The following is a 53,607-nucleotide window of genomic DNA, read 5'->3' on the forward strand; positions in this document are numbered from 1 at the left end:
CGCCAATGCGGTGAACCCCGGGGGTGTCGCGACGGGACTGCAGCGGAACTTCACCGCACAGCAGAAGGCGTCGCTCCACGCGGCCGAGGCCGCAGGAGTCTTCACGTACAAGACTGTGGGACAGGGGGCCGCCACCATCCTCGTCGCGGCCGTAGCCCCACAGTTCGCCCGCCATGGAGGCCGCTACCTCGACGACTCACAAGAGGCCTACACCGTGCCGAACGACACCGACCTCGCGAGTCACCCTCACGGTGTCAAGGAATGGGCGCTCGACCCCGGCACCGCCGAGCGCCTGTGGACGGTGTCGACCGACCTGCTGCGCAACTGACCTCCGCGGCGGATCAGCGGATCACGGGTGCCGTCGCCGGTGATCGTCATGGCACCGGGAGACTCACTCCCTCCTCACCAGGCTGCGCTGCGATCGTGCGCCGGGCGGCGCCTGAGGGCGGCGTCGAGCAGTGCCTGCGACTGGTGTCCGACGTCCATCACACCGATGTCGGCGCCCGGGGGCACGATCTCGTCGATGCGGTCGAGGACATCGTCGCCGAGGTGCGTGTCAGCGCCGTCCAGCAGGTCGTCCAACTGCTCCACTGTTCTCGGGCCGATGATCGCGGACGTCACCCGGGGGTGCGCGACGGCGAAGGCCATCGCCATGTGCGTCATCGACAGACCCGCCGACTGAGCCAACGGCACCAGTTCCTCGATCACGTCGAACTTGCGCGGATCGGTCATGTGGCGCGGGCCCCACGCCAGGCGTCCGGGGGTCACGTCATGATGTTGGTCCCTGCGGTACCGCCCCGTGAGAAGACCCCAGGACAGCGGGCTCCAGGTCAGCACTCCCATGCCGTACTCGCCACACACCGGCAGCACCTCCCTCTCCACGCCGCGCGCCAGGATCGAGTACGTCGGCTGCTCGCTGCGCAGCCGTGCGAGGCCTCGGCGCTGCGAGACCCACTGTGCTTCGACGATCGAGGACGGCGGGAAGTTCGACGACCCGATGGCCCGGACCTTGCCGCTGCCGACCAGGTCGGTGAGCGCCGACAGCGTCTCGTCGAGATCCGTCTCGGGGTCGAAGTGATGGATCTGGTAGAGGTCGATGTGCTCTACACCCAACCGGCGCAGCGAATCCTCGACAGCGGTCATGATCCACCGGCGGGAGGCGCCGCGGCGATTCGGGTCCTGCCCCATCGGACCGGTGAACTTCGTGGCGAGCACGACGTCGTCCCGGCGCCCCCTCACGGCGTGACCTACGATCGTCTCCGTCTCCGTCTCACCACCTCCGTAGACGTCCGCGGTGTCGATGAAGTTGATGCCGCCGTCCAGAGCACGGTGCACGATCCGCCGGCAGTCGTCGACGTCCGAGTTGCCCGCGGGACCGAACATCATCGTGCCGAGACAGTAAGGGCTGACATGCATGCCGGTCCGGCCGAGGGTGCGCATCTTCATGATAGATCTCCTGGCATCGACGTGGTATGGGGTTCTCGTCCTGCTGCGGTGCGCCCGAAACGCGTCGGGCACACCGCATGCCACTGTCGCCGCAGTACAGGTCAGACAACGTCCTCTATGCACCGCCGCGTGCCGCAGACGCGCCCGGTGCTCGCGCAGTTGGCCGGGTGCCCCTGCGAAGCGGCACCGCCGAGCCGGGACTCTCCCGCACCGGTGTTACGGGGTGATATCGAGACGGTAGAGGCGATACCCCCGGGCACGGCCGCGGAGAGTGAGCCGCCTCGCCTCCCAGCACCCGGCGAAAATCGCGTCGGCCCGCGTGTCCAACGGCCTCCAGGTGTGTCCGTCGTGGGACCCGTGGAGCCCCCAGTCGTGGGAGCCGCAGCCGTGGGCATCGTTCACCGACATCAGAAAGTACGAAGCGACCGCGGCGGGACAGGCGAGGGTCAAGCCGGGCTGTGCGGGCGTCGTCCCAGGCCAGCCACTTGGCGCGCTCGTCCGTCAGGAGACTGTCCGCCCCCTCGTCTCCCTCGTCGTACCCATCGCTCGCAGCCCACCGCAACGACTCCAACGGCCGGACGGACACCGAAAGGCGCTCCCTCCCGTCCGAGACGACATGACAGCAACCCCAAGAGCCGGACACGCCAACAGCCAAACCAACAGCGCCCTCCACCTCCTCCAGAGCTGATCACCACCGCGGCTGTACGCCGTCTGCCAGTCGGTGGAGGAGGGGTGGGCGGGGCGCAGCGTCGTGCCGTAGGCGAACACCGAGTCCCGGACCGTCTCGGCCGTGCGCGCACGCTCCGAGCGGCCACGTTCCCCCACTGGATCCACCCCGATGAAACCTGATCTCCACGTTCGGCGACCGGGCCGGGTCCACCGAGAGCTCCACGTACGTCGCTTCAAAGCTCGTGCCCGTTCCTGTTGTTGATGGCACGTCACCAGAGTCTCCAATGGAGGGTGCCGACTGTGATCAAGGACCCCACTCCCCCGGACTGACAACGGCTTGGTTGCCGGGATGGGGCGGGCCACCGGAGGGAGGGCATGGGCCCGCCTTGCGCATGGTTCGCACTCCGCCGTGATTGGTCGAAAACGTGATGCCGCACGAGCAGTACATGCGTCAATGGGGCATACAGTTGAGCGACGTCAGTGCGCGAGGAGGGCCTCAAGGTCGGGCTCTACTACTCCGAACTGCTCGCCAGCCCCTACGTCTCCCCGGCCCCGGACGAAGAGCACCTGCGCGCGTGGGACCGCTACCTCGGCTACCGTGACGGTCCGGTGCGCGAACTGCTCACCGTCCCCGCCCCGCTTCCAGGCGAGCGGCTCCGCGAGCGGCAGGGCCCCGTCGCGGGCCAGCGTCGTCACGGACGATCCCAGAGCGACGAACACCGTCGCCGTCTCCGACGCCACGACACCGCCGCCGATGACAGCAAGCCGAGCGGCGATCGTGCGCGCGGTGCCGGAATCGTCGGTGACTTCGACAACCAGGTCGGAGCCGATCCGCCCCTGCCCCCGGTACAGGGTGATCCCGGCCGAGTTCAGCCAGGACACCTGCCCGTCGTCCTTCCAGTTCGAGGCGAAGGAGTCACGGCGGCGGAGCACTGCACTCAGCCCTCCCCGTACCACCCGGTCGGGACGTTCTCCCCGACCGGACCCGCGTCGGTGACGATGACGTCGTAGGTGTGGTTGCTCGTGTCAGACTTCCTTGGCAGCGCGGCCCAGGCGTAGGGCCGAGATGAGGAAGAAGATGCCACCCGGGACCGCGTAACCGACCGCACCGGCGAGCGTGGGATTCTCCGCGCCGGCGGACGCGACGAACGACGCCCCGGCCAGCACCGAAATGCCGCCGCTCAGGATCATCGGCCACTGGCCACCCATCTTGCGGCGGGGAACAGCCACGACGAGCTGGACGAGCCCGGACACGATGGCCCAGGCTCCCCACACCCGCAGCACCGCGGGAATGCCGGACGTGGCGGCGATGCCCACGCTGACGGCCGCGACGAGGCTGACCGCCATGTTGATGTAGAGCAGCACCGGCGATCGGGCCTCGCGCGAGGCGTTCGCGTCGACGACGGCCGCGCCCAGGTCGAACAGCGGGTACACCACAAGCAGCACGGCCGCGACCGGGGTGATCTCCTCGGCCATGGTGAACATCACCAGCGCCCAGACGATGGCGAACGCGAACCGGACGAAGTACAGCCTCCGCAGGGCAGAGGCGGTCCCGGTGGTGGAGGACGGAGCAGCGACGCTGGTCACGTTGATCCTTTCGGTGGATACGAACGAGGGAGAAGTTCAGGGCGTTGTTCTGGTCGGCCGTCCCGATCAGGTCCGGCCCGACAGCGCCCTGGGCTCGCCGAGGACGAGGAGTCGCTGACTCCGCCCCGGCAAGACTGAACGTTCTGTTCACTAACCCTGGCAAGGGTGGGATGGCTTGTCAAGACCGAACGTTCTACCCGCTAGGATGACCGTATGGTGCGCAGTGAATCCGAGAGTCGGCCGTCCGAAGCGCGGTCCCGGCTACTCAAGACGGCCGGCCAGGTGTTCTACGCGGAAGGGATCCACTCCGTCGGCGTCGACCGCATCGTCGCGGAGGCGCAGGTGACACGGGCGACCTTCTACCGTCATTTCCCCAGCAAGGAGACGCTCGTCGTCGCCTACCTCGCGGAGGCCGACCGTGCCATGCGCGGCCAGGTCGACGCGGCCGTCGCCGCGAAGCTCCCGGCCGCCGACACCGTCCGGGCGCTCAGCACGTCCATCGCCGAGAGCATCCAGTCGCCCGGCTTCCGGGGCTGCGCCTTTCTCAACGCCGTCGCCGAGTACCCCGACGCGGATCATCCGGTGCACATGGCCGTCCTCGCGCACCGCCAGTGGTTCCTGGACACCGTCATCGGACTTCTGGCCAAGATTCAGGAGCAGTCCGCCGAACCCGCCGCCCACCACTACGTGATGATGCGCGATGGCGCGATGGCCGCCGGCTGCCTCTTCGATCCAGCGCTGGTGTGCGAAACCTTCCTGACAGGTGTCGAAAGACTCCTCGAAGTTCACGCAACTCGTTTCTCTACGCGCTTCTCTGCCAATCCGGCGGACACCTGAGTGCGGTGTCGCGTCACCGGCGGATCACCCGACGACAGGCACCGTCGCCGCCAAGGGACACGTGCGATCGCGTAGTCCCGGCGTCGGGCCGGGGCCCACCCGTGCGGCGACCACGAGGGCGCGACGGCCGACCAATTGAGCGAGCGCGGGGATGAAAGGGAAGGGCGCGGTCAGCACGCACACGCCCATCGGCAGGGCGGTCGTACGGTGGCCCCAGCGCTCGGCCGGGCCGAAGCGCCGCATCCTCCGTATCGTCCGACGACGTTCTCGCGCAAGATGACCCAGCAGTGTCGGCAGAACCGAACGTTCTACCTCTTGCTTTGATAACCTGACAGGATGAAGCCAAGCCCAGAAGGCGGAGGCACCTCCGAGGCGCGAGCGCGGCTGCTCAACACAGCCACCAGGATCTTCTACGCGGAAGGAATCCACTCCGTCGGCATCGACCGCATCACCGCGGAGGCGAAGGTGACCCGGGCCACGCTGTACCGGCACTTCACCGGCAAGGAAGACCTCGTCCTCGCCTACCTCAACCAAGCCGACCAAGGAATCCGAGCACAGACCGCCGCCGCCCGGGCGAGCAGCAAGTCAGCCGTCGACCAAGTCCAGGCCGTCGCCCAGTCCATCGCCGCTGGCATCCAGTCCCCCGGTTTCCGCGGCTGCGCCTTCCTCAACGCAGCCGCCGAATACCCCGATCCCGCCCACCCCATCCACCAGTTCATCCTGGCCCACCGTCAGTGGTTCCTGAACACCATCACGGACCTGCTGGCGCAAACCAGCGATGCGCCCGCCGGCCCGCCCGCACGGCACCTCGTCATGCTCAGGGACGGCGCCATGGCAGCCGGCTGCCTCTTCGACCCCGAACTGGTGTCCAACACCTTCTTGAGGGGCGTCGAAGGACTCCTCCGGAAACGCACCGGCTCGGCGACCGCACCAGGCACGTCCCACGACTCCCGTCGCATCCTGCGCTGACCCGCCGACGGGCGGAACCGTCCGAACGTCCTGTTCGAGGAGCTGGTGCGCCAGCCAGTTCAGTGTTGTCGATTCCTACGCCGTGAGCCGGTCCGGGCCCTTCCGGGCTGCTCCGACGGTTCCGCCACGGTGCTCGCCCTCCTCGGCCGCCACGACGCCATGCGCATCGGCAGGCTCGCCGAACTGCCGGGTGTGGACGTCTCGGTGACCAGCCGTCACGTGGTCCATCTCGCCACGCAGGGCCGGGTCGACCGCAGGCCCGGTCCCACCGATCGGCGCTCGCGCACCCTTGGCCCGAACAGCTCGCGTACGCAGACCCGCCCGGGGGGGGCCACCGCCCCCGGACCCCGGCCGCCTGGCAACAGGAGGGTTGACGGGCCAACAGTTGACCTGTCTGGAGCCGCTGTTACTCAAGGGGAAGAAGCTCGGGCGACCGCCGAGGTGGACCCGACGGCCCACGGCATGGGACCTCAGGCGTCCTCAACCTCCCCTCTGAAAGGTCAAGGAACCCTCACCCACGTCTGTTACGTCCTCTCCGACCGGCGAAGAGCCGTGAATCGGGGGCTGCTTCGCGACGCTGTGCAAGTCTGCATCGTGGGAGGCGCCATGAACAGACGCGTCATACTGCCGCTCAGTGCCTTATTACTCCTCGTCGGAGCCGCGACGCCTGCCGTCGCAGGCACCGACGACGACAGCTCCGCTACCGGGAAGACGATCTACCGGGACGACACGGTCGACGTGTCCTACCAGCAGCTCGCGGCGGACGATCCGCAGTGGAGCGAGGTGCCCCGGACATTCCGCGACAAGGTGCCGGAGGGCTCCTACATCGCGCAGCTACAGATCAAGAACGTCTCCAAGGACGACATCGACGGCTGGTCGCTGTCGTTCGAGTCGCCGGACAGGATCACGGCGACCGAGTCGGCGAAGCTGGACGCCCGGCAGGGCATGCGCACGACGATCCAGAACGACCCGGCGGACAAGCTGATCGAGCCGGGCAGGACCTCGACTCTCTGGTACCGCGCGCAGGACGGAAAGACGGCGGCACACACGCCTGCGTGGGCGCCCTTCGCGATGGGCGGGGCGCGGCCGACGCAGGACACCGACGGCGACGGCCTCCCTGACGACATGGAACTGATCTGAGCTGGGATTTCTGGGTCGCCTCGTTCACGCCCGAGTTCCTGATGTGGGGCGAGTTCAACGACATCATGAACATCGGCAAGGCAGGCGCGGACGCCGACAACCAGCAAGCGGTGGACGACCTGCGGAACGCCTTCCGCTACGGCCACAACGGGCAGAGCGCGGGCACCGTCACCGTGGACGACGACTACGACCCCGCCAAGTATCTCCAGGTCGGCTCCGGCAGCGCCCTGTCCCGGGCGGTCGCGGCATCACCGCAGGAGCAGAGCTACATCGAGAAGGCCAAGGGGATCATCCTCCAGTCCATCACGGACAACCGGGGCGGAACGGCACAGTTCCAGGTCCAGGACGACCTCAACAAGAACCTGCTGTACCAGCGGTTCAAGAACAGCGGCCTGCAGTACCCGGTGTACGACTTCTCCGTCACCGACGCCAACCAGCGTGCCCTTTCCATCGCCATCCATCAGTTCCACGGGCACACGATCCGGCTGAAGGACTACAAGGTCACCGGGAACACGTTCTCCGGAACCCTGGTCTTCCACTCGTACGACCGTTTCGGGCTCGACCCCGACGACGAGATCACCAACTACGGTTTCATCGACTGGTTTACACTCCAGCACTTTGACCGGTTCGACGGGAAGTACCCCCCGGCGATCGCGGTGGCGGACGTCGAAGTACCCATCAGTGGTTCGTTCTGACGCCCTGGAACTGGAGCGGCGCCTGAGGCGGCGCTCGCCGGGCCGGATCGTGCTCGTCACGCTGATCGTCGTGGCGGCGCTCATCCTGGCCTGGCGAGTCGTCGTCCTCGGTGCACTTGAGGCGCACTACGGCAGCGGGTTCGACGATCGGCGGTTCGACAAGCTGGAGACGGGCTTCGATCAACGGCAGACGGCCTCGACCAGGCCGACGCCCGGATGCGGGAGCTGGTGGCCGCCCACCCGCAGGCCGAACGAATCGCCTGGAGCCTGGCGCTGATCTGCGTACGCGACGCCGGACGGTCCGAAGCCTGCGAGCCGACGACTCCGCGGGACCAGGCGACGTACTAGGCTCTGCGTGGCGTCGACGTGATCGTGCACCAGTCGAAGGACGACGGGCGCACGTTCTTCCGCTTCTACGGGGACGATCCGCCGCGTTACACGATCATGCACGCGTCCGACGGCACGGACGTGGCGGCGTACGCGAAGGACCACGGCTTCCGGAGCACCCGGTCGTTGAAGCCGGGGTGGGCGATCCTCGGGCCGATCCCCGACGTGGATCGTGAAGATGATCAGTGGCAGTGAGGCTCGGGCAGCGGGCAGTTTGGGGCGCAGGGGCGTGAACGCCTTCGTCCGGCGTGGGCCGTGAGGCACTGCGCGTAACCCCGGCACAGTCCGCCACGGCCATTGTGTCTCGTACGTCTCTGCGTAGTAGGCGGGACGCGGGAGACGTGCTCACCATCGGCCGGCTGCCAGTGACCGACCTGGCGGTAGTCCCACGCGGCGTAGCCGCAGACGTAGCTCATCGGTACGTCGCAGGCGCGGGGAGGGAAGACCTCCTGAGCGAAGCGGTCCAGGAACTCGGCGGTCTCCTTCGGGCCCTCACAGTACGGCGGATCGGCCCAGATCTCCTTGTACGTCGGCAGCACAAGGAGGTCGAGGTGCACCGGGCACTCCAGCCCCTCCCACCGCTCCAGCCCGATCGACGGCTGGCCCGTCCGTTCCCGCGGACCCGGAGCAGCAGTTGGACCCCGACGTCCTGATCCGTGAGGAATCTGGACCGGGGTGCAGGGTGTGCAACTGACGCCGTGGCCGGATGCTCACAGCAGTCGGGCCAGGGCCGCCTCGGACGGGCTTCCGGCCGTCGCCTGGTAGACGATGATCACCTGCTGCTCCGCGCCGCCGACGGTGAGCGCCTGCCGGCGCAGGGCGAGGCCGCCGACGACCGGATGCGCGAAGCGCTTGAGTTCGTCGCGGGCGGGCCGCGCCTCGTGTCGCGCCCACAGACGGTGGAACTCCTCGTCCGTCTTCAGCTCGGCGACCAGGCCGGCAGTCCTGGGGTCGCGCGGGTCCGCTTCTGCGCGCAGGGCTGCTGCGGTCTGCGCCGCCACCTCCTCCCAGTCGGGAAAGAGCCGACGCGACGCCGGGTCCAGGAATACCGCCCGGGCCAGGTTGTGCCCGGGCTCGTACATCGAGGCGAGCGCGCGGGCCCGCTTGTTCGCCGCCAGCACGTCCAGGCACCGGTCCCGGACGTAGGCCGGGCGGTCCGCCCACGCGTCGAGCAGCCGGAGCACGTCTGCGGCGACCTCGGTCCGCGACGACGGTACGAGGTCGGGGCCGGCGAGGGCGAGCAGGTGTGCCAAGGCGTCGGCGTCCAGCTTCAGCGCCCGCGCGAGGGACCGCAGCACCTGCGGTGAAGGGTGCCGATCGACGCCCTGTTCGAGCCGCACCAGATATGGCTCGCTGATTCCCGCGAGCCGGGCCAGTTCCTCCCGGCGCAACCCCGCCACCCGGCGCCGCCCGATGGCCGGTATTCCCACGTCCGCCGCAGTGACGCGTCCGCGCCGGGCCTTGAGGAAGTCCCCCAGAAGGTTGTCGGCCGCCATGCCTGCAGGGTAACCCCCGCGGGGTGCTGGCTGCCGAGGCGGGGACGGCGCAGGCTCGACGACATGAAGACCTGGTTCATCACCGGCGCGTCCCGCGGCCTCGGCCGCATCTGGGCCGAAGCCGCTCTCGAGCGCGGCGACCGCGTAGCCGCCGCGGCCCGCGACCCCGAGACCCTGCGGCCCCTCCTCGATGCCCACGGGGACGACGTCCTCCCACTCCGCCTCGACGTGACCGACCGCACCGCCGTGACCGCCGCGGTACAGCAAGCCGCCGAGGCCTTCGGCCGCCTCGACGTGATCGTCAACAACGCGGGCTACGGCCTGTTCGGCATGGTCGAGGAAACCACCGAGGAGCAGGCTCGCGCCCAACTCGACACCAACCTGTTCGGACCCCTGTGGGTGACGCAGGCGGCCCTGCCGTACCTGCGCGCCCAGGGCAGCGGCCACATCCTCCAGGTTTCCAGCCTCGGTGGCCTCGCCGCCTTCCCCACGCTCGGGCTGTACAACGCCTCCAAGTGGGCCCTGGAGGGCATGAGCGAGGCCCTCGCCCAGGAGGTCGCGCCGCTCGGCATCCACGTCACCCTCGTCGAGCCCGGCCCCTACGGCACCGACTGGTCGGGCTCTTCCGCGGCGCACACCGAGCCACTGCCCGCCTACGAGCCCGTTCGCGCCGCGCGACGGGCCGGCGCGTCCGCCCGCGCCCCCGAGGATCCACGGGCCACCGCTGCCGTCGTACTCGAACTCGTCGACACCGACGCACCACCCCTGCGGCTCTTCCTCGGTACCTATCCCTATCCGGTTGTCGAGGCGGCCTATCGGAAGCGCCTCGACACCTGGCAGGACTGGCGGTTCCTCGCGTCCCGGGCGTGAGTGGCACGGAGCGGGCGGGCGCTCGGGGACGTCCGGTGTCGACGCGTTGACCTCAACGCCCGGCCGGAGCAGGGGGCCTTCCAGGAGCCGTCACGACACTGAGGCTGTCAGGCGGGTCAGGCTATGAGCAGGCGGAGGCCGAGATCTGCCGCTTCGAGGTCGGCGAGGTCGCTGTTGCGCTCGGCCCACCGTCCGGAGTCGAGGTCGTCTCTGAGGTTTCGGACCGCCCGCTGCTCGCTCTCCGGTCCGACGCGCGTCCACACCGACATCGCACGGCGCACTTGATCCTCCAGATACGCCGTGGGTCGGCGCCAGTACGCCTCGAACAGGCCGTCGGCGCAGTCCCACGGGACGGGCACCGGCTCAGCACGGGCACCGATCGCGTCAGTCATCCCGGCAAGCGAGGGGAACTCCGCGAGCACGGCGGCGAACTCGGTCAGGTAGTCGCGGGTGAGCCAGAACCGGTCCTGCCAACCGTGCTCGTCGGTGTCGAACGTGAGCACGACCACGCGGTGGGCGACTCGTTTCATCTCGCGCAGCCCCGCTGTCGGGTTCCCCCAGTGGTGAACGGTGGAGACCGCCATCGCGACGTCGAAGGACCGGTCCTCGAACGGCAGGCTCTCCGCGGCCGCGGCCACGCAAGGCGCCGAGCCGGCAGGCCGCTGCTTCCGCATGACCGCCGACGGCTCCACCGCGGTCACGTCGCGATCGGCAGGCTCGTAGGAGCCGGTGCCGGCCCCGACGTTCAGCACCGTCTGCGCGTCGCCGAGCGCGTCCCAGATCCGCGCGGCGATCCGCGGGTCAGTACGCCGTGTCGCGGGGTAGGCGCCGCCGATCGCGTCGTACAGCCGTGCACCGAGCACATCCAGTTGTTCCTCCGGTGTCACCGTCAGTCCCTTCGCCCGTACCTGAAGTTCTCTGTCAATGGCCGCCACCATGGCGTCGGCGCGATCACGCCGCTCCAGCAGCAGGCCGCGCAGTCGGCGCAGGTGCGCGACCGCGTCGGTGGACGGGTCGCCGACCAGTGCCGCCACCTCCCGCAGCCCGAAGCCCAACCGCCTGTAGGCCAGCACCTCCCGCAGCCGTTCCACGTCGCTCACCGAATAGGCCCGGTACCCGGCCGCGGTCCGCGCCGACGGCCGAACGAGGCTGATCTCGTCGTAGTGGTGCAGCGTGCGGACGCTCACGCCGGCCAGCTCCGCCACGCGTCCCACGGTCCAGTAATCCTCCACGGCGCCGACTATGCAGCCTGACGCCACGTGAGGGTCAACACCCTCACGCACGGCCGCGGGCGGGAGGCTCTCGTCCCGTCGGGCGCCGCTCGTCGTCACTTCGACCCCGCGGCCACCAGCGTCGCGGTGATGGGTTCGAGTGCGGCGGCCAACTCGTCGAGCTCGGCGGGAGACAGGGCGTCGTACGGCGGGGCGGCGAGCTCGTCGGTGAGGGCTTCGATGCGTTGCTTGAGCTCGCGGCCCGCCTCCGTGAACCGGCCGTCGGTGCCGACGAGCCCGCGCTCGCGCAAGCCGTTCATGACCGCGGCGAGCCGCTCCTTCGGCAGGTGATGAATGCGTCCGAACGACTCCGGCGGGTGGATTCCCCGCGCCAGCGCGTCGAGCACGTGGGCCTCCGTGCCCCCGATGCGCGCGCCGACGAGAGCGGCGACGTGCCCGTCAGCGCGGTGCTCGCGCAGCATGGTCGCGGAATGCCACAGCCGGGCGACCGGGTCGCTCGGCACCGCAAGGGTGCGCATCCCGGCGTACATCACCCGACCTTCCGTGGGCGCGTGCGTCGCGGCTTTGGTGGTCAGGTCCGCGGCGCGCACCAGGCCCGGGGAGTGGGCCGGCTCGTCGCCGAGGATCCGCCGTAGGGAGGCCGCGCTGCCGCGCTCCCGTGCGTCGAGCGACGCCTCGGGCGGGATCGTCTCCCAGGCGCTCGGGATGTGCCGCGCGGCCTCCCCCTCGGCGAAGCTGTAGAAGGCCGCGTGTACTACCTGCGCCGGCACCCGCCCCAGCGGCGCGGCGCGGCTGGCGAAGTAGCCGTCCCAGTAGGTGCGGTGACCGAGCGCGGCCAGCTCCTCATTGGACTCGTCGGCGAAGAAGGTGACCAGGCAGATGGGCTCCAGGAGCTCGAACATGCGGCGGGCGGTGTGGGTCATGGCCTCCATGATGCCCGCGGTCCGCAATGATCGGCGGAGCGGCGCTGCGGGCGGCTGCCGACCGGTCGCGGGTCAGTGTGGGCCGGTCGCCCACGGCGTGAGTGCGGCGAAGTCGCCGCTGGTTTGGAACGGTCCTGCCCGGGCGTCGGTCACCGGGGGTCAACCGGGCGTCGGTCACGGTGTGGTGATCAGACGCCAGAGAGACGTGGTCTCGGCGCTTCGTGCTGTGTGGAGTGGGTCGGTGGCATCCTTGGAGCGTGGGTGCTGGGGCTTGGTATCGATCTTGTCGGCAACCCGGAGGTGTGCTGCCTGGATGGCATGGAGCAACTGCTGACGTGTCCGGAGGCCGAGGTGCTCTGGCAGGTCGGACAGGATCAGCCAGCCCTCCCCGCCTGGTCGGAGGTGGGCGGACAGTCCGGCGAGGAAGCTGTGGAGCATGGCGCTGTCCGGGTCGTAGACGCCTTGTTCGATGGGGCCGGTCGGACAGGCGGGGAGCCAGGGCGGGTTGCATACGACGAGGTCGGCGCGGCCTTCGGGGAACAGGACGGGGCCCGACACCTCGATACGGTCGGTCAGCCCGAGCCGGTGAACGTTCTCCCCGGCGCAGGCCAGGGCGCGTGGGCTGATGTCGGTGGCCACGACGCGGCTGATCCCTCGGCGGGCCAGGACCGCGGCCAGGACGCCGGTTCCCGTGCCGAGGTCGAACGCCGTACTGGTGGCCGGCCTGTGCCGTGTCGCCGGTGGCAGTGACGTGTGGGCCACCAGGTCGACGTACTCGCCTCTGACGGGTGTGAACACGCCGTAGTGCGGGTGGATTCGAGCCCTGAGGGCCGGCACGTCGATTCCCTTCAGGCGCCACTGGTGAGCGCCGATCACTCCCAGCAGTTCCCTCAGAGAGACCGCCATGGGTTCCTTTGAGGGGCCGTAGGTTTGCAGACACGCCTCGCGGACGTCGGGGGCCCGGCGCAACGTCAAGGTGTAGTCGTCGTCCAACAGCACCAGGAGCTTTCCGAGGACACGAGCGCGGTGACTGCTGCCGCGCCGGCGCAGGCGGAAGTTCTCGCTCGGAGACGTGCTGTACCTGGGTAGCCTGCGGTCGATGCGGCGGCCCATCGCGTGCAGGAGTTGCCGGGCGTTGTGGAAGTCGCCTTGCCAGAGGAGGGCGGTTCCTTCGCACGCGTGTCGGCAGGCGTCGTTGGCCTTCATCCGGTCATCGGCGACGACGGTGCGCCGTGGTGGAGAAGCGGCGTTCTCGGAGTGCCAGTGGGCGGTGTGGTGGGTGTGGCCTTCGGTCCAGCGGATGGTGGACACCACGTACTCCTCGTGGTCGAACGTGCAGGGGCACGAAGAGCACTTCGACGAGGAGCAGGCTGAACCCACGCCAGTCCACCGGACCGGCGTGTGCGTTGAGGCAGGTGGCCGTTACCGCTCTGGCGTCGAAGCGCGAGAGCGGACGTCCCAGACAACCATGCCGAGCATCAGGGTGCGCCCTTTCGGAGGAGTGGCAGAAGGTTCGCACACGTGCTGCTCGGCTGCCAAACACCCCAGTCGGGCGGGGCAGGGACACTGGCGGCGCCCGTCGGGCCGGGACGCGGGTGATGCCAGGAGCACGACCCATGTCTCTCAGCGGGAGGTCGGAGGGAGTGCCGGGCCGGCCGGCGTTGGCCTCCTGCCGAACCGGGACGGAGCGCTGGAGTGGTGGCGTTGCGGACTCAGCCCTGCGCCGCCTCCACCGCTGAGGCGACGAAGTCCGCGACCAGTCGCCGCCGGTCCTCCTGTCCCCAGGCGAGGACCAGCGCACTACGCGGCGCGTCGGCCACCGGAACATGAACGAGCCCCGGATGCCGTGGCCGGGCCAGCGACCGCGGCAGCACCGCGATCGCTCGTCCCAGCAGGACCATGTGCGTCAGTTCAGCGGCGTCGGCGACCTCGGGCCCCGGCCCGGCGACGGGCTCGATACCGGGCATCTCGTTGCCCTGGACGCCCTTCCAGCGCGGCAGTGTCTCGTGGGCCAGGTCGGAGAGAGTCACCTCGCTGCGGGCGGCGAGCCGGTGGTCCGGCGGCAGGATCGCCACCCGGCCCTCGACCATGAGGGTCTCGTGGTCCAGGCCGGTCAGGTCGTCGAACGGCACGTACAACAGGGCCACGTCCGCCCGGCCGTCGCGCACGTGATCGGCGCGGTCGGTGGCCCCACCGAACAGGATGTCCACCTGGCGGGCGTCGGGCCGGCGTGAGTAGGCGGCCAGGATGCCGGACAGCAGGTCCGCGTCACCGCCGGGCTTGATCACCAAACGCAGCCGGGTCTCCCGCTCGCCCGCTCGACGGGCCTTCTCGACCGCCGCGCCGACGGCGAGCAACGCATGCCGGCCGTGGTACTGCAGCGCCTCACCGGCCAGGGTGAGGGCAACGTGCTGGCTGGAGCGCTCCACCAGCGTCACCCCGAGCCGGTCCTCCAGCCGGCGTACCGCCTTGGACAAGGCGGGCTGTGCGATCCCCAGCCGCTGCGCCGCCCGGCCGAAATGCAACTCCTCCGCGAGGGTTGCGAAGTACTCCAGTTCGCGGGTCTCCAGCTCGGCCATGCCGCCAGGATACGGTCTCTGTTCATTCCCTGGAGGAATGGATTGAGAATCCAACGGTCTTGGACTTCGCTAAGAACCACCAGTTCAATCGGAGCATGATTCACCACACGATGATCGTTGCCTTCGACGAACCGATTCCCTCGGGCGAGCTCGACGAGTATCTGAAGGGGCTCGAGGAGCTGACCATGGGCACCGGCGCCTTCCAGTCCTTCGCCGCCCGCCACCACCTGCGCGTCCCCGGCGACGACCATGCCCCGGTGGCCGTCGCTTCCGCGGTTGTCCAGTTCGGCCTGGCCGACCTCGACGCCCTTGACACCGCCTTCGCCCTCCCGGGCGTCGGCGAGTTCATCCGGAGCTGGCAGGCCCGCCGCCCGTACAAGGCGATCTGGGTCAACCACGAACCCCTCGCCTGACCCGGCGCCCCAGCGGCGATGCCCGCCGACGCCGCTGCCCCGGTGACGTCGGGCAACGGCACGCTGACCGGCCCGGGCAGTAGTGGTTACGGCACCGTGTAGCCGGCGGCGCGGAACAGTTCGTACCACTCGGCGCGGGTGAGCGGGATCTCCGACCCGAGTGCGGCGGCCGTGACGCGCTCCGGCGTGGTGGTGCCGAGCACGACCTGCATCCGCGCGGGGTGGCGCGTGATCCAGGCGACCGCGATTGCCTCGGCCGGCACGCCGTACTTCTCGCTCAGCCGGTCGATCACCGCGTTCAGCTCGGGGTAGCGTGACGAGCCGAGGAAGGGGCCGTCGAAGAACCCGGCCTGGAAGGGCGACCACGCCTGGACCGTGATGTCGTGCAGCCGGCAGTAGTCGACGATTCCGTCGTCGCGCACGACCGACTGGTCGAGGCCCTGCATGTTCGCGGCGATGCCCTGCGCGATCATCGGCGCGTGCGTGATCGACAGTTGTAGCTGGTTCGCGACGATCGGCTGCGTCACGTACTTGCGCAGCAGATCGAGCTGTCGTGGCGTCTGGTTGGAGACCCCGAAAGCACGCACCTTGCCCGCAGCCGACAGCTCGTCGAAGGCACGGGCCACCTCCTCCGGCTCGACGAGCGCGTCGGGACGGTGCAACAGGAGGATGTCGAGGTAGTCCGTGCCGAGTGCCTCGAGCGAGCCGTTCACCGATTCGACGATGTGCTCGTGGGAGAAGTCGAAGTACGGGCCGTCCCTGACGATGCCGGCCTTCGACTGGATGACGAACTGCTCACGCTCCGAAGAGCTGAGCTTCAGAGCCTCCGCGAACCGGCGCTCGCAACCGTGGAGGTCCGAGCCGTACACGTCCGCGTGGTCGAGGAATGTGATGCCGGCGTCGCGCGCCGTGTTCACGAGCGTGCGCACCGCCTCATCGGTCATGTCCTGGATGCGCATCAGGCCGAGGACGACGTTGGGCACCACCATGTCGGTGCCGGGCAGGGTGAAGGTCTTCATGTGACTCTTTCGCTGTGACTCGAGCGGACGGACCAAGCGGACGGATCGGGCAGACGGATCGGGCAGACGGATCAAACGGACAGGAGCGCGATCTGGTCGGGGGTGAGCTCGAGGTCGGCCGCGGCGGCGGAGTCGCGGATGCTCGCCGGGCGCGAGGCACCGGGGATCGGGATGACGACGGGCGCGAGCGCGAGCTCCCACGCGAGCGTGACCCGGTGGACACTGGTGCCGATCTCATCGGCGACCTGCTGGAACGCGCCGTGACGCATCGCGAGCTCCTTCGCGTTGGCGATGCCGCCGAGCGGGCTCCACGGCAGAAACGCGATGCCGAGCTTGGCGCAGTGCTCGAGTTCTCCCTGGCTGGAGCGGAACGCGGGCGAAAACTGGTTCTGCACCGACACCAGCCGGCCACCCAGTACTTCGCGGGCTTCGCCGATCTGCGCGACGTCGGCATTCGAAATGCCCGCCATCAGGATGACGCCCTCGTCGAGCAGTTCACGGATCGCACCGACCGAGTCGGCGTAGGGGACGGCCGGGTCGGGGCGGTGGAACTGGTAAAGGCCGATGGTGTCGACACCGAGCCGGCGGGCGGACTCCTTGGCCGCACGCTTGAGGTATGCGGGATCCCCGTCGCGCGTCCACGTGCCGTCGCCGGGACGCAGGTGGCCGCCCTTGGTCGCTACGAGAACGTCGGCGGCGCCCGCGCCGTACTCACGCAGCGCGCGGGCGATGAGCTCTTCGTTGTGGCCGACCTCGTTCGCGTCGCGATGGTAGGCGTCGGCCGTGTCGATGAGGGTGACGCCCGCGTCGAGCGCGGCGTGGATGGTGGCGATCGAACGCTCAGCGTCCGGGCGCCCCTCGATCGACATCGGCATCCCGCCCAGACCGATCGCGGAGACGGTCCGGTCGCCGATGGTGCGCTGCTGCATGGGTCTGCCTCTCCCTTGACGTCGTCGTAAGCACGCAGTGGCGGGCGGCGCCACGTCCTCAACTCTAGGAATCGCCGATCTAGAAATCCAACAACTGTGAGTTCTGGAATTCAGAAGTGCGAGATGTGGATGGACTGCACCGCTACCGCGGACTCACCAGCGCGGACGGTGTTCAGGACGCGTCGGCGTAGGCGAGGTGGGCCCCGCAGCCGGTGCAGCGGAAGAGCATGGCGGTTGCGCCGTTGCCCAGGCGGGTCAGGAAGGACTCAAGTCGGTCCTCGTCGTGCCATCCGTCGATGCGCATGTCGGTCCGCATCTGGTCGAGTGCGTCGGGATGCTCCGCCAGCTCGGCGTATCCGACTTCGCCCACGAAGGCAGCCGCGTCCTGGCAGTGGACAAGCCAGTGCGGATCCTGCCAGGCGTGGAAACCGGGAGTACGGCGGGTGACCTCATGCAGGACGTCGTCGCTGACACCGTCCAGCCCGTAGGAGTCGGTGAAGTCTCCGGCGAAGCGTTCAGCCGCACTCCCGTCCGCGATGCACCAGGGACAGAACCGCCCGCTGACGTCCTCGGCGGTGTAGAAGCCGGCTGTGTAGATCCACCCCCTGTTGTGCTTGCAGCAGGCGCACGTCTCGGCGGACGCGCTGATGGACCCGCTTGCGAGGGGATCCGGGTGATAGCGGAAGAAGGGCAGGTCGGCACTCATCGACGCTTTCCGATCCACGTACGGGAGGCCCTGCCCACTGATCCCATGGTGCGCAGTCTGTCTGCGAGCAGGCCCTCGATCAAGCGCGGGAGCGGACTCCCGGGCTCATGCCGAATCGTGCCGCGCACCTCAATCCCACGCGAGGGGGTAGACGCGGTTCAACGAGGCCGGACCACGGAAGGTATGTGCAAGTGGACAAATCATCGGTCAGGGCCGTGGGCTGGGCGTGCTCCCTCCCGATGAGCAGCGACGTGAAAGCGGCACGGGAGTGGTCCCGCGAGGGCCTGCGGGCGCTCGGTTGGACGGTCAGTGCTCCTGAGACGGTCGACGCGGTGCTCCTGACCGTCTCGGAGTTGGTCACCAACGCTCATGTCCATGCCCACAGCAACGCCCAGCCGGTGATGACGTGGGACACGCGCTGTCTGCACGTCGCTGTCCATGACGCGTCCGGCGACCTGCCGACCCCGCAGCCCCCGAGCGCCGAACGCGTCGGCGGGCGGGGCATCCTGCTTGTCGACGCCCTTGCGGACAACTGGGAAGCCCGTCCCTGCCCCTACGGCAAAACCATCGTCGCCTGCTTTCGTCCACCCGCCGCACCTGAGTCCGACGGCGGGCAGACGTAGACGTTCGCCGCGCAGAGTCCCCCGTTCACGGGCCGCCCTGGCACAGGGATCGGACTTCTTCCAGGACAGTCCGGTAGTCCTCCCCGTAGGTGGCCACAGTCGCGTATACGGCGTCCAGGGCCGCCTGGAGCGGGTCGGCTGTGCCGGCGGCCAGGAGAGCGGGGAGCGCCATGTGGGGCTGGGACATGCACAGAAGGGGGTCCGGTTCGCCGAGGGTGACCCTCACGGCGTACCCCGTCGTGTCCCCGGGCTGGGGCGTCGGCGCTGAGGGAAGGCTCGCGAGCTTGTCCCCGGCCGCCGCCGGACCGACGATCCGGGGAGCCGAAGCGGGGTTGGGCCTTTGCGGGCGGGCGGTGTGACGGGTGGCCGGCGCAGAGGGAGGCCGCTTGGGCGGGACGGGCAGGCCGACGGTCCGTCGCGGCACTTGCGGGTCGGCGGCCAGGACCTGCCACGCCTGGTCCGGGTCGTCAAGGGGCGGCGGGAGCGGGCGGCCCTCGGCCAGGGCAGCGAGTCCCGCGGCCGTCCACTCGAGCTGGTCGAGACCGGCCGCCTCGCAGGCACGACGTGCGGCCAGCACGGCTATCGCACGCTGGGTCCGCGCCCCGGCGGCGTCGATGGCGTGGACGAGAGCCGGGTCGAAGGCGAGCAGGCCGCGCACATTGCCGCCGACACCGCGCAGGGTCTTGCTCGGCAGCCGTCCGCCCCACTGCCGGCGTTCGTAGGCCAGCCGGCGTTCCACTTCGTCTCGTTCCCGTGCGAGGCGGGCTCGGCGTTCGGCCTCGGCGCGTTCGGCGGGTGTGGGTGGGGCCGGCTGCTTGCGGGCGTAGTCATGCCAGTACGCGGCGACCGCCGAGGACTGTTTCAGGACGCGTGCCGGAGCGGGCTCGGCGGGCCAGAACTGCAGCAGGTAGCAGTCCACTTGCGGTTCGTCGTCGAGCCGCGTGTCCTGTTGGCGTGCCTCGTCCATGCCGCGGGCGCCGTACCGCACCCGATAGTCGATCTCTTGCAGACCGAGCTCCCACGCGGCCCCTCCTCCCCATTCCATCAGGGTGGCACCGGCCGATACGGGACGGAAGGGGGCTTCCACGACGTCCTCCCACACCGGGTCCAGGGGCGGAGCCTGGTCGTGCACCTCGACGCCGAAGCCGACACTGCCCGTGTGCAACCCGGTCTGCAGCCACAGCGCACCTGGCACCGCCGCTCCGCACAACCCGGAGCTCTGACCGCCGAATGCCTCCGCGAGGCCGGGACCGAGACCGTCCGGATCGCTCTCGACGTAGATCTGGCTGTACTGAACGTGGACCTCGCCTGATACGGGCCTGCGCACCCTTGCCTCCCCATCGCCGGAAACCCCTCACGCCCGGCACACTACGACGGGGCACTGACAGCTCCGGGCCGGTCTCCGAGGTTCCGGGGGCGGCCATGGCCCGTCGCTGCCGCCCCGGCTCAGCGGGTCCGGTAGCGCGCGTAGATCAACCCGCTGCCGAAGGCACGTTCTTCGACCAGCTCAAGATCGAGGCGCACTCCGTCGGGGAAGAACCGCTTGCCGCCGCCGACCACACTCGTGGTGATGAACAGGTGGTACTCGTCCACCAGGCCGGCCGCGATCGCCTGGGCCGCCAGGTTGGGGCCGTCGACTGTGAGGTCGTGATCGGCCTCGGACTTGAGCCTGCGCACCGCGTCCGGGTCGAAGGTCCTCTCGATTCTGGTCCTCGCGCTGGACACCGACTCGAGAGTCGTGGAGTACACGATCTTCTCCGCGGCCCGCCAGTCGCGAGCGTACTGCAGGATGTGCGGCGGCTGGTCGGGCTCGGTGTGCGCGGTCTCCCAGTAGACCATCGTCTCGTACATCCGTCGGCCGTAGAGATACGTGCCGACGGGGCGGAAGAGGTCGTTGACGAAGGTATGCACCTCCTGGTCGTCGGCCCCGGTGCCGAGGCCGCCCTCCGCCGCCTCGGCGTAGCCGTCGAGCGAGGTGATCATCGAGTAGATGAGCTTTGCCACGGGTCTCCTTCGGGTCCGAGCGCGTCAGTCTGTCAGCGGTCCTTCAGACAGTGACCTCCGCACGACCCGGAACTCATCGGTCGGCCGGCCGACCGGTTCCCCATGAGCGGCGGCCCAGTCCCCACCGGCGTACCGTGACTTCTTCTTCTGCACCGGCCTTCCCGCCACGGCGATCAACCTCGTCGCAGGCCTCGTGACCGCCTGACTCGGGGCAGCGGCCGGCGTCAGGTCACGAGGCCGCGGGCGAAGGCGAGCGAGCGTGTGAACACCTCGTGCACCCGGGCATCGGGCAGCCCGTGCCAAGCGTGGTCGGCATCGGGCACCTCCCACAGGTCGACCGACGCCCCGGCCTTCTCCAGTGCTGCGGCGAGGGATCGGCTGTGCGAGGAGGCCACCATGGTGTCTTCGACGCCGTGGGCGAGAAGGAACGGCGGTGCGGTGGAGGCAACGTGGGCGAGCGGGCCGGCCGCGTGGGCCGGCTCCGAAACGGCTGCGGGAGCCTCGCCGAGCATGAGTGCCTCGGGTGTCGCGGCGTCTTCGGGGGTGAAGCTGCCGCGCGCGGTGGTCATGTCGCTCGGTGCGTACCAGATCACGGCGCCGGACAGGGGCGGGTCGGTGTGGGTCAGGGCGAGGAGTGAGGCGAGGTGACCGCCGGCCGACTCGCCCCACACCACCGTCCGCTCGGTGTCGATGCCGAGTTCCGCGGAGCGCAGGGTGAGCCAGCGCAGTGCGGCGCGTAGATCGTCGAGGGGGGCGGGGAAGGTGGCTTCGCCGCTGAGACGGTAGTCGACGCAGGCGACGGCGAAGCCGGCGGCCGCGATGCGTGCGAAGGGCCCGGGAACCCAGCCGCGCGTGCGCGGACCCATGTCGTCGCGGCGGCCCCGTCGCCAGGCGCCGCCGTGCACGAACAGCACCAGGGGAAGGTACTCGGCTTCCCGGGTTCGGGGCGTCCACAGGTCGAGTTCCAGCGGACGGCTGCCTTCGACCTCGGCGTAGGGCACGCCGCGCAGTTCGCGTACGCCGGGCTCGCTGAGTGCGCCGGGCGGCAGCGGGGCGTGGTCGGGGTGGGGTGCGGTGATCAGCTCCCGCAGCGAGGGCTTGCTCGCCGTCATCGGGTCCGCCACTGGTGGTCGGGCAGGAAGCGCACGTCGTACTGCTCGGGGATGCTCGCGAACTTGTGGGGCTCCGGAACGACGGGCTCGCGCGGCAGGCCGAACTCCTCCGCGGGCGCGCCGAGGTTTTCGAAGAACCGCTCGAATGTGCCTCCCGGGCCGGCGGCAACGCCGACCACCTGGCTGTGGTGGCGCTCCATGCGGTAGGCGTGCCGGCAGTTCTTGGGTACGAAGCCGAAGCCGCCCGGGGTGAGCAGCTTTTCCTGCTGGTCGCCCTCGGTGTCCTCGACGAACAGCCGGACGGCGCCCTGGGTGATGTAGAAGACCTCGTGGGTGTCGGTGTGCAGGTGTGCGGGGATGAGGTCGCCCTTGGGGCCCTCGACGGTGAAGAAGTTGAAGGTGTTCTCGGTCTGCTCCCCACCCGCGTAGACGGTGATCAGGTCGCCGAACAGATGGGCTCGGTCTCCCTCCCCCTTCTCGATGAAGTACGGCTTGCCCGGTTGCGCGGGTATGCGTGATGCCTGCCGGTAGCGGGTGGCGTACTCGATGGTCATGCGTACTCCTGGGCTCGGCCCCGAACGAGAATGTCAGGTAGCCTGACATGAGAGCATCCCGGTAATCAAGTGCCGGACACGAGCCCGATCCCCTGGTGAGGAACAGATGCAGTCCACCGCCCGCGACCTCCCCCAGTTGCTCGGCGAGGCACGCCGCTGGTTCGACGAAGGGCTGCTCGCGGCCCTCGGAGCAGCCGGCGCCACGCCGGTGTCCCCCACGCAGGTACAGCTCTTCGCCGTGCTGGACGACCAGGGCACCACGGTCTCCGAGCTGGCCCGGCGCATGGGTGTCACCCGGCAGACCGCGCACCAGGCCGTGCACGGTCTCGTCGCCGCCGGACTACTCGAGCAGCTCCCCGACCCCACCTCCGCCCGCCAACGACTGATCAGACGCAGCCCGGACGGGGAACGCGCGCACCGCCGGGCCCGCACCATCCTCGAACGGCTGGAAGAACGGCTCGCCGAGCGGATCGGCCGGGAAACGGTCGACGCCCTGCGCGGCGCGCTGGAAACACCATGGGGCCGGCCGCCCGGCCCCGACCCGGACTGAAACGGCCGCCACGAAGCCCTTCGAGAGCCACGGCCAGAGCGCGGGGTCGGTCACAGGAGGACCGCTGCCTCGGGAGCGGGTGAGCCGTTCCAGGTCATACGTGACCACGGGAGGGCGAGTTCGTCCACGCCGCGCACCTGACGGGGCGCCAGGTCCTCGATGCGAACCGCTTCCCGGTGGCGGCCGAAGACGGTGTCGACGTAGCGGTGTCCGGTGTCGGCGGCGATGAACAGGGCCGTCCGGCCCGGAGCTTCGCGGCGTTCCCAGCGGGCGGCGAGATGGGCGGCGCCGGTGGACAGGCCGGCGAAGACCGCGTGCCGGCGCAGCAGGTCGACGCTGCCGGCGAGGGCGGCGTCGAAGGAGAGCCAGTGAACGGTGTCGTAGTGGTCGTGGCGCACGTTGCCGAAGGGAATGGAGCTGCCGATGCCGGCGATGATGATCTCCGGATCGGCAACGTGTTCGCTGCCGAAGGTGACGCTCCCGTACGGCTGGACGCCGACGAGCTGTACGTCGACGGAGCGCTTGCGCAGGTAGTGGGCGAGGGCGCCGGTGGAGGCCCCTGAGCCCACGCCGCCGACGAGGGTCAGGGGCCCGGCGCCGGTCTCCTCGTGGATTTGTTCGGCGACGTTCTCGTAGCCGAGGTAGTGGATGTCGTCGTGGTATTGGCGCATCCAGTGGTAGCCGGGGTGTTCGCGCAGGATCTCCCGGACGCGGGCGACCCGGCGGCTCTGGTCCAGCTTGAGGTCCGTGCTGGGCCGCATCTGCTCCAGGTGGGCGCCGAGGACGTCGAGCTGAGTGCGCAGGGTGTGGTCGACGGTGGTGGAGCCGACGATGTGGCAGCGCATGTCGTAGCGGTGGCAGGCGAGGGCGAGGGCGTAGGCGTAGATGCCGCTGGAGCTGTCGATGAGGGTGTCGCCGCGCCGGACGGCTCCGGTGTCGAGCAGGTGGCGTACGGCGGCCAGGGCGGAGACGACCTTCATCGTTTCAAAACGCAGGCAGACGAGATGGTCGTCGAGGCGTATCAGGTCCGGCCGGCCGATGGCTTCCGAGATGTGTTCGTCCATGGGGGAACTCCTCGCTGGTGGCGGGCGCGAAGGTGGTGAAGGTCCGGGTCGGGGCTATGCCTTCACGGTCCAGGGCTTGTGCACAGCGGCGCAGCCTGCGTCTCAGACCTGGAGGACGGGGGTCGAAGAGGATGCCGGCGACGTTGCCGCTGTGGGCGATCTGCACGCCTGCGGCGCCGACGCCGTCGGCGATGCGGGTGAGAGCCGGGAACTCCTCGTGGCGCAGTACGCGTTGGCGCAGCCGGGCGCTTGCCGTGCTCACCCTGCCGAGCAGAGCGGTGTCGGCGTCGGTCACCGCGCGGCGGAGCATGCGGCGCAGGTGCTCGTAGGCGGTGAGGTCGTCGTCCCGGACGGGGGTGGGGGCGGTGGCGGGGAGAGCGAGGGTGTCGACCGGTTCGCCCCCGCCGACCGCGCACCCGATCACCACCGCGGGCGGCAGTGCGGTGCCCAGGGCTTCGAGGACTCGCCCCTCCCGTTGTGCGAAGAGCAGCGGACGTGCGCCGTGCATCAGGGGGTCGCTGGCGCCCTCGGCGCGCACGGCCAGCCGGGCGATGGTCTCCGGCGGCAGGAGCAGGCCCCACGAGTCGGCCACCGCTCGCACCGTGGCGATGACGTCGCTGGTGGACGAGCCCATGCCGAGCCCGACGGGAAGGTCTCCGGTGAGCGTCAGTTCCCCGCCGCAGGGTTCCTCACCGCGGCGCGCCGCGCACTCCCCTACCGCGAGAACGGCCGCCGCCCGGGCCTTGGTCCGGCCGCCGGGCATCACCGTCACCTGATCGGGCGAAGTGCCTGGCCGGTGTGTGAAGCGGGCCGTACTGCCCCGGCCGGTCATCGGCAGGGTGACCAGTCCGTGGCAGGGGCGGCGCCGCTCGTCGAGGAAGACGCCTTGCAGGATCTCGCCGTGATGGCAGGCGGCGTGTCCGGTGCCCGCCGTCCTACGAGCGGCGGATTCGGGTGGCACCGGACGGCGGGTGGCAGCGGTCATGCGTCGGCCGCCACCCGGTAGCGGTACAGGGTGGTGGGTTCCGCGCTGAACTGGGAGAAGGGGAACGGCTCCGCGGACAGGGCGGTGACGCCCGCCCCGAGGAACGCGCGCGCCACGGCGCTGCCGGTCTGGGCGTAGACGACGAGGGGCACGCCACGCTCGCGGCAACGGGCCAGGACGGTGTCGAAGCTGCCGTTGCTGAGGGTCATGCCGGTGGCGACCACGGCGTCGGCTGCTTCGAGCACCTCGTGCATGTCGTCGGCGACCGGGTCGCCCCACTGGGTGGTGCGCAGGTTGAAGTCGCAGAGCAGGGGCGTGCCGCCGCGTTCGCGGATCGCGGCGACGAGGGGGTTGACCACCCCGATCAGGCCGACCCGGGCACCGGACTCGATGTCCAGGAGCCCGGCGACGGCCGCGTCCCGGGCCTTCGCGCGGGTCTCGGGGGTTCCGGCGGGCAGGGTGACCGCTTCCGCCTCGGCCGCCTCGCGGTGCGGCCGTACCGCGCTGAGGTAGGCGTCGAGCGCGGCGATCCTGAGCGGGCGGGGTGCTTCGCGCAGCAGCGTGTCCAGTGGAGTGCCGGAGGCGTCGTGGCATATGGAGGGGTGGACCTCGCCCGCCTCGAAGGCGCAGCCGCCGAAGGAACCGCCGAGGCGGACGAGGACGTACTGGTTGAGGTAGGTGGTGTTCCCGCCGGCCAGCCGGGTGCCGTGGTGCACCCAGAACACGCTGGTCGCCACCAGGTCGGCGGGACGGGTGCCGTGTTCGCCCGCCAGTACGCCGGCCAGGAGTTCGTCGGTGTTCTCCATCGCCTCGGTGTTCTTCATCGCCGGCCTCCGGTGTGGGGCGTCTCGTCGTGGGTGATGCGGAACAGGAAGGTCAGCACGCCGTCCTGCCAGTCGTGGAGATGGTCGATCCGGGGAGTGAGCCCGTGGTCGAGGGCGTGCTGGACGAGGGCACGCAGGTCCGCGGTGTTGGAGGCGATGAGGTGGATCTCGCCGCCGGGGGCGAGGAGGTCCTTCTCCGCGACCTGGGCGAAGAACTTGGCGAGCAGCGGCGCGCCCACGCACACGTTGCGTACGACGTCGGGGTCGGCGCTGACGCTCTGGCTGACCGCGGGCGGGTTGAAGGTGATGACATCAAGCTGGACTTGGCCGGGGAGGGCGTCGAAGACGTCACTCACCAGGGGACGGAAGACGGTGTCCGGGCGCTCGCCGACGAGGCGCCCGTAGTGGCGGGCGGTGACGGCCACGCTCTGCGGGTGGACATCGATCGCGTGGATCTCCCGGGCGCCCCGGACACCCGCGGCCACGGCTTCGACGCCGAGTCCGACGCCCATGGCGCCGTAGCGGCGGCCGCGGGTCTCGATGCGGCCGTCGAGCAGCCGCTCGTGGATCATGCGGCTGGTCCATCCCGGTATGAACACCCCGGGCGGGACGTCGAAGGTCCATCCGCTCCACTCGTAGGAGCGGGTGGTGTGCAGGTCCGCCTTGGGTTGGTTGAGGGCGACGATGTGGTCGGCGGGCAGCGGTGGCGGCAACTGCTCGAGAAGAGCGGGGCCGGTCGCCCTACGGTCCATGGGGGGGTCCTTCCGTTGTCATTGACGTGGCATCAGGTGTGTGAGGTGGCATGGTCCTTCGCCTCCTTCGCCTCCTTGGCTGGGAGGGAAGGGCGGGCGCAGTGCGCGCCGGCCGGAGCAGGGGACGGCCCACGCCAGGAGATCGGTGGACTGACAAGCACCCTAATGGAAACGATTGTCATTGCGATAGTGTGTCGTCGGCGCAGCGGCGTGCCGTTCGCACGCCGCGTGTCCAGGGCATGCGACTTCGCCCGTCCCCCGCCTGGCCAAGACCGTTGCGGCCGACCCCCGCCCGGCCCGCCCACCGAACGAACGCACACGACAGGAGCGCGCCACCGTGCCCACCCCATCCGCCCCGCCCCGCCCCGCCGAGGTCCGACCCGCGAAGCAGCGCCCCGTTCTGCTCGACCTCGCCTTCCTCCGCCTCTGGACGGGCGCCACCGCGTCGGGCCTGGCCACCTGGGCCCTGCCCTTCGTGCTCGGCCTCGCGGTCTTCGACCGCACCCTTTCCGCCACCGATCTCGGTCTGCTGCTCGCGGCCCGCACCGCGGGGTTCCTCGCGGCGGTACCCGTGGCCGGTGTGCTGGCCGACCGGCATTCGCGCCGGGGCGTCGTCCTGTGGGCGGGGCTCGCCGCCTCAGCCGCGGCGCCGCTGATCGCCGCCGGTCTGGACCGCTCGGTGCTGCTGATGGCGACGGGCGCCGCCGTGGCCGGAGCGGGCCAGGGGGCCTGTCGACCCGCCTACCAGGCCCTGACCGCCGAGGTGGTGGACGCCGACCGCAGGCAGCAGGCCAACGCCGCCATGACCCTGGCGGTGCGGGTCACCACGCTCGTGGGGCCCTCGCTGGCCGCCCTGCTCGCCGTCTTCCTCGACACCTGGGCCCTGTTGACGGGCATCGGGCTGCTCTGGCTCGTCGCCGCGTTCGTCCCCGGACGCGGCGAGCGCCCGGGCACCGCGAACGACATGTCGCAGTCCCCGGCCAACGGTCCGGGCCGTGCGTCGCTCCTCGCCGAGTTCACCGAGGGTGTCCGCGAGGCCCGCCGGCACCCGTGGTTCCTCGCCGGTCTGGGTGCGCTGACGGCCGTCATAGCCACCGGCTACTCCGCGACCGGTGTCGCCCTCCCCCTCGTCAGCAGGGACGAGTACGGCACGGAGGTCGTACTCGCCGGTGCGATGACCGCGTACACCGCCGGAGCGCTGGGCGGTGCGCTGCTCGTCGCCCGCTGGCGCCCCCACTCCCCCGGCCGGGCCGCCCTGGCCGGCCTCGCCGCCTACGGATTCGCCCCGCTCAGCCTCGTGTTCCCCGTGCACCCGGTCGTCGTCATGGCCGCCTACGCCGTCGCGGGCATCGGCATCGAACTGTTCAACGTGCCGTGGTTCACCGCCGCACAGCGCGAAGTCGCCCCGGACAAACTGGCGCGGGTCTCCTCCCTGGACTTCCTGCTCTCCTACGGCCTCGCCCCGGTCGGACTCGCCGTCATCGCCCCCGCCATCGACGTCTTCGGTGTCACGGCGGTACTCGCGGGCTGCGCGGTCGTCTGCTTCGCGGCACCGGCCGCCGCCGCCCTGGTGCCCAGCGCGCGCACCTTCTCCCGCCCGGCCAGCCGCGACGACCACCACTGACCTCCGACCGACCACCGCCGACCTCCGAGGGAAGCGACCCTGCCTGTGATGGGGCAGCCTGGAGCCATGCACGCACCCGTTCACCCCCACCGCCCTCACGAGAATCCAGCCGGCCCGGGCATCACCCCCGCGCGTGTCCCTCACGGCAGTGTGCGTGAGGTACGCGAACTGCTGTCCCGCGACGGGGCGGTGGTCCTCACCGGTCACCACAACACGTCCGACGCCCTCACGCTCGCGGCGGCCCAGGTCATGGGCGACCGCCTGCGTGAGCTGTACCCGCACCGGGTACGCACCTCGCACGACGGCGCTCCTGTCCACCTGCACGCCGACAGCTTCGACATCGCCGTCGACATCGGCGGGGTCCCTCACCGGCGGCGCCACCCCGACGAGGATCACGTGCTCGTCCAGTGCGCCCGCCCGGCACCCCGCGGGGGCGACTCCTTCGCCCTGGACGCCTACGCGTTCGTCGACGGCCTCGCCTCCGGCGACCCCGCCCTGAGTGCCTTTCTCACCGGCTCCGACGTCGATCTGTACGGCGCGTGGGCGGGCGTGCGAGGGCTCCCTGTGACTCCCCGGGTCGGGCGGCACGTCGAGTTCACCCGCGCCGGGCGCCGCGTCGTACGCCGCACGGACGGAGCCGTCCCGGTCCACCGCGACCCCGACACCGAGCACGTCCTCACCCAGCTCACCCGCTTCCGCGACGCCGTGCACGGCATCGAACCGTCGCTCCCGCGGTTCCGGCTCGACGAGGGCGACATCCTGGTCCTCGACAACTACCGCTGCTGGCACGGGCGTGACGGTCACGCCGGTGAACGCACCGTCCGCATCCTCACCGCACGCAGTTGTGACGCGGACTGAAGCGCGGCGCGAACGGTGACCGGAACGGTGACCGGTGCCGTCGGCATCGAGGCCGCGGCACCCGTCTTCCGCCGCCGCCTCAGCCCTCGAGTTCGCGTAGGTAGGTGGCGAACTTCTCCAGGCCGTCGATGTTGCGGGGACCGCTGATGCCCTCGTTGTAGTCGAGGATGAAGAAGTTGTCCTTCCTCACGGCGGGAAGTTCTCTGGTGTGGGGGGACTTCTTCAGGAAGTCGATCTTCTTCTCGGCCGGCAGGTCGCCGTAGTCGAGGATGACGACGACTTCGGGCTCCGCCTCGGCGACCGACTCCCAGTTGACCTGGGTCCAGCGCTCGTCGAGGCCGTCGAAGACGTTCCTGCCGCCCGCCTTCCTGATGATGTCGTTGGGCGGCACCTGGTTGCCCGCCGTGAACGGCTGGTCAGTGCCGGAGTCGTACAGGAAGACGGGCACCGGATCGCCCGACGGGGCCGTGGCCTCGACCGCCTCCACACGCTTCTTCAGCCCGTCGACCACCTCCGTGGCCTTCTTCTCGACCCGGAATATCTTGCCGAGCCGTTCGAGGTCGGTGTAGAGCGCCTCGAAGGGCGTCATCTGCTCCGGGTACTTCGGATAGTTGAAGCAACTCTCGGTGTGCATGAAACTCTGGATGCCGAGCTTGTCCAGGATCTCGGGCGTGATGCCCCGCTCGTCCTTGAAGCCGGAGTTCCAGCCCGCTACGACGAAGTCGGACTTGGCCTCCACCACAACCTCCTTGTTGAGGAGGTCGTCGCTGAGCATCTTCACCTTCGCGTATTCGGACGCCCACGGGGACTCGCTCACCGGCGGATTCGCGGGAGGCATCACATAGCCGTGCACGTGCTCGGTCAGCCCGAGGGCGAACAACTTGTCCGCGCTGCCGCCCTCGTAGGCGACGGCGCGTTCGGGGACCGTGTACTGCACCGGTTCACCGCAGCGCTTGACGGTGACCTTGCCGGACGCCTCGGCGTCCGACTCGACCTCGGCGCCGCATCCGCTGAGCACCAGTGTCGCCGCCAGGGCTGATCCGAGTGCGGCGCGATTCCGCACGGCGGCAGGGTTTCGAGTGGTACGCATGTGTCAGTGGCCTTTCAGCGGGTGGAGTCGAGCGAATACAAGAGCTGGGGATCGCCGGTCAGCGGGTGTGGAACGACGCTGGCCCTGACACCGAAGACGTCGCCGACCAACTGCGTCGTGAGCACGTCCGCGGGTGCGCCGGAAGCGACCAGGCGGCCCTGGGAGAGCACGCCGAGTCGATCGCAGGCCGCGGCGGCGAGGTTGAGGTCGTGCAGGACGACGAGGACGGTGAGGCCACAACCGCGCAGGAGCGAGAGGAGGTGGACCTGGTGGCGTACGTCCAGATGATTGGTCGGCTCGTCTAGGACGAGGATTCTCGGCTCCTGCACGAGCGCGCGGGCCAGGAGGACGCGCTGGCGCTCCCCGCCCGACAGCGTCAGAACGCCCCGGTGCGCGAGGTGCCCGATGTCGAGTTGGTCCATCGCCCGCTCGCACAGTTCGCGCTCCCGGCCACTGAGTGCCTGGTTGCCGCGCAGATGGGGCGCGCGTCCGAGTGCGACGACCTCCTCGACCGTGAAGTCGAAGTCGACCCCGCCGTCCTGCGTCATCGCCGCGATGCTCTGCGCACTGTGGCGCAACGGCAGCCGGGTCAGGTCATGCTCGCCCACCCAGACGGTCCCTGAGCTGGGACGCAGCGCCCGGTACACGCACCGCAGCGCGGTCGACTTGCCGCTTCCGTTCGGACCGACAAGGCCCACGACCTGCCCGTCGGCCACTTCCAGGGACAGTCCGCGTACGAGGCTCGTGCCGTCGATCGCGACGGAGAGTTCGTCGAGTCTCAGGTCCATGTCAGCGGCCCCCGAATGTGTAACCCCGGCGGCGCATCAGGGCGATGAAGACGGGCACCCCCACGAGCGCGGTGATGACTCCGAGCGGTAGCTCGCGCGGGGCGACCAGGGTTCGTGCCGCCAGGTCGACCCACACCATGAAGATCGCTCCGGCCAGTGGGGTGACGGCGAGCACGCGGGCGTGCGTGGCACCGACGGCCATGCGCACCACATGCGGCATGACGAGTCCGACGAATGCGACGGCGCCGCTGACAGCGACCATGACGCCCGTGACGAGCGAGACGAGAACCAGGAGCGCCTTGCGATGCCGGTCAGGACCGACACCCAGGCTCGTGGCGGTCTCGTCGCCGAGGGAGAGGACGTCGAGCACCCGTCCGTACCGGTACAGGACCGCCAGTCCGGCGATCACCACCACGGACACGACGGGCAGCGCGCCCCAGGTCGCGGCGCCGAAGCTGCCCATCGTCCAGTACAGGATCATGCTTGTCGCCTCACTGTCCGGCGCGAAGTAGACGATCAGGCTCATCACCGCCTGGAAGCCGAGTGACATGGCCACACCCGTCAGAACGAGTCGCAGCGGTGAGAGGGCGCCCCGGTGGGAGGAAGCGGCGTACACCAGGAGCGAGGCGACAAGGGCACCGATGAAGGCGCCGACGGAGACCGCGTAGATCCCCAGTGCCGCCAGCCCTCCGGTGACCGTGACCCCGACGGCGCCTACGGAGGCGCCCGACGAGACGCCGAGGACGAAGGGGTCGGCCAACGCGTTGCGCACCATGGCTTGAATCGCCACTCCGATCGCGCTCAGCCCGGCCCCCACCAGTGCCGCGAGCAGCACTCGCGGCGTGCGGATCTGCCAGATGATCTGGTACGTCGTCACCTCCTCCGCGCCGACGCGACCGCCGCTGAGTGCTGCCCACAGATGGTGAGCGGTCTCCCCCGGACCGATGACGGCGGGGCCCAGACCGATGGCGACGACGACGGAGACGAGCAGGACCGCGGTCAACACCGCGCAACCGACCAGCAGGGCCTTGCGGGAGGCGGGCCGGCCTTTCACAGCCGCCTGCGGTGCGGCCGCCGGCGCGTCGGCCGGTCCGGCCCTCTCCGTGTTCGCCGACGGTAGGGAGGTCGAGGGCGGAAGCACGTGGCCTACCTACACTTTCTCTCGATAATGGAAATCATGTTCAAGTCAGAGAATTTAGCATGCTTCCAGGAGAACGGACGTTGACTACGCGAACCTGGCGTCCGAAGCACAGCGCGGCCCCGCACGTGTGCCCGTGGTCGTGGGGTCCCGGCAGCCCAGGTCCTGCCCGCCCGGCAATGCCGACGACCGTCTCCCCCGACAAGCGGCAGATCGCCGAACGCGCCCTGCAGCGCCTGGCCGATCGCATCTACAGCCCGGAAACGAGGTACCGGCCCTGGACCTGACCATCCCTCACCGGCTCGTCGCAAGGGGCGGTACCGGTCGAGGAGTTCAGGAGCACTGATCCGCCTCGCGCTTGGCGGACGCACGGTCCGTCCGGCAGGGCGGCCGCGTCGACCCGACGAGCACACCGTGCTCAGCCGGGGACGCCGATCGGGTCCCACCCGCCAACGGTCGGCGTCTCGTTACCCCCGACTTCACAGAATCTACACGATTGAGCTCTGTGCGTATTACAGTCTTCTCCACGCGACTCAGCATCTTGTGTCGCGCATGGGACAGATGGGGCGGGCTCTTCCGCATGCCCAGGGTGCGCCGTTGGGGGATTCGTGCAGGAAATGATCAAGGGGTCGAACGTGGCCCTGGCGGACCTGAGTGACAGCGTCGGTTCAGTGATCGTCAGTCTGAGCTGGGGCAGCCCTACCGGCGAGGGCGACGCGGATGTGTCCGTCCTGCTTCTGGACGCAAACGGCAAGGTGCGCGACGACGGGGACTTCTACTTCTACAACCATCCCGTGGCCGCTGACGGAAGCGTGCAGCTTCTGGGCAAGACGCCGACGGCGGACGGCAGCGAGGACCGCATCAGCTTCGATCTCACCGCCGTCGCGTCCGGGATCGACCGGGTCGTCCTCGCTGCGAGCAGGTACGGCGGAGCACGCTTCGGTGAGCTGGAGGACGTGAGGATCACCCTGGCCGACGCCGCCGGCGAGAACCTCCTGCGGTTCTCCGTCGATGACGTCGGCTCTGTGACGGCGGTGATCTTCGGTGAGCTGTACAGGCGAGGCGAGGGATGGAAATTCCGTGCCGTCGGGCAGGGCTATGAAGCCGGTCTCGCAGGACTGGCGACGGACTTCGGGGTCGACATCGAGGACGATGCGGACACGGAGGCGGAAGGAGCACTCGAGAGTGCCGCGGGCGCCCCGCAGGCGGATGAGCCGGGTCCGGCGCCGACCGAGGAGCCCGCCCGGCAGGCGACGCTGGAGGCCATCCCCGCTCCTCGCCGGCCTGAGGAAGAGGTCGCTGAGCCGGCCAAGTCGGCCGCTCGCCCTCGCACCGCGAAGAAGAAGGTCACCCTTCCCAAGGCGGTCAAGAAGTCCCTGGCGGAGAACGACTCCTGGAAGCAGGCCAGGCTCTTCCCGGTCTCGGTGCTCAAGAGCGACCGGGACCGTGAGACGCGCGCCACCTCGGTCCTGCTGTCAGTGATGGCGCAAGTGCCGGAGTTCAGCAGGAGACTCACCGCCGGGTTCGGAGCGCCGGCGGGCAGCATGGAGACGTTCACAGAGGTGTCCCTGCCACATGGGGACAACCCGCGCCGCCCGGACGGTGTGATCCGCGTCGAGCGGGCCGGCAAGCTGTGGACCGCGCTGGTCGAGACGAAGACCAACGGCAACGCGCTCAAGGCCGACCAGGTGCAGGCATACATGGACATCGCCGCCCGACGGGGTTACGAAGCCGTGATCACGCTGACGAACGACGTCGCGCTGGAGGGCCGCCCTCTCATCGATGTCAAGATCGACAAGCGCCGCAAGCACAAGGTGGCCCTCTGGCACATGTCCTGGGCAGAAGTCGCCCACCAGGCGCAGATGCTGATCAGACATGAGGGAGTGAGCAACGCGGCGCACGCCTGGCTTCTGCAGGAACTGCTGCATTACCTGCAGCACGAGAACTCCGGCTGCCACGGCTTCCAGAACATGGGACCCGCCTGGGTCCCCGTACGAAACGGGATCGACGACGAAACGCTCTGCCAGGGCGATGCCAGAGCACTGGAGGTCGTCGAGAACTGGGAGCGGCTCATTCGCCAGGTCTGTCTCAGACTGGGCGGCGAACTCGGACAGAAGGTCCTGCCCGTCCAACGCGCCAAGCGCGGAACGGACCCCACCGAACGCCGAATCCGCCTCGCCGACCAACTCTGCCTCCACGGACGGCTCCAGGCAGAGCTACGCATCGACGGCACCCCCGGCGTCCTGGCCATCAGCGCCGACCTGCGAACCGGCAAACTGCGCACCGGTATCGAAATCCCGACCCCCGAGCAGGGCTACCCCCTGAGCTGGGCCAAGCGACTCGTACGGCGGCTGTCCGAAGCACCGGCGGACCTCCACGTCGAAACCCTCGTCGACAGCGACACCGGAGGCCCCCGCGGCACACTGGAGCGGCTCCGCCCCGAGCCGGCAGACCTGCTTCCCAAGGACAACGTCACCAAGATCACCGGGTTCCGCCTGTCCCTGCTCAAGAGCATGGGAAGCGGCCGCGGCAACGCCGAGACCGGTTTCATCCGCAGCGTCGACGACGCCGTAAACCGCTTCTACACCACCGTCGTGGTGCACCTGGACGCCCCTACGACACGCCGGACGGCGTCCAAGTAACGCACTACGACTGGATGACGCTCCGAGGGCCTGCCGGGAATTCTGCGCATCTGCCGAGACGCGGTCTTCTGTCAGCGCCGCAATCGGTGACGGTGCTGGTGCCGGCTCGGTGTGATGTGCCGGTGGACCGGTCCCGGGTCGCGTCTGCTCCACCGCCTAGGAACTGCGTGGGTGCGGCGCAGGTAGCCGGCTGGTGCGGGAGTTCCCCCTCCCCTGCTCCCGCACCAGCCGCCCTGAGATCACCTGGACGTCTCCAGGTCGGACGGTGAATTTCAACGCAGTCCGGCGAAGAGATCACTCTCCGGTACGGCCGCGTCGGTGGTGTCCTGGACACGCACGAAGGTCTCCACGCCCATCAGCTCGCCGAACCGCTCCTTGCCCATCCTGAGGAAGAAGATGTTCTCCCCCTGGCTGGCGTGCGCGGCGAGCGCATCGAACTTCTGACCGCTGAACGCTGTGGTGTCCACCCACGTGGTGATCTCGTCGTCGGGGAGGCCGATCTCGGCCATCGCCGCGGCCTCGGCAGGATCCGGCTCAGGCATGTCCTCATCAAACTCGCGCATGATCTCACCGAAGCGCTGTATCCCCGAGCGGGGCATCGTCGTCCAGTACACCTTCGGTGTCAGTTCGGTCATCTCCACTGCCGCCATCGTGATGCGGTGGGCCTGGATGTGGTCGGGATGACCGTAAAAGCCGTTCTCGTCGTAGGTGACGACCACGTCGGGCCGGTAGAGCCGCATGAGTTCCGCGAGTCGGGCGGCGCCTTCTTCCACGGGGGTCTGCCAGAAGGATCCAGGAGCGTCGTTGCTGGGCCAGCCGACCATCCCGGAGTCGGCATAGTCCAGCATCTCCAGATCGCTGATCTTCAGGACGTCACAACTGGCCTCGAGTTCTTGACGGCGCATCAAGGCGACGGCCTTCGGATCGTGTCCGGGATCGCCCGGCTTGACGCCTCCCGGTCCATCACCGCAGCCGCCGTCGGTACACGTCACGAGAACCGTGCGGATGCCCTCCGACGCATACCGCGCGAGGATCCCTCCGGTTCCGGTGGCCTCGTCGTCAGGGTGGGCGTGCACTGCCATGAGGGTCAGTGGCCGATTGGTCATGAAACAGTCCTTCTGCAGAAGTACGTCTTGGTCCGACCGCGCAGCGGGCGTACTGCGATCCCGTGGCCCTGATCCTCTCGGGGCGCACAAGCGTGTGGCCTGCGTGTCCTTGCCCGTGCGGCGCAAGGTGGTCAGCTCGTCCAACGCGCCGAACGCACCGACTGTTCCCGGCGTGACCTGCACATCTCGGTGCCGCGCCGGGGCAGACCGGTCAGTCCGCAGCGGACCGGCCGACGGTGTGGTCGCCCGGCTCGCCGACCGGGGCCTCTTCACGGACCCCGACCACCTGCTGGTGAGCCCACACGCTGGTGGAGCCCGCCGAACCCGACCAGCTCAGGTCCTCGTCGGCGTCGGCCTGCGCCACTGGAGCGGTGGACGCCGGCTCGCACCTGCCATTCATGGCCCACATCCACAGCCCGTTGTAGACACCTCGGTAGTTGAGGTACTTTTCCGGCGGAATCGATCAACGGGGAGTGATCGATGCGATCCCCGTGTCGCTGTCCGAGCGTGTCAGCCCCGTCCAGCAGATCGTCCAGGTGCGCGACAGTGAGCCTCCGCCGTTTACAGCATGGATCGTCCGTCAGCCCGGTCGGTTCGCCGAGCAGTTGGCGGAGGTACCAGCCGAGCACGACGAACTCGGGGCCGCTGAACGGGTTCTTGAGCGGGTCAGTGAACAGCTCACCGGGGAGCGCGCTGCGGCTGCGCCGACGCCCGGGCAGGTGTACGACTTTGACGGTGCGGGAGTACAGGCGCCCCCAGGACAGAGAGGTTTGCATGTGCCGTAGCGGCATGTGGTCCAGTAGGCGGCGAGCACGACATTGAGAGGTTTCCTCGCATGCCCCTTCCTTCGATTCCCCGCCGGGTCAAGATCGGCGATGCCGCCGCGTTCGCCGGGACCACACCCCGCGCCATCCGCCACTACCACGCCATCGGGCTCCTCGCCGAACCGGAACGCGGCAGCGATGACCGCCGCCGCTACGGATACGACGACATGATCCGCCTGCTGTGGATCCGCAGGATGGCCGATGCGGATATCTCCCTGGATGACATCCACGCCGCCTTTAGGGGCACCACCGGCATCGAGCAGTCCCTGGCCCGCCTGGAGGATTCCCTCGCTTCCAAGGCTGCCGCCATCGAGGCCCAGCGGGCCGCCGTGAACCGTCTCCGCGAGGTGGGCAGTCCCCTGGGCCTGCTCTCACCGCTGGTCACTGGTCGTCTGCGCGATCTACCGCCCGGAGCCCTGCGCTCGGCCGACCTCGATACCCTCCTGGTCACAGAGCGCATCTTCGGCCCTCTGGGCGCCGCTGTCCAGGCCGACCGGTTCATCGTCCTGGCCACCCACCCCGGGCTGCGGGCCGAGGAGGACCGACTGGCCGAGGCCGAGGCGGCCCTGGGCGACGCCATGTCCCCCGACGACCCCCGCATCGAAGACCTGGCCGCCCAGCGATGTGATCACGAGGCCGCCCTGGCAGCCGCCATCGAAAGATCCGGCCTGGAAGAGGCCCTCAACGTCCTCCTGGACCGGGAGGACGAGCACGCCGGCGAGGCAGAAGACGGGGCGGGGATGAGCGTGATGGAGGCCATCGGCAAGATGCCGTACGACTTCTCCCCGGCCCGCGTCCGGTACGAGGAACGTGTCGTCGAACTGTTTCAGTCGGCCGATCAGGACAGCGACAGGAACCCACGGACCTGCTGACTGGCGTCGGCGCTCAGAGCGAGTGGTGCGGCGCGGCGCCCCGCGCTGGCACGGACATCGGCCTGGTCATGGACCCGGCGTCGTCAGAGTTCTTCCACCGCGGCGTGTACGACTACTCGGGCGAAGGCGTGCGCCGCACCCCCACCGAGCACGCCGACGAAGACCCGATGGCGGAGAACGACCTCCACGGATGGCGCGAGCTGACTGCCCGCGTCGGTGACCGCTGCCGGCTCACCGGCGATGACGTGTTCTGCACCAACGAAGCACTGGTGCGCGAGGGCATCCGCACCGGCGTCGGCAAGTACAACCAACTCATCCGCCCTGTTCGCGGGCCGCTCCGCACTGCGCCGGGCGTGAACAGCAGGCGGATCCGGATCGGACGGGCACCGAGCACCGGGGCGGGGGCGGGGCTGGCTGCTCGTCGGCCGAGGAGGTCGCCGGGGCGCACGCGCAGGATGCGCGCCACCGCAGGTGGGGCAAGGCCCTACGGTGACCCGATGGAGAGGATCGGCCCCGGCCCGTCCCAGCGGGCGTGGCGGCCCGGCGGGCGCAGAGGCGCGCTCAGTCGGCTATGTCGACGCCGAGGGAGAAGTTGTAGTTGCCTACGCCATGGCGTCCCAGCCCCATCATCAGCACGCCGGCTCCCTCCAGCCACTGAGCCATCTTCAGGTCGCCGGTGTCCATCGGACGCAGTCCGATGCTCTCGATGAACGCTGCCGTGCTCGCCTTGGCCTGCACGTCGTCACCGGCAATGAACACGTCCAGCGGGCGTCCCTGGGCCAGGACGTGGCCGAAGACGGTGTTGAACGCCTTGACGACGTGGGCGCTCTCTGGGGCGGCCTGGGCAACCTCCTGCGCGACGGAGGTGCCGTCAGGGGTGACAACCCCGGTGGCACTGGGGTTGAAGGGGTTCGTGATGTCGACGACGACCTTGCCGGCCAGTGCGTCCCCGTACTGGCTGACAAGCGGCACGGCACTGCCGTGGGGCACGGCGAGGATGACGATGTCTCCGGCTGGGGCCGCGCCTGCTGTTCCCGCACTGGCGCCGTGGCCGAGCGCGCCGGCCACGTCCGCGGCCTTGGCCGCGTCACGGCCGATGACCTCGACGGCGTTGGCGCCGGCGAGTGCGCGGGCAGCGAGGACGCGGGCCATTTGCCCCAGGCCGATGATGCTGATGTTGCTCATGGTGAGTGCTCCTACTCCTTTGTTGCTCTTCACTTGTGTCGCGTTGCCAGTTCCGGCGCCGGCCGCCACGCGGCCGGGCCCGAGAAGAACAGCAGCGCGCGGCGCTCAAGGGAGGCGACCGGCCCGTTGCCTCGCTCCGTGGCGACGCTGACGAGGTGATCCAGCCCGTCGGCGGCCGTCTTCTGGGTGAACAGTCCAACAGCCAGGGAGATACCGCCCTTCCCGTCCGATCATCGATAGAAGTACGCGTTGCGATAGATTCTCCTCATGCCAGAACGTTGAGCGGCGTCTCCGCTGCGCCAGCTCCGTCGGGTGCCGGACATCGTCATGGGCGCGCTGTAAGAGCCGAAGTGGGCGGCCGTGCACGTATCAGCCCCGTCCAGCGCCCACACTCGTCACAGCAGTTCCATGAGGACGTCGGCGCGGGCGTAGTAGTCGGACACGGGGAGACGGTTGCGGGTGATTCTGACGAACCCCGCGTCCTCGTAGAGGTGGATGGCGGGGGCCAGCTTGGTGTTCGTACCGAGGAACAGCCGTGCCCCACCGAGTGCCCTGGCGCGGTCGATCGCTGCGGCGATGAGCAGGCGGCCGATGCCGCGTCCTTGCGTGGCGGGGGCCACGAACAGGGCAGGCTCCGGGTGCACGTGCGGGAGACGTTCCCGTTCGAGCGCGTCGCCGACGCACACCGGCTGCTCGACGGCGGTCACCTCCAGGGCAAGCTCGTCCTCACCCTCTGATCCCGTCATGGGGGCGTGGTGCCGTAACGACCGCGACCGGCGACTGGGGCGGCTACGCGTCACACGTTGTGCCCTTATGGAGCAGCTCGCACCGTGACGGGCACAAGAAGGTTTGGAAGGGTCAGATGGTCGTCCGTCTGATCCATGAGATCCCCACCGCGTCGGCGGGCGCAGCCGTCGGCTGCGCGGCGTCGCTCAGGAGGACGGCCGTGACGTCTCGTCCGGAAGACCGTCCTGTGCGAGCTGAGTCCGCACATCGAGAGGCACACTCATGCCGTGACTGCGCAGATCGCCGATGAAGCGTGCGACGAGCGGATCCGGTTTTGTGGACGTCACCGCCGCCAGTTGCCTGACCCATCGCGGAGAGAACGATCGTACTGCTCCCGGAAAGCCGTGACTTACCGCGCTCACGGGACACACGGCGACTCCCAATCCGGCAGCCGCGAGCTGCGGTGCCGTCGCGGTCACGGATGTCCTCATCACCGTCTCCGGGCTGACTCCCGCGCGGGCGAAGGACTGGTCGAGCCAGGCGCTGAGGCCGTTGTCCGGGGTGAAGTGGACGAGCGGCGCACCTTCAAGATCCTCAAGGCGTACCGACGACTGCTCGGCCAGCCGATGGTCGACGGGTGTCGCCAACACGATCTCCTCCTCCGCGACGGCGGTGATCGTGAAACGGCCGGCCGAGGGAGCGGTCAGCACCGCCACGTCGACTTCGTCGGAGTCGACGAGGCCGAGTGCCTCGTCCATCGCGGTGGACTCGCGCAGGGTGATCGCGACCTCCGGACGGCTGCGATGCCACTGACGAATGACGGCAGCGAGCAGCGGCACCGTGAGGCTCTGCGCACAGACCAGTCGCAGGACGCCCCCGGCCGCTTGACCCGCCGCACGTGCCGACCGCACCGCGGAAGCGGCCGCTTCGATCGCTCGTCTGGCATCCGCGACGGCGGCACGCCCCGCGGAAGTGAGCTTGACCCCCCGAGGCTCGCGACGGAGCAGGACCGTCCGGGTCTCGCGTTCCAACGAAGCAAGCTGATGAGAGACAGCCGGTTGCGACGAATGCAGCAGCAGCGCGGCCTGGGTGATCGATCCGGAGTCCGCGACGGCGACAAGGCACTCCAGTGCCCGCAGGGAAGCCATCCATGAATTTTATCGCAGGCCTTCGAACCATGACTGTGGTTGAGGGAAGTCATCCGGATCCCTGGTTGCTCCAACCCACGAGACCTTCTCGCCCACGGTCGGCGAGGGGGCTCACACAGAGCGAAGGAGAGGTTCATGGCACAGGTGTTCGTTACCGGCGGTTCCGGGTTCATCGGCCAGGTGCTGGTACGCCGGCTCCTCGGCGCGGGGCACTCGGTGGGTGTTCTGGTTCGAAGTGAGGCATCGGCTGCGAAGATCTCGGCGCTGGGCGCAAAGCCCGTACGGGGCGAGTTGACCGACCCGCTCACGTGGCGGAACGATGTGACGGGCAGTGATGTGGTGTTCCACCTCGCCGCCGAGACGGATGTCGCCGCCGACCGTGAACGCCATGAGCTGGTGACGGTTCGCGGCACCCGGGCAGCCGTCGATGCCGCCCGTTACGCGCGGGTTCCACGTTTCGTCCACTGCGGGAGCGAAGCCGCGCTGCTCGCCGGTGCGCCGCTCGTCGAGGTCGACGAGACCGCGCCGCTACGGCCCGACTCGGAAGCCGCTTACAGTGCCGTGAAGGCCGTGGCCGAGAAGATCGTGCTCGACGCGAATACCCCGGGCTTCGCCACGGTGTCGATTCGCCCGCGGTTCGTCTGGGGTCCCGACAGCTTCCTCGTCGAGGGCCTGGTCGCGGCAGCGAGGGCGGGGCAGTTCGCCTGGATCGACGGAGGCGGGCACACAACCGACGTCACGTTCGTCGAGAACGCCGTCGAGGGACTCGTGCTCGGATGGCAGCGCGGCCGGCCGGGTCAGGCCTACTTCGTCACCGACCGGCACCGCGTCACCCTCCGCGAGTTCCTGGAGACGCAGTTCGAGATCTATGGCGTCGATGTCCCGATCCCCGACATGGACGCCGAGACCGCCGCCGTCGAGGTCCCCGTTCCCGCTCGATGGTTCCTCGGGCAGCAGTGCACCTTGCGGACGGACAAGGCCGTAGTCGAGCTCGGTTACGAGCCCGTCGTTGAGCACGCCGCGGGCCTGGACGCCGTCAGAAACGCGGTGGCACTCAGCCGCGCATGAAGCGTCATCCACCGGCGAAGTCGCGAATACATGACCGCCAGGGAGCGGTCGAACGTTTGGAGATTTCCATGTTCGAAGCGATAAATTGGCCGGAGGCCATGGCCCCCAGCCGCTCCCCCATCCACTTCACCAACGAGCTCGAGGTCGAGGCCTCGCCGGAAACAATCTGGTCCCTGCTCGTGCACCCTGGAACCTGGTCCACCTTCTACCCGGGCGTCGGACAGGTCCAACTCCTTGACGGCCACGATTCGCTGCGCCTCGGAACTCGATTCGAAACCAACCTGGCCGGCCAGGACGTCTTCGCCTCCGTACAGGAGTTCCAGCCTGAGACGCGTATCGCCTGGGGCGGGTTTCCCAAGGCTTCGGAAGCATCCAGGGCTTACCACGCCTGGATCATCACACCCACGGCGAAGGGGAGCCATCTCTGGACCGAGGAGACGATGCAGGGACCGCTCTGGATCGAATTGGCGAAGCAGGATCCCGAAGTCTTTTGGCGCACGCACGAGAACCTTCTCGCGGCGCTTGCCGAGGTGGCGAGCGGGCGTGAAAATCAAGCCGGTTGACTCGCGAGGCGCATAGAAGTGCTCTCGCCAGGACATCCAGAATGGAAAAACGTGTGATGTATGCCAAAGTTGCTTGGCCCGAACGGTATGACCCGAAACTGTCGGCGCTCTACGCGCTCAATGACATCGACGTGAAGGCGCCGCCCGAAGTGGTGTGGAAGCTGCTCGTCGACGCCGAGAACTGGTCGAGCTACTTCCCTCCCGAGGATCGCGTCAAGATCCTGACCGGTGAGTCGGAACTGGCTCTCGGAACCAACTTCAGCCGAGTGACGGTTGGATTCTCCATGACTCTCGACGTGACGGAGTATGAGCCGTTCGCCAGGCTCGCGTGGGAGACGACAGTCGACGGCGACGAAACGGGTTCGAGCGCATACCACGGCTGGGTCATCACACCTACGGACGATGGTTGTCACGTGTTGACCGAGGAAACACAGCAGGGCCCCTTCTTCGTCGAGGAACTCGGACGTAAGCATCCCGGTGCGCTTTACCGCTATCACCAGGACTGGGTCGAGCGCCTCGCCCGTGCCGCAGAGGCGGAGGCGGCAAGGTCTGCGGCCTGACCCGCACGACTCAATGAACGTCGGCGAGTCCCCCAAAACCCTTGCGCCGCCGGCATCGTCCGCGGGGTAAGGGCGTTCCGCACGGGGGTGGCGTTCCCGCACGGGGGTACGGCCCTCAGAACCGCCGGGCCGACTCCTCCGCGTGGGCCATGCGCCGCAGGCTCAGGAGCACCGGTTCGTACAGCACCGTAAGAGCGACGGCCGCCTCGACCTGCTCGGCCTCGGTCGGCTGCGCCTCGACCATGTCCAGGTCGGTGACTGCCAGTTGCGCTGCCAGGTGTCCGTACGGGAGCAGTTGCTCGATGTCGCAGGGATAGCCGAGCCGGACCAGCGCGGCGACCGAGTCGATGAGCCGCCGGTGGTCGGGATTGAGCATGCTCAGGCCCGATTCGGAGGACCAGCCCAGGTGCTCCAGCAGCCCCTCCACCGAGCCGCGGGCGACCTCCACCGCGGGGTCGTCCTCGGCGGGTTCCTCGGAGCGGGGCGGCAGCGCCATGGTCACCGCACCCAGCCGCTGGTGGTGGTCAAGGGACTCGTCCTCCGCGGCAATGATCACCTCGCGTGCGGCGGCCACGGGCACCCTGCCGATCTGGATCAGCGCCCGTACCAGGCGCAGCCGCCGCAGGTGGCTCTCTCCGTACTCGGCCTGGGTGGCGGAGATTCGGCGCCCGGGCTGGAGCAGCCCTTCGCGCAGGTAGTACTTGATCGTAGCGGTGTTCACACCGCTGCGTTCACTCAACTCCGCCAGCCACATGCCTTGCTCCTTCCGTAAAACAGTGCCACTATCCAAGCATGGATGGCGCCGCTATCCAACACTGAGCGGAGAATCTCATGCGTGTTCCACCGGCACCTGGGCAACGGGTCACCGCCGCGGCCGAGGGCGATGTCGTCGTCTTCCTCATCGGAATGCGGATCAACCGCTGGCGGGCCGTGCGCCACTGGCTACCGGCCGTGGCCGCGATGCTGCGCATGCTCAAGGAGCTCTCGAAGGACGGCGACAGCGGGCTGCTGGGCCACCGCGGACTGGGCGGCGGCGGTTCCCGAGTGCAGTCCATCGTCCAGTACTGGGAGTCGAGCGAGAAGCTGCTCGCCTACGCCTCCGACCAGGGCGGGCAACACCGGCCCGCGTGGGCGGCGTTCAACCGCCGGGTGCGGGGCAGCAACGGCGCCGTGGGGATCTGGCACGAGACGTATGTCGTCCCGGCCGGTTCGTACGAGTCGATCTATGTCGACATGCCACCGGCCGGTCTGGGTGAGGCATGGGGCGTCGAACCCGTGAGTCGGCGCGGGGAGCGGGCCGCACAGCGACTGGAGAGCGGGGCCGGCCAGAAGCGGTAGGGGGGTGTGCTCCGGCCAGGAAGCGGCTCGACGGGGCTCGCCGGAAGGCGTGTCGTACACACTGTTGGGAATGCCCGTCCTCAGGGCTCGGGGAGAACTCGTCGTCGGTGTGCTTCGGGAAGACCGCCTCCCTTCCGGTACGCCTGCCGAGCCGGGAAGAGCAAAAGGTTCGACCCCTCTCACGCCGGGACGAGGCCCCACGAAGGGGCGGAGGACCGAGCCGCTCCGGAGTCAGGCGTCGTGGAGACTGACGGCCTGATTCTGCAGGGCCGCCACCATCGCTTGTGCCTGGGCAGAGGGGCTCGGCCGGGTCACAACGACTGTCGCACGGCCGGGCCAGTGGCTGTCGGTGACGGCCACGGCCCGTACGCCCCTCGGCAGGGCCGGAAGGGCCAGGTCAGGGATGACAGTGATGCCCAGGCCTGCCGCGACCAGGCCGAGGCGTGTGGACCAGCCGCGGGCGGTGTGGGCGATGTGGGGGTCCGACAAGGTCGGCCAGGCTCCGAACTGCGGCTCGCCTGCCGCGCCGTCCCCGGCAACCCACTGTTCGTGGGCCAGGTCCGACACGGTGATGCGGTCGTGGCCCGCGAACCGGTGCGTGTCCGGGACGACCACCAGCAGGTCGCCTTGGAGTACTGCCGTCTGACGCAGTTCGCTCAGGTCATAGTCCGGCAGGCCGTGACCGACCCCGATGACGGCCACTTCCAGCCTGCCGGTCCGTAGCCGACGGACCAGGGCGGGCGTCGAGGCTTCCTCCACCACGACGGCGAGACCCGGATGGCCGGCGGTCACCTCCGCCATCGCTCGCGGGACCAACGCCATGGCGGCAGTGGGGTAGGACCCGACCGCGAGGCGGCCCGCGAGCCGGTCGCGCAGGCCGGCGAGTTCCAGCTCGGTCGCCGCCAAATCGGCGAGAATCTCTCCCGCACGGCGGACGAGCACCTGACCCGCCGGGGTGAGCGCCACGCCTCGTCGCCTCCGGTCGAAGATCGGCGCCCCGGCCGCCGCCTCCGTGGCAGCGACCTGACGGGAGATGGCCGACTGTGTGTAGCCGAGCACCTCGGCGGCCCGGGTGAACGATCCCGCGGCGGCGACCTGGTGAACGACGCGGAGGCCCGCGAGGGTGAACTCAGCCATGACTGGAACCTAACATGCGCATCCGTCATGGACATCGTGCGTAAGTATCATTGGACCGCATGGCTGGGCGGAGGCAGGATGGCGACATGACACAGCGATTCAATCGAAACGACCTCGTGGCACGTCTGGTTCGGGCCGGTGAGCTGGAGGTGTCGGGCGAGGATCCCGCCGAGGCCGCGGCGTATTTCGATACGGAAAGGTTCCGCTTCCACGGGCCGGACGGCTTCGAGTCGGACTTCGCCGGACTCACCGCCTACTTCGCGTCAGTGCGCGAGGCCTTCGACGACCGGTCGATCCGGCGCGGCATCGTGGTGTCCGAAGGCGACCACATGGCCTGCCAGACGTGGATCGAAGGCACCTTCGTCCGTGAGTTCACCCAGTCACCGGCCGGACCGCTGCCGCCCAACGGCAAACGCGTCGTGTTCGACCTGATCAACATCTTCCGCTGGGACGACCGAGGACGCCTCGTCGAGGAATGGGTACGCACCGACAACCGCGGACTCTTGCGTCAACTGGACTCCGAAGGAAGTTAGCAGGTCGGCCCCCCGGGGGCGAGGTCCGCGGCCGGCGCGCGACACGACCGCCGGCGTTGCCTGCCACGCGCCCGGGCTCATGCCCGTCGCCGGGATCGCGGAGGACGATCTGCTCCCGGCCGGCAGCACAACCGGCCGCTTCCGCGACGCCCGCCACCGGGGCGGATACGGAAGGGCAGTTCGTGAAGTGGCCCAGGCGGGGGGTCACACGGCGTGGGCGCCGCCGACGAAGGTTCGTTCCGGTGGTGACGCGACGAGTTCGACCATGGTGCCGGGGCGGAGGTCATCGCCGATGACGCGTGCGATCGCGTCGGTGAGCGCGGCGCCGAGGCGCGCGGTGACCCGGGCGGCGTCGGGGCGGTCGAAGACGCCGACGCGGACGCCCAGGACGACCGAGGCTTTCGTGTCCACGGCCTTGCCGCCCTGCGCGAAACGGCCTGCGGGCACTCCGGCCAGCCGGACACTTACGAGGTCGCGGGCCCACTCGCCATAGACATCGGCAATCGCGTCGGTCAGTGCGGCGACGAGCACGGGTTCCCTACCGGTCAGCCTGCTCTCTGGAAGGTGGACGGTCAGATGCGGCATAGTGAACCTCGTTCCCTTTGAATCTAAAGCTTTTGTTTGCAAAGGTACTTGGAAGAGATCACTGATGTCCACAGAACCGGACGGTCCAGCCGTCGAAGAGGCCGTCCGCACCCTGCTGTTGCTCATGCCACGGCTCGTCGGCCGCGCCAAGCGCCTGCCCATTCCGGCGGCGCTCCAGGGCATGGACCTGGCGCCGCGACACCTCGCGCTCCTGGCCCACCTGGAGTACGACGGCCCCACCAGCGTCAATGAGCTGGCGGCCCGGCTGGAGGTGGCGCCGACGACCGTCAGCCTCATGGTTGGCGAGCTGTCGCGGCTCGGCATCCTGCGGCGCGCCGCCGATCCCGACGACCGCCGCCGTCGCATCATCGCCATCGCCCCTGCCTTCGCCGCACCGATCGGCGAGTGGCTGTCCGGCAGCGCCTCCGCCTGGACACGCGTCATGCGCGGTCTCGACCCTGCGGAACGCTCCACGGTCATCACCGCCCTGCACGCCTACGAGGACGCCTTGGAGCAGGCAGGCTCCCAGCACCACAACGTGCAGCCGCGTTAACCGGCCGGGGCCGAGCCGCGCTGCACATGGCAGACTCATCGTGCAGGACGCCGCCCGGGGCGGCAGCACTTCCGGTGCGTCCAGTCGCGGGAGCGAGGAGTGCCCATGAGCGAGAACGATCCGCACATCCATGTGGATTCGAAGGTGGTGGCCGGCGATGCCGCTGTCCGCAACACGGTGGCAGCCACGTTCGGCCTGGCCGGAGACCTGCCGAGCCTCGTCACCACTGGATGCGGGCTACGGGTGCCGTATGCCATGACCTCTCCGCGTCCGGATCGTGTCACCTGCCTCGCCTGCCGTGAGCACGCGCGGCGCGAGCACCAGCGCTTCGCGGAGCAGGTCGACCGCTTGAGCCGCATGCCGGGATCGACCATCAGTCCCGCCGAGGCAAAGCCGGCAGCAGACACGCATCGCGACCTCGCGCAGAGGTTTTCCGACGCGGAGGACTGAGTCCGTACCCGGCGCTACTACGGGGTTGACGCGCGCCCTGCAGCGCGACGGACCGCCAATGCGTCTGCCTCGGACTCGCTCCGACCGGGCCCGAGCGGTTGTGGTTCGTGGACGGCACAGCCCCGCACACCGCTGAGACCTGCCTCGTCACGGCCTTCCGCCACACCATTCAAATGACCGGTGGGCGGCCCAAGCGCGTCATTCGTGCCACGGTTGCCCACCGCATCGGCCGACGCGGGCCGCCCGACACGCGCACCCCTTCGGCGAAGCCCGCCGCCCAGGCCCGCAGCCCGCCCCACGAGCGCGTCCGCGCCACGGTCAGCAGGGTCCACACCCCGAGGTAGGCCGGGACCAGCAGGGCCGGCAGATGCCGTTTGGCGAGCCACACCCGGTTGCGGGCCGTCATCCGGTAGTAGACCGCATGCCGGGCCGGTGACGTCCAGGGGTGCTGGAGCAGCAGCGACGGCTCGTACACCACCCGCCACCCGTCATCCAGCGCCCGCCACGCCAGATCAGTCTCCTCATGGGTGAAGAAGAACGCGTCCGGCCAGCCGCCGATCCGCTCCAGCATCCGCATCGAGAGCGCATGCCCGCCGCCCAGGAACGTCGTCACCTCACCGCCGCGCATCGGGTCCCTGGCCCGCAGCCGCGGCACATGCCGACGCTGGGTGCGGCCGCGCTCGTCGGCGATCCGGAACGACACGATCCCCAGCCGCTGATCGCCCTCGTACATCGAGGCCAGCTTCGCGAACACGTCCGTGCCCGTGAGCAGTCCGTCGTCGTCCAGGTCGACGACGACGTCCACGTCACCGTGTGCCCGCAGGTGCGCGACGGCCACGTTTCTGCCACCGGACACGCCCAGGTTCTCGTCCAGCTCCACCCCGTCCACTCCCGCGGGCAGTTCCGGCAGCGCGCTGCCATTGCCGACCACCACGATCCGCGCGGCCGGCAGCGTCTGATGAGCCACCGACTCCAGCAGGGACCGCAATGCGGCGGGCCGGTTGCCCATGGTGAGGATCGCGATCCCCAGACGTGGATGACTCACAGGTGAACTCCGATCGACTTCTCGACCGACGCAGCCTATCCGCACACCACCACCCCGCTCGGGACCACCTCACCGCCCCGTCCCGGCGCTGCCCCCACCAACGTCGGCGATTCGGCCAACCGCCCTGCTCCGCACACCCGTTGCCGTCTTTGGGTCCGTGCATCCACCACACGCCGTCACGCGCTCTGTCCCGGGATTTCGGGAACGACCGAAACACATGTGTTCGATATCCCGGCGGGGTCGTTGAGCTCCACGACCATGCTGGACGACCGTCAAGGGGACCGACGTTGACCTCGAACGCTACGAATGGACAGCCGGCTTCCGTGCCTCCCCCTCCCTCTCCCTCTCCCTCTCCCTCTCCTCCGCCTCCACCGCCGGCGGAGATCACCTACAGCGGTCAGTACTCCGTCAACCCGCTCGCCGAGGCCTCCTTCGGGCGGATGTGCGCGCAAATCCCGGCCGTGCTGGGCAGGATCGTCCGACTGTCGTGGCGGACCGACCGGCGGGCCGTACAGCTACTGCTCGGCTGCCAGGTGGTCACAGGTGTCTCAGCCGCCGTACTCCTGACCGCCACTGCCCGCGCGATGAAGCCCCTCCTCGGCAACGACTCCGTCGGCGACAGGCTGCACGGGGCTCTGCCGGCGCTGCTGGTGGTCGCGCTCGCCGCCGCGCTGGGCCGCGGTGCGGCGGCGGTGGCCACGTACGCGGAACGGCGGATCACCCCGAGGCTGACGACGGAGACGGACAGCGCCCTGGTCGAGGCGGTGTGCCGGGTGGAGGCGTCCGCATACGCGGAGGAGGGCTTCTCGGACCGGCACGAGGCGGCCGAGATGGGAGTGATCCGCACCCAGGTGATGGTCACCGACGCCCAGCGGTTTCTGTCCGCGTTGATCCGGATGGTCACCGCCGGCGGCGTGCTGTCGGTGCTGAACCCGCTGATGCTGCCGCTGCTCCTGCTGGCCGTGCTGCCGGCCGGCGCGGGTGCGGTCCTGACCGCCCGGGTCGACTACGAGGTCCACTACGCCAACATCGCCGACCGCAACGTCCGCGGCATGATGCGCTGGTGGGCGACCACGTCGAAGTACGGCGACGAGGTCCGCGCCAACTCGATGACCGACTACCTCGTCCACTGGTACCGGGCCCTGTCCGACCGGTGCGACCGGCGCACCCTGGCCGCCGCGCCGCGGACCCTGCGGATCGCGGTGCTCTCCGCGCTGGCCGGCGGTGTCTTCCTCGTCGCGACATGGTCGGCGCTGGCCTGGCTGGCGATCTCGGGCCGGATCGACCTCGCGGTCGCGGCCACGGCCGTCATCGCCGTACAGACCACACTCGCCGCGCTCTCCCAGGTCGTGATCAACGGCGCCGCGGTCTTCCACACCAGCCTCTATCTGAGCGACATGCAGACCTTCCTGGACGACGCCGCGGCCCGCACCCCCGAGCGCGGACCCGGCAGACACAGCGCGCCGACCGAGCAGATCCGGCTCGAGGAAGTCGTCTACCAGTACCCGGGCAAGGACAAGCCGGCCGTGGACGGCGTCTCCCTCACCCTTCAGCGCGGCCAGATCCTCGCGATCGTCGGCGCGAACGGCTCGGGCAAGTCCACTCTGACCCGTCTGCTCACCGGCATCCATCTTCCGGACAAAGGCCGTATCACGTGGAACGGCACCGACCTCGCCGAGGTGGACTCCGCCACCGTCTGGGCGCACACCGGTCTGGTGCCTCAGATCTTCGCCCAGTGGCCGATGCCGGTCCGCGAGAACGTCACCCTCGGTCAGCCCCGTACCCACGACGACACTCCGGTGTGGGACGCCATCGACGCGGTCGGCCTGCGCGAGGCCGTCGACGACCTCCCGCAAGGCCTGGACACCCTGCTCTCCCGTGACGTCTTCGGCGGCTTTGAACTCTCCGGCGGCCAATGGCAGCGCATCGCCTGCTCCCGGGCCCTCTACCGGCGCCCTGACCTGCTGATCCTGGACGAGCCGACGTCCCAAATGGACCCGCGCGGCGAACACCAGATCTTCGAACAGATCAAAGCCATCGCCGCCGACCGCATCACCATCGTGGTCACCCACCGCCTCGAGAACACGAGGATCGCCGACCACATCGTCGTGATGGAACACGGCCGGATCACCGAGCAGGGCCACTACGACGATCTCGTCCACGCCGGCGGAACCTTCGCCGAGCTTCTCGAGCTCTCCCAGGACCGGTAGCCACACGCGCCCCGCCGGTGGAGCCCGCTCCCTCGTCCTGAAGTGATCGCGTCGAGCTGATGGGCCGGTACGCCGACATGGCAGATCTCAAGCAGTTCAGTGAACTGGCGGGCCGTGTCTACACCGACGAGGTCACCCTCGACTTCGAATCGGTGACCGGGATTCCACCGACGGCCGTGCCGGTCGGCCAGTACGTCGAGATCCTCCGTGGCGCCTTCGCGCCCTTCACTGGCTCCCGGCGGAGGCCGCCGCCGACGGGCCCAATCGCTGGCTGGTCGTCGGCTTCTACGACAACGAGGCGGTCCGCACGGCGGACGGCTGGCGGCTCACCCGCGTAAAGCTGACCTCGAAGTACCAGGAGAACGCGCATTTCGCCGCTGCCGGGCAGGCGGGCTAGCGCCGCGGCGCGGCGTGCGGAAGCCTCCGTGAGAGAGGAGTGATCTGATGCCACGGATCCGGGGCGCCAGCATCGAGGAACATCACGAGATGGTGTGGGCCGACCTCGCGGAGGCGATGCGGAATCTGCTGCTCGAGCGCAACTACGACGCGATCACCATGGGGCACATCGCGACTCGGGCAGGACTCGCTCGCAACACGCTCTACAACTACGCGCGCGACAAGCACACGCTGGTCCACGCGCTGGCCGAGCGGGCGAGCCGGCCCATGCTCGTGCGGGTGACAGCGATTGCCGAGCGGTCCCAGGACCCGGCGGCGGAGCGGATGCGGGAGGTCGTCGAGGCAGTCCTGGACGCCTGCACGGACCAGGCGATGCAACTGATGTTCCTGCCCGGCGCCGGCCCTCTGGTTGCCGAGGTGCCGAAGGGGCCGTACGGACCATTCCAAGCGGTCGTGGTGCGGGTGGAGAGCATCGTCCGGGACGGCATGGCAGGCGGGGAGTTCCGGGACGTAGGCGACGTGCGGCTCGCGGTGGAGCTCCTGTCCGGCGTGATGCGCGCCGGCGCCGAACGCATCGGCCGGGATCCGGCCGGCTGGCCGGCCACACGGGTGATCAACCGTCGGCAGCCCGGACTGACCGAGCAGCAGCCCGACAGCCACCCCGTACTGCTCCCGGAACGTGGCGATGCCCTGGATCGCGCGCCCGACCGTGGACCTTGCCGCGTCCGGCAGCGCGTCGAGCACGCTCGCAACCTCCAGATCACCGCAGGGCCGCGGCTGCCTTCCGCGGAGCGGATTCAAGTGAAACGCCGGCCCGCTTGAAATTCTTCGCAAACGATGTCGAGAACACGCGCGTTGCTCCGTCCCAGGAGCAGACACGGCCACAATGGGCCGTACCTCACCAAGGAGAACACGATGGCCAAGTACCTGCTGCTCAAGCACTATCGGGGCGCGCCGGCATCGGTCAACGACGTGCCGATGGACCAGTGGGAGCCGGAGGAGGTTTCGGCCCACGTGCAGTACATGCGTGACTTCGCCGCCCGGCTGGAGGACACCGGCGAGTTCGTCGACAGTCAGGCGCTCTCCCCCGAGGGCACCTTCGTCCGCTACGACGGCGAGGGGCGGCCGCCGGTCACCGACGGCCCGTTCGCGGAGACCAAGGACCTGATCGCCGGCTGGATGGTGATCGACGTCGAGACCTACGAGCGCGCGCTCGAGCTGGCCGGCGAGTTGTCCGCGGCTCCGGGTGCGGGTGGCAAGCCGATCCACGAGTGGCTCGAGGTGCGCCCGTTCTACGCCGAGCAGGCCACGGCCGGCGAGTGAACGAGGCGATCCTCCGTGAGCTGGTGCCGGCGGTGATCGGTGTCCTCGTCCGTCGCGGAGCCGACTTCGCGGCGGCCGAGGACGCCGTGCAGGACGCCCTGGTCGAGGCCGTGCGCGCATGGCCGGACGGCTCACCGAGGGACCCCAAGGGCTGGCTGATCACGGTGGCGTGGCGCAAGTTCCTCGACGCCGCCCGCGCCGATGCCTCCCGGCGGCGGCGAGAGGAACTGGTCGAGGCCGAGCCCGGCCCCGGCCCGGGCCCCGGCCCTGGCGAGGGGGGCGACGACACGCTTCGGCTGTACTTCCTGTGCGCGCACCCGTCCCTGACACCGGCCTCGGCGGTCGCGCTCACGCTGCGAGCCGTCGGCGGTCTGACCACGCGGCAGATCGCGCAGGCCTACCTCGTGCCGGAGGCGACCATGGCCCAGCGGATCAGCAGGGCCAAGCGGACCGTCTCCGGCGTCCGGTTCGACCAGCCCGGCGACGTCGCCACGGTGCTGCGCGTGCTCTACCTGGTCTTCAACGAGGGATACTCCGGCGACATCGACCTCGCCGCCGAGGCGATCCGGCTCACCCGCCAACTGGCGGCCAGGACCGGACATGAGGAGGTCGCCGGCCTGCTGGCGCTCATGCTGCTTCACCACGCGCGGCGCCCGGCACGGACCACCGGCCCCGACAGCAGGCTCGTACCGCTTGCCGAGCAGGATCGCAGCCGGTGGAACACCGAGCTGATCACCGAGGGCGTCGGTGTCCTCCAGGCCGCTCTCGCACGCGACCGCCTGGGTGAGTTCCAGGCCCAGGCGGCCGTCGCCGCGCTCCACGCCGACGCCCGTACGGCCGAGGAGACCGACTGGGTGCAGATCGTCGAGTGGTACGACGAACTGGTGCGTCTCACCGACAGCCCCGTGGCCCGCCTCAACCGGGCCGTCGCCGTGGGCGAAGCCGACGGCCCGCGGGCCGGCCTGGCCGCCCTGGCGGGGCTCGACCCCGGCCTGCCACGGTACGCCGCCGTGGCGGCGTACCTGCACGAGCGCGACGGTGATCCGGCGACCGCGGCACGGCTCTACGCCCAGGCCGCCCGGTCGGCGCCGAACATCCCTGAACGCGACCACCTCACGCGACAGGCCGCCCGGCTCAACTCGCGGCTGCGCAGTTGAGCCGACGGTGCCCCCGGTCGGGGCAACGTGACATTGTATAGTGGGCGGTCATTGGCTGGTCGTACGGAGGAGCAGGGATGCCTCATCTCAAACCCCAGGCGATCTCCGTCCAGACCCATCTGCGCGATCAGGTCGCCAACGCGCTCCGGGCCGCCCTGATCGCGGGCGACCTTCGTCCGGGGGTCATCTACTCCGCGCCCACCCTGGCGGCGGAACTCGGCGTGTCGGCCACTCCGGTGCGTGAGGCCATGCTGGACCTGGCCAGGGAGGGCCTGGTCGAAGCGGTACGCAACAAGGGGTTCCGGGTCACGGAGATGACCGAG

General features: G+C 69.5%; 61 protein-coding genes and 2 pseudogenes (2 of these 63 running past the window's edge). 32 read left to right on the plus strand and 31 right to left on the minus strand.

Annotated features, from left to right (window positions below):
* Positions 1 to 328: the 3' end of an SDR family NAD(P)-dependent oxidoreductase gene (locus KUM40_RS22365; protein WP_217167800.1), read on the plus strand. The gene continues 644 nt to the left of window position 1, outside the view; 328 of the gene's 972 nt are visible here — the last part of the coding sequence; its start codon lies beyond the left edge, outside the window; its stop codon occupies positions 326 to 328.
* A gap of 74 nt (positions 329 to 402) precedes the next feature.
* Here KUM40_RS22365 and KUM40_RS22370 read toward each other — a convergent pair whose 3' ends face one another.
* From KUM40_RS22370 to KUM40_RS22380, 3 genes are all read right to left on the minus strand, one after another.
* A complete protein-coding gene (locus KUM40_RS22370; protein WP_217167801.1) occupies positions 403 to 1,446 on the minus strand; it encodes an aldo/keto reductase in 1,044 nt (347 codons plus the stop codon).
* Between the two features lie 1,146 nt (positions 1,447 to 2,592).
* Complete coding sequence (locus tag KUM40_RS42475) at positions 2,593 to 3,048, minus strand: NAD-binding protein (protein ID WP_308401209.1); 456 nt, start codon at positions 3,046 to 3,048, stop codon at positions 2,593 to 2,595.
* 93 nt (positions 3,049 to 3,141) lie between these two features.
* On the minus strand, positions 3,142 to 3,702 hold the full coding sequence (locus KUM40_RS22380) for a DUF308 domain-containing protein (RefSeq protein WP_217167803.1): 561 nt from the start codon (positions 3,700 to 3,702) through the stop codon (positions 3,142 to 3,144).
* A gap of 213 nt (positions 3,703 to 3,915) precedes the next feature.
* Between KUM40_RS22380 and KUM40_RS22385 the strand changes: the two genes are divergently transcribed.
* The 7 genes and pseudogenes from KUM40_RS22385 (at position 3,916) to KUM40_RS22415 (ending at position 7,925) form a co-directional block, all read left to right on the plus strand.
* Complete coding sequence (locus tag KUM40_RS22385; RefSeq protein WP_217167804.1) at positions 3,916 to 4,539, plus strand: TetR/AcrR family transcriptional regulator; 624 nt, start codon at positions 3,916 to 3,918, stop codon at positions 4,537 to 4,539.
* 336 nt (positions 4,540 to 4,875) lie between these two features.
* Positions 4,876 to 5,508 carry a TetR/AcrR family transcriptional regulator gene (locus KUM40_RS22390; protein WP_217167805.1) on the plus strand — a complete coding sequence of 211 codons (633 nt, stop codon included), beginning with the start codon at positions 4,876 to 4,878 and terminating at the stop codon, positions 5,506 to 5,508.
* A 129-nt stretch (positions 5,509 to 5,637) separates the two neighbouring features.
* Positions 5,638 to 5,778 (plus strand): annotated as a pseudogene (locus KUM40_RS42480) (MarR family transcriptional regulator); the annotation flags it as partial.
* 336 nt (positions 5,779 to 6,114) lie between these two features.
* Positions 6,115 to 6,648, plus strand: a complete 534-nt coding sequence (locus tag KUM40_RS22400; protein ID WP_217168608.1) for a hypothetical protein — start codon at positions 6,115 to 6,117, stop codon at positions 6,646 to 6,648.
* A 65-nt stretch (positions 6,649 to 6,713) separates the two neighbouring features.
* Complete coding sequence (locus KUM40_RS22405; protein ID WP_217167806.1) at positions 6,714 to 7,343, plus strand: DUF3289 family protein; 630 nt, start codon at positions 6,714 to 6,716, stop codon at positions 7,341 to 7,343.
* Complete coding sequence (locus KUM40_RS22410) at positions 7,330 to 7,620, plus strand: hypothetical protein (RefSeq protein WP_217167807.1); 291 nt, start codon at positions 7,330 to 7,332, stop codon at positions 7,618 to 7,620. The genes KUM40_RS22405 and KUM40_RS22410 overlap by 14 nt, the downstream gene beginning before the upstream one ends.
* Before the next feature lie 89 nt (positions 7,621 to 7,709).
* Positions 7,710 to 7,925 carry a hypothetical protein gene (locus tag KUM40_RS22415; protein ID WP_217167808.1) on the plus strand — a complete coding sequence of 72 codons (216 nt, stop codon included), beginning with the start codon at positions 7,710 to 7,712 and terminating at the stop codon, positions 7,923 to 7,925.
* Between the two features lie 515 nt (positions 7,926 to 8,440).
* Here KUM40_RS22415 and KUM40_RS22420 read toward each other — a convergent pair.
* On the minus strand, positions 8,441 to 9,226 hold the full coding sequence (locus KUM40_RS22420; RefSeq protein ID WP_217167809.1) for a helix-turn-helix domain-containing protein: 786 nt from the start codon (positions 9,224 to 9,226) through the stop codon (positions 8,441 to 8,443).
* A 63-nt stretch (positions 9,227 to 9,289) separates the two neighbouring features.
* Between KUM40_RS22420 and KUM40_RS22425 the strand changes: the two genes are divergently transcribed.
* Positions 9,290 to 10,096: an SDR family NAD(P)-dependent oxidoreductase gene (locus KUM40_RS22425; protein WP_217167810.1), complete on the plus strand. Its 807-nt coding sequence runs from the start codon at positions 9,290 to 9,292 to the stop codon at positions 10,094 to 10,096.
* A gap of 116 nt (positions 10,097 to 10,212) precedes the next feature.
* Here the strand turns inward: KUM40_RS22425 and KUM40_RS22430 are convergent, their stop codons facing one another.
* The 4 genes from KUM40_RS22430 to KUM40_RS22445 all read right to left on the minus strand — a co-directional run bounded on the left by KUM40_RS22430 (position 10,213) and on the right by KUM40_RS22445 (position 14,830).
* On the minus strand, positions 10,213 to 11,310 hold the full coding sequence (locus KUM40_RS22430) for a MerR family transcriptional regulator (RefSeq protein WP_217168557.1): 1,098 nt from the start codon (positions 11,308 to 11,310) through the stop codon (positions 10,213 to 10,215).
* Positions 11,311 to 11,423: 113 nt separating this feature from the next.
* A complete protein-coding gene (locus KUM40_RS22435; RefSeq protein WP_217167811.1) occupies positions 11,424 to 12,251 on the minus strand; it encodes a MarR family transcriptional regulator in 828 nt (275 codons plus the stop codon).
* A 174-nt stretch (positions 12,252 to 12,425) separates the two neighbouring features.
* Positions 12,426 to 13,562 (minus strand): class I SAM-dependent methyltransferase, encoded by a 1,137-nt coding sequence (locus tag KUM40_RS22440; protein WP_217167812.1) that lies wholly within the window; start codon positions 13,560 to 13,562, stop codon positions 12,426 to 12,428.
* 401 nt (positions 13,563 to 13,963) lie between these two features.
* On the minus strand, positions 13,964 to 14,830 hold the full coding sequence (locus KUM40_RS22445) for a LysR family transcriptional regulator (RefSeq protein WP_217167813.1): 867 nt from the start codon (positions 14,828 to 14,830) through the stop codon (positions 13,964 to 13,966).
* 95 nt (positions 14,831 to 14,925) lie between these two features.
* Here KUM40_RS22445 and KUM40_RS22450 point away from each other — a divergent pair, with 95 nt between their 5' ends.
* The gene (locus KUM40_RS22450) at positions 14,926 to 15,243 is read left to right on the plus strand and encodes a hypothetical protein (RefSeq protein ID WP_217167814.1); all 318 of its coding nucleotides are present in this window, start codon (positions 14,926 to 14,928) and stop codon (positions 15,241 to 15,243) included.
* Between the two features lie 86 nt (positions 15,244 to 15,329).
* On the opposite strand, the gene KUM40_RS22455 is transcribed toward KUM40_RS22450, so the two are convergent.
* From KUM40_RS22455 to KUM40_RS22465, 3 genes are all read right to left on the minus strand, one after another.
* Positions 15,330 to 16,262: an aldo/keto reductase family oxidoreductase gene (locus KUM40_RS22455; protein WP_217167815.1), complete on the minus strand. Its 933-nt coding sequence runs from the start codon at positions 16,260 to 16,262 to the stop codon at positions 15,330 to 15,332.
* Positions 16,263 to 16,333: 71 nt separating this feature from the next.
* The gene (locus tag KUM40_RS22460) at positions 16,334 to 17,191 is read right to left on the minus strand and encodes an aldo/keto reductase (protein WP_217167816.1); all 858 of its coding nucleotides are present in this window, start codon (positions 17,189 to 17,191) and stop codon (positions 16,334 to 16,336) included.
* 172 nt (positions 17,192 to 17,363) lie between these two features.
* Positions 17,364 to 17,897 (minus strand): CbrC family protein, encoded by a 534-nt coding sequence (locus tag KUM40_RS22465; RefSeq protein WP_217167817.1) that lies wholly within the window; start codon positions 17,895 to 17,897, stop codon positions 17,364 to 17,366.
* A gap of 239 nt (positions 17,898 to 18,136) precedes the next feature.
* Here KUM40_RS22465 and KUM40_RS22470 point away from each other — a divergent pair, with 239 nt between their 5' ends.
* Complete coding sequence (locus tag KUM40_RS22470) at positions 18,137 to 18,520, plus strand: ATP-binding protein (RefSeq protein WP_217167818.1); 384 nt, start codon at positions 18,137 to 18,139, stop codon at positions 18,518 to 18,520.
* A 25-nt stretch (positions 18,521 to 18,545) separates the two neighbouring features.
* Here the strand turns inward: KUM40_RS22470 and KUM40_RS22475 are convergent, their stop codons facing one another.
* From KUM40_RS22475 to KUM40_RS22490, 4 genes are all read right to left on the minus strand, one after another.
* Entirely contained in the window at positions 18,546 to 19,847 is a 1,302-nt protein-coding gene (locus KUM40_RS22475; protein WP_217167819.1) for a hypothetical protein, read from the minus strand.
* Between the two features lie 119 nt (positions 19,848 to 19,966).
* Positions 19,967 to 20,524, minus strand: a complete 558-nt coding sequence (locus KUM40_RS22480; protein WP_217167820.1) for a dihydrofolate reductase family protein — start codon at positions 20,522 to 20,524, stop codon at positions 19,967 to 19,969.
* A 224-nt stretch (positions 20,525 to 20,748) separates the two neighbouring features.
* Positions 20,749 to 21,636, minus strand: coding sequence for an alpha/beta hydrolase (locus tag KUM40_RS22485; RefSeq protein ID WP_217167821.1), 888 nt, complete (start codon positions 21,634 to 21,636; stop codon positions 20,749 to 20,751).
* Entirely contained in the window at positions 21,633 to 22,190 is a 558-nt protein-coding gene (locus KUM40_RS22490; RefSeq protein WP_217167822.1) for a quercetin 2,3-dioxygenase, read from the minus strand. The genes KUM40_RS22485 and KUM40_RS22490 overlap by 4 nt, the downstream gene beginning before the upstream one ends.
* A gap of 106 nt (positions 22,191 to 22,296) precedes the next feature.
* Here KUM40_RS22490 and KUM40_RS22495 point away from each other — a divergent pair, with 106 nt between their 5' ends.
* On the plus strand, positions 22,297 to 22,740 hold the full coding sequence (locus tag KUM40_RS22495) for a MarR family winged helix-turn-helix transcriptional regulator (RefSeq protein ID WP_217167823.1): 444 nt from the start codon (positions 22,297 to 22,299) through the stop codon (positions 22,738 to 22,740).
* A gap of 50 nt (positions 22,741 to 22,790) precedes the next feature.
* Here KUM40_RS22495 and KUM40_RS22500 read toward each other — a convergent pair whose 3' ends face one another.
* From KUM40_RS22500 to KUM40_RS22515, 4 genes are read right to left on the minus strand one after another with little or no spacing between them, the layout of a single operon-like run.
* On the minus strand, positions 22,791 to 23,804 hold the full coding sequence (locus KUM40_RS22500) for a pyridoxal-phosphate dependent enzyme (RefSeq protein ID WP_217167824.1): 1,014 nt from the start codon (positions 23,802 to 23,804) through the stop codon (positions 22,791 to 22,793).
* On the minus strand, positions 23,725 to 24,789 hold the full coding sequence (locus KUM40_RS22505) for a GHMP kinase (protein ID WP_217167825.1): 1,065 nt from the start codon (positions 24,787 to 24,789) through the stop codon (positions 23,725 to 23,727). Before KUM40_RS22505 ends, KUM40_RS22500 begins: the two co-directional genes overlap by 80 nt.
* Entirely contained in the window at positions 24,786 to 25,595 is an 810-nt protein-coding gene (locus tag KUM40_RS22510) for a Rossmann-like domain-containing protein (RefSeq protein ID WP_217168558.1), read from the minus strand. The genes KUM40_RS22505 and KUM40_RS22510 overlap by 4 nt, the downstream gene beginning before the upstream one ends.
* A gap of 14 nt (positions 25,596 to 25,609) precedes the next feature.
* A complete protein-coding gene (locus tag KUM40_RS22515; protein ID WP_217167826.1) occupies positions 25,610 to 26,365 on the minus strand; it encodes a methyltransferase in 756 nt (251 codons plus the stop codon).
* Positions 26,366 to 26,702: 337 nt separating this feature from the next.
* Between KUM40_RS22515 and KUM40_RS22520 the strand changes: the two genes are divergently transcribed.
* Both KUM40_RS22520 and KUM40_RS22525 read left to right on the plus strand, forming a co-directional pair.
* Positions 26,703 to 27,989: an MFS transporter gene (locus tag KUM40_RS22520; RefSeq protein ID WP_217167827.1), complete on the plus strand. Its 1,287-nt coding sequence runs from the start codon at positions 26,703 to 26,705 to the stop codon at positions 27,987 to 27,989.
* Positions 27,990 to 28,055: 66 nt separating this feature from the next.
* Positions 28,056 to 28,847 carry a TauD/TfdA family dioxygenase gene (locus KUM40_RS22525; protein WP_217167828.1) on the plus strand — a complete coding sequence of 264 codons (792 nt, stop codon included), beginning with the start codon at positions 28,056 to 28,058 and terminating at the stop codon, positions 28,845 to 28,847.
* A gap of 79 nt (positions 28,848 to 28,926) precedes the next feature.
* Here KUM40_RS22525 and KUM40_RS22530 read toward each other — a convergent pair whose 3' ends face one another.
* The 3 genes from KUM40_RS22530 to KUM40_RS22540 are packed head-to-tail and all read right to left on the minus strand — an operon-like array spanning position 28,927 to position 31,746.
* Entirely contained in the window at positions 28,927 to 29,937 is a 1,011-nt protein-coding gene (locus KUM40_RS22530) for an ABC transporter substrate-binding protein (RefSeq protein ID WP_217167829.1), read from the minus strand.
* Between the two features lie 14 nt (positions 29,938 to 29,951).
* Entirely contained in the window at positions 29,952 to 30,725 is a 774-nt protein-coding gene (locus tag KUM40_RS22535) for an ABC transporter ATP-binding protein (RefSeq protein ID WP_217167830.1), read from the minus strand.
* Between the two features lies 1 nt (position 30,726).
* Positions 30,727 to 31,746 carry an iron ABC transporter permease gene (locus tag KUM40_RS22540; RefSeq protein ID WP_217168559.1) on the minus strand — a complete coding sequence of 340 codons (1,020 nt, stop codon included), beginning with the start codon at positions 31,744 to 31,746 and terminating at the stop codon, positions 30,727 to 30,729.
* Positions 31,747 to 32,480: 734 nt separating this feature from the next.
* On the opposite strand from KUM40_RS22540, the gene KUM40_RS22550 reads away from it, so the two are divergent.
* On the plus strand, positions 32,481 to 34,505 hold the full coding sequence (locus KUM40_RS22550; RefSeq protein WP_217167831.1) for a TerD family protein: 2,025 nt from the start codon (positions 32,481 to 32,483) through the stop codon (positions 34,503 to 34,505).
* A gap of 272 nt (positions 34,506 to 34,777) precedes the next feature.
* Here the strand turns inward: KUM40_RS22550 and KUM40_RS22555 are convergent, their stop codons facing one another.
* Together KUM40_RS22555 and KUM40_RS22560 are read right to left on the minus strand one after the other, a co-directional pair.
* Positions 34,778 to 35,611: a PIG-L family deacetylase gene (locus KUM40_RS22555; protein ID WP_217168560.1), complete on the minus strand. Its 834-nt coding sequence runs from the start codon at positions 35,609 to 35,611 to the stop codon at positions 34,778 to 34,780.
* Between the two features lie 211 nt (positions 35,612 to 35,822).
* Entirely contained in the window at positions 35,823 to 36,011 is a 189-nt protein-coding gene (locus KUM40_RS22560; protein WP_217167832.1) for a hypothetical protein, read from the minus strand.
* Between the two features lie 73 nt (positions 36,012 to 36,084).
* Here KUM40_RS22560 and KUM40_RS22565 point away from each other — a divergent pair, with 73 nt between their 5' ends.
* The 3 genes and pseudogenes from KUM40_RS22565 to eno all read left to right on the plus strand — a co-directional run.
* A complete protein-coding gene (locus tag KUM40_RS22565; protein ID WP_217168609.1) occupies positions 36,085 to 36,396 on the plus strand; it encodes a hypothetical protein in 312 nt (103 codons plus the stop codon).
* 50 nt (positions 36,397 to 36,446) lie between these two features.
* Positions 36,447 to 37,307: a MerR family transcriptional regulator gene (locus tag KUM40_RS22570; protein ID WP_217167833.1), complete on the plus strand. Its 861-nt coding sequence runs from the start codon at positions 36,447 to 36,449 to the stop codon at positions 37,305 to 37,307.
* Positions 37,308 to 37,348: 41 nt separating this feature from the next.
* Positions 37,349 to 37,621 (plus strand): annotated as a pseudogene (gene eno, locus KUM40_RS22575) (phosphopyruvate hydratase); the annotation flags it as partial.
* A 247-nt stretch (positions 37,622 to 37,868) separates the two neighbouring features.
* Here the strand turns inward: eno and KUM40_RS22580 are convergent.
* Both KUM40_RS22580 and KUM40_RS22585 read right to left on the minus strand, forming a co-directional pair.
* Positions 37,869 to 38,525: an NAD(P)-binding domain-containing protein gene (locus tag KUM40_RS22580; RefSeq protein WP_308401211.1), complete on the minus strand. Its 657-nt coding sequence runs from the start codon at positions 38,523 to 38,525 to the stop codon at positions 37,869 to 37,871.
* A 362-nt stretch (positions 38,526 to 38,887) separates the two neighbouring features.
* Positions 38,888 to 39,178, minus strand: coding sequence for a GNAT family N-acetyltransferase (locus KUM40_RS22585; protein ID WP_308401212.1), 291 nt, complete (start codon positions 39,176 to 39,178; stop codon positions 38,888 to 38,890).
* Here KUM40_RS22585 and KUM40_RS22590 point away from each other — a divergent pair.
* Entirely contained in the window at positions 39,137 to 39,229 is a 93-nt protein-coding gene (locus tag KUM40_RS22590; protein WP_308401213.1) for a zinc-binding dehydrogenase, read from the plus strand. The two genes, KUM40_RS22585 and KUM40_RS22590, sit on opposite strands and share 42 nt — an antisense overlap.
* A gap of 195 nt (positions 39,230 to 39,424) precedes the next feature.
* Here the strand turns inward: KUM40_RS22590 and KUM40_RS22595 are convergent, their stop codons facing one another.
* The gene (locus tag KUM40_RS22595) at positions 39,425 to 40,366 is read right to left on the minus strand and encodes a LysR family transcriptional regulator (RefSeq protein ID WP_217167836.1); all 942 of its coding nucleotides are present in this window, start codon (positions 40,364 to 40,366) and stop codon (positions 39,425 to 39,427) included.
* A gap of 135 nt (positions 40,367 to 40,501) precedes the next feature.
* Between KUM40_RS22595 and KUM40_RS22600 the strand changes: the two genes are divergently transcribed.
* The 3 genes from KUM40_RS22600 (at position 40,502) to KUM40_RS22610 (ending at position 42,557) form a co-directional block, all read left to right on the plus strand.
* Positions 40,502 to 41,434 (plus strand): NAD(P)-dependent oxidoreductase, encoded by a 933-nt coding sequence (locus KUM40_RS22600; RefSeq protein ID WP_217167837.1) that lies wholly within the window; start codon positions 40,502 to 40,504, stop codon positions 41,432 to 41,434.
* Positions 41,435 to 41,502: 68 nt separating this feature from the next.
* Positions 41,503 to 41,997: an SRPBCC domain-containing protein gene (locus KUM40_RS22605; RefSeq protein WP_217167838.1), complete on the plus strand. Its 495-nt coding sequence runs from the start codon at positions 41,503 to 41,505 to the stop codon at positions 41,995 to 41,997.
* Positions 41,998 to 42,038: 41 nt separating this feature from the next.
* A complete protein-coding gene (locus KUM40_RS22610) occupies positions 42,039 to 42,557 on the plus strand; it encodes an SRPBCC domain-containing protein (protein WP_217167839.1) in 519 nt (172 codons plus the stop codon).
* Between the two features lie 115 nt (positions 42,558 to 42,672).
* On the opposite strand, the gene KUM40_RS22615 is transcribed toward KUM40_RS22610, so the two are convergent.
* A complete protein-coding gene (locus KUM40_RS22615) occupies positions 42,673 to 43,311 on the minus strand; it encodes a MerR family transcriptional regulator (protein ID WP_217167840.1) in 639 nt (212 codons plus the stop codon).
* A 77-nt stretch (positions 43,312 to 43,388) separates the two neighbouring features.
* Here KUM40_RS22615 and KUM40_RS22620 point away from each other — a divergent pair, with 77 nt between their 5' ends.
* The gene (locus KUM40_RS22620; protein WP_217167841.1) at positions 43,389 to 43,895 is read left to right on the plus strand and encodes a DUF4188 domain-containing protein; all 507 of its coding nucleotides are present in this window, start codon (positions 43,389 to 43,391) and stop codon (positions 43,893 to 43,895) included.
* A gap of 231 nt (positions 43,896 to 44,126) precedes the next feature.
* Here the strand turns inward: KUM40_RS22620 and KUM40_RS22625 are convergent, their stop codons facing one another.
* Complete coding sequence (locus KUM40_RS22625) at positions 44,127 to 45,032, minus strand: LysR family transcriptional regulator (protein WP_217167842.1); 906 nt, start codon at positions 45,030 to 45,032, stop codon at positions 44,127 to 44,129.
* 116 nt (positions 45,033 to 45,148) lie between these two features.
* Between KUM40_RS22625 and KUM40_RS22630 the strand changes: the two genes are divergently transcribed.
* Entirely contained in the window at positions 45,149 to 45,565 is a 417-nt protein-coding gene (locus tag KUM40_RS22630; RefSeq protein WP_308401214.1) for an ester cyclase, read from the plus strand.
* A gap of 204 nt (positions 45,566 to 45,769) precedes the next feature.
* Here KUM40_RS22630 and KUM40_RS22635 read toward each other — a convergent pair whose 3' ends face one another.
* A complete protein-coding gene (locus tag KUM40_RS22635; protein WP_217167843.1) occupies positions 45,770 to 46,150 on the minus strand; it encodes a tautomerase family protein in 381 nt (126 codons plus the stop codon).
* Positions 46,151 to 46,214: 64 nt separating this feature from the next.
* On the opposite strand from KUM40_RS22635, the gene KUM40_RS22640 reads away from it, so the two are divergent.
* Positions 46,215 to 46,703 (plus strand): MarR family winged helix-turn-helix transcriptional regulator, encoded by a 489-nt coding sequence (locus KUM40_RS22640; RefSeq protein WP_217167844.1) that lies wholly within the window; start codon positions 46,215 to 46,217, stop codon positions 46,701 to 46,703.
* A gap of 105 nt (positions 46,704 to 46,808) precedes the next feature.
* Complete coding sequence (locus KUM40_RS22645) at positions 46,809 to 47,153, plus strand: hypothetical protein (protein WP_217167845.1); 345 nt, start codon at positions 46,809 to 46,811, stop codon at positions 47,151 to 47,153.
* A gap of 169 nt (positions 47,154 to 47,322) precedes the next feature.
* Here KUM40_RS22645 and KUM40_RS22650 read toward each other — a convergent pair whose 3' ends face one another.
* Positions 47,323 to 48,198: a glycosyltransferase family 2 protein gene (locus tag KUM40_RS22650; protein WP_217167846.1), complete on the minus strand. Its 876-nt coding sequence runs from the start codon at positions 48,196 to 48,198 to the stop codon at positions 47,323 to 47,325.
* Between the two features lie 287 nt (positions 48,199 to 48,485).
* Between KUM40_RS22650 and KUM40_RS22655 the strand changes: the two genes are divergently transcribed.
* From KUM40_RS22655 to KUM40_RS22680, 6 genes are all read left to right on the plus strand, one after another.
* Positions 48,486 to 50,408 (plus strand): ATP-binding cassette domain-containing protein, encoded by a 1,923-nt coding sequence (locus tag KUM40_RS22655; protein WP_374227410.1) that lies wholly within the window; start codon positions 48,486 to 48,488, stop codon positions 50,406 to 50,408.
* 148 nt (positions 50,409 to 50,556) lie between these two features.
* Positions 50,557 to 50,805: a nuclear transport factor 2 family protein gene (locus KUM40_RS42715; protein WP_217168562.1), complete on the plus strand. Its 249-nt coding sequence runs from the start codon at positions 50,557 to 50,559 to the stop codon at positions 50,803 to 50,805.
* A 47-nt stretch (positions 50,806 to 50,852) separates the two neighbouring features.
* Positions 50,853 to 51,626, plus strand: a complete 774-nt coding sequence (locus tag KUM40_RS22665; protein WP_217167848.1) for a TetR/AcrR family transcriptional regulator — start codon at positions 50,853 to 50,855, stop codon at positions 51,624 to 51,626.
* A 93-nt stretch (positions 51,627 to 51,719) separates the two neighbouring features.
* Positions 51,720 to 52,127, plus strand: a complete 408-nt coding sequence (locus KUM40_RS22670) for a YciI family protein (RefSeq protein WP_217167849.1) — start codon at positions 51,720 to 51,722, stop codon at positions 52,125 to 52,127.
* Positions 52,124 to 53,284 (plus strand): RNA polymerase sigma factor, encoded by a 1,161-nt coding sequence (locus tag KUM40_RS22675; protein WP_217167850.1) that lies wholly within the window; start codon positions 52,124 to 52,126, stop codon positions 53,282 to 53,284. The genes KUM40_RS22670 and KUM40_RS22675 overlap by 4 nt, the downstream gene beginning before the upstream one ends.
* Positions 53,285 to 53,361: 77 nt before the next feature.
* A protein-coding gene (locus KUM40_RS22680) for a GntR family transcriptional regulator (RefSeq protein ID WP_217167851.1) crosses the window boundary here: on the plus strand, positions 53,362 to 53,607 show its 5' end (the start). The gene runs 489 nt beyond the window's last position; the window shows 246 of its 735 coding nt (coding positions 1–246); it begins with the start codon at positions 53,362 to 53,364; its stop codon lies off the right edge, out of view.

The sequence above is a fragment of the Streptomyces sp. AC512_CC834 genome (assembly GCF_019049325.1).
Lineage (GTDB): Bacteria > Actinomycetota > Actinomycetes > Streptomycetales > Streptomycetaceae > Streptomyces.

Excerpts from the sequence above, each read along its gene's own strand:
- KUM40_RS22370 (WP_217167801.1), bottom strand. The coding sequence starts at position 1,446 with ATGAAGATGCGCACCCTCGGCCGGACCGGCATGCATGTCAGCCCTTAC.
- KUM40_RS22595 (WP_217167836.1), bottom strand. The coding sequence starts at position 40,366 with ATGGCTTCCCTGCGGGCACTGGAGTGCCTTGTCGCCGTCGCGGACTCC.
- KUM40_RS22635 (WP_217167843.1), bottom strand. The coding sequence starts at position 46,150 with ATGCCGCATCTGACCGTCCACCTTCCAGAGAGCAGGCTGACCGGTAGG.
- KUM40_RS22555 (WP_217168560.1), bottom strand. The coding sequence starts at position 35,611 with ATGACCAATCGGCCACTGACCCTCATGGCAGTGCACGCCCACCCTGAC.
- KUM40_RS22610 (WP_217167839.1), top strand. The coding sequence starts at position 42,039 with ATGGAAAAACGTGTGATGTATGCCAAAGTTGCTTGGCCCGAACGGTAT.
- KUM40_RS22670 (WP_217167849.1), top strand. The coding sequence starts at position 51,720 with ATGGCCAAGTACCTGCTGCTCAAGCACTATCGGGGCGCGCCGGCATCG.
- KUM40_RS22405 (WP_217167806.1), top strand. The coding sequence starts at position 6,714 with ATGAACATCGGCAAGGCAGGCGCGGACGCCGACAACCAGCAAGCGGTG.
- KUM40_RS22385 (WP_217167804.1), top strand. The coding sequence starts at position 3,916 with ATGGTGCGCAGTGAATCCGAGAGTCGGCCGTCCGAAGCGCGGTCCCGG.
- KUM40_RS22400 (WP_217168608.1), top strand. The coding sequence starts at position 6,115 with ATGAACAGACGCGTCATACTGCCGCTCAGTGCCTTATTACTCCTCGTC.
- KUM40_RS22605 (WP_217167838.1), top strand. The coding sequence starts at position 41,503 with ATGTTCGAAGCGATAAATTGGCCGGAGGCCATGGCCCCCAGCCGCTCC.
- KUM40_RS22525 (WP_217167828.1), top strand. The coding sequence starts at position 28,056 with ATGCACGCACCCGTTCACCCCCACCGCCCTCACGAGAATCCAGCCGGC.
- KUM40_RS22570 (WP_217167833.1), top strand. The coding sequence starts at position 36,447 with ATGCCCCTTCCTTCGATTCCCCGCCGGGTCAAGATCGGCGATGCCGCC.
- KUM40_RS22535 (WP_217167830.1), bottom strand. The coding sequence starts at position 30,725 with ATGGACCTGAGACTCGACGAACTCTCCGTCGCGATCGACGGCACGAGC.
- KUM40_RS22505 (WP_217167825.1), bottom strand. The coding sequence starts at position 24,789 with ATGACCGCTGCCACCCGCCGTCCGGTGCCACCCGAATCCGCCGCTCGT.
- KUM40_RS22495 (WP_217167823.1), top strand. The coding sequence starts at position 22,297 with ATGCAGTCCACCGCCCGCGACCTCCCCCAGTTGCTCGGCGAGGCACGC.
- KUM40_RS22445 (WP_217167813.1), bottom strand. The coding sequence starts at position 14,830 with ATGGCCGAGCTGGAGACCCGCGAACTGGAGTACTTCGCAACCCTCGCG.
- KUM40_RS22390 (WP_217167805.1), top strand. The coding sequence starts at position 4,876 with ATGAAGCCAAGCCCAGAAGGCGGAGGCACCTCCGAGGCGCGAGCGCGG.
- KUM40_RS22490 (WP_217167822.1), bottom strand. The coding sequence starts at position 22,190 with ATGACCATCGAGTACGCCACCCGCTACCGGCAGGCATCACGCATACCC.
- KUM40_RS22620 (WP_217167841.1), top strand. The coding sequence starts at position 43,389 with ATGCGTGTTCCACCGGCACCTGGGCAACGGGTCACCGCCGCGGCCGAG.
- KUM40_RS22485 (WP_217167821.1), bottom strand. The coding sequence starts at position 21,636 with ATGACGGCGAGCAAGCCCTCGCTGCGGGAGCTGATCACCGCACCCCAC.
- KUM40_RS22455 (WP_217167815.1), bottom strand. The coding sequence starts at position 16,262 with ATGAAGACCTTCACCCTGCCCGGCACCGACATGGTGGTGCCCAACGTC.
- KUM40_RS22560 (WP_217167832.1), bottom strand. The coding sequence starts at position 36,011 with ATGAATGGCAGGTGCGAGCCGGCGTCCACCGCTCCAGTGGCGCAGGCC.
- KUM40_RS22640 (WP_217167844.1), top strand. The coding sequence starts at position 46,215 with ATGTCCACAGAACCGGACGGTCCAGCCGTCGAAGAGGCCGTCCGCACC.
- KUM40_RS22435 (WP_217167811.1), bottom strand. The coding sequence starts at position 12,251 with ATGACCCACACCGCCCGCCGCATGTTCGAGCTCCTGGAGCCCATCTGC.
- KUM40_RS22420 (WP_217167809.1), bottom strand. The coding sequence starts at position 9,226 with ATGGCGGCCGACAACCTTCTGGGGGACTTCCTCAAGGCCCGGCGCGGA.
- KUM40_RS22515 (WP_217167826.1), bottom strand. The coding sequence starts at position 26,365 with ATGGACCGTAGGGCGACCGGCCCCGCTCTTCTCGAGCAGTTGCCGCCA.
- KUM40_RS22460 (WP_217167816.1), bottom strand. The coding sequence starts at position 17,191 with ATGCAGCAGCGCACCATCGGCGACCGGACCGTCTCCGCGATCGGTCTG.
- KUM40_RS22465 (WP_217167817.1), bottom strand. The coding sequence starts at position 17,897 with ATGAGTGCCGACCTGCCCTTCTTCCGCTATCACCCGGATCCCCTCGCA.
- KUM40_RS22615 (WP_217167840.1), bottom strand. The coding sequence starts at position 43,311 with ATGTGGCTGGCGGAGTTGAGTGAACGCAGCGGTGTGAACACCGCTACG.
- KUM40_RS22645 (WP_217167845.1), top strand. The coding sequence starts at position 46,809 with ATGAGCGAGAACGATCCGCACATCCATGTGGATTCGAAGGTGGTGGCC.
- KUM40_RS22510 (WP_217168558.1), bottom strand. The coding sequence starts at position 25,595 with ATGGAGAACACCGACGAACTCCTGGCCGGCGTACTGGCGGGCGAACAC.
- KUM40_RS22530 (WP_217167829.1), bottom strand. The coding sequence starts at position 29,937 with ATGCGTACCACTCGAAACCCTGCCGCCGTGCGGAATCGCGCCGCACTC.
- KUM40_RS22450 (WP_217167814.1), top strand. The coding sequence starts at position 14,926 with ATGATTCACCACACGATGATCGTTGCCTTCGACGAACCGATTCCCTCG.
- KUM40_RS22500 (WP_217167824.1), bottom strand. The coding sequence starts at position 23,804 with ATGGACGAACACATCTCGGAAGCCATCGGCCGGCCGGACCTGATACGC.
- KUM40_RS22665 (WP_217167848.1), top strand. The coding sequence starts at position 50,853 with ATGCCACGGATCCGGGGCGCCAGCATCGAGGAACATCACGAGATGGTG.
- KUM40_RS22550 (WP_217167831.1), top strand. The coding sequence starts at position 32,481 with ATGATCAAGGGGTCGAACGTGGCCCTGGCGGACCTGAGTGACAGCGTC.
- KUM40_RS22425 (WP_217167810.1), top strand. The coding sequence starts at position 9,290 with ATGAAGACCTGGTTCATCACCGGCGCGTCCCGCGGCCTCGGCCGCATC.
- KUM40_RS22600 (WP_217167837.1), top strand. The coding sequence starts at position 40,502 with ATGGCACAGGTGTTCGTTACCGGCGGTTCCGGGTTCATCGGCCAGGTG.
- KUM40_RS22625 (WP_217167842.1), bottom strand. The coding sequence starts at position 45,032 with ATGGCTGAGTTCACCCTCGCGGGCCTCCGCGTCGTTCACCAGGTCGCC.
- KUM40_RS22470 (WP_217167818.1), top strand. The coding sequence starts at position 18,137 with ATGAGCAGCGACGTGAAAGCGGCACGGGAGTGGTCCCGCGAGGGCCTG.